The 57,671-nt window shown below is 29.0% G+C and carries 57 protein-coding genes, 1 tRNA gene and 1 CRISPR repeat array (2 of these 59 cut by a window edge); of the genes, 25 read left to right on the top strand and 33 right to left on the bottom strand.

The genetic code is table 11. From position 1 onward, the window contains the following. From HUE53_RS13130 to HUE53_RS13110, 5 genes are all read left to right on the top strand, one after another. Positions 1-272: the 3' portion of an SH3 domain-containing protein gene (locus HUE53_RS13130; RefSeq protein ID WP_065213641.1), read on the top strand. The gene continues 235 nt to the left of window position 1, outside the view; only the last 272 of its 507 coding nucleotides appear in the window; its start codon lies beyond the left edge, outside the window; it ends in the stop codon at positions 270-272. 4 nt (positions 273-276) lie between these two features. Next, entirely contained in the window at positions 277-567 is a 291-nt protein-coding gene (locus tag HUE53_RS13125) for a hypothetical protein (protein ID WP_014164457.1), read from the top strand. Positions 568-1,054: 487 nt separating this feature from the next. Beyond that, complete coding sequence (cas9, locus tag HUE53_RS13120; RefSeq protein ID WP_192188567.1) at positions 1,055-5,446, top strand: type II CRISPR RNA-guided endonuclease Cas9; 4,392 nt, start codon at positions 1,055-1,057, stop codon at positions 5,444-5,446. A gap of 263 nt (positions 5,447-5,709) precedes the next feature. Continuing rightward, complete coding sequence (locus HUE53_RS13115; protein WP_014164459.1) at positions 5,710-5,952, top strand: ribbon-helix-helix domain-containing protein; 243 nt, start codon at positions 5,710-5,712, stop codon at positions 5,950-5,952. Next, the gene (locus tag HUE53_RS13110; protein WP_014164460.1) at positions 5,945-6,241 is read left to right on the top strand and encodes a type II toxin-antitoxin system RelE/ParE family toxin; all 297 of its coding nucleotides are present in this window, start codon (positions 5,945-5,947) and stop codon (positions 6,239-6,241) included. Before HUE53_RS13115 ends, HUE53_RS13110 begins: the two co-directional genes overlap by 8 nt. A 179-nt stretch (positions 6,242-6,420) precedes the next feature. Then, a CRISPR array of direct repeats spans positions 6,421-8,808; the repeat unit is 36 nt; unit sequence GTTGTGGTTTGATTAAAGATTAGAAAACACGATATT. Between the two features lie 106 nt (positions 8,809-8,914). Here the strand turns inward: HUE53_RS13110 and cas2 are convergent. Together cas2 and cas1 are read right to left on the bottom strand one after the other, a co-directional pair. Then, positions 8,915-9,244 carry a CRISPR-associated endonuclease Cas2 gene (gene cas2 / locus HUE53_RS13105; protein ID WP_065213638.1) on the bottom strand — a complete coding sequence of 110 codons (330 nt, stop codon included), beginning with the start codon at positions 9,242-9,244 and terminating at the stop codon, positions 8,915-8,917. Continuing rightward, entirely contained in the window at positions 9,235-10,119 is an 885-nt protein-coding gene (gene cas1 / locus HUE53_RS13100; protein WP_014164462.1) for a type II CRISPR-associated endonuclease Cas1, read from the bottom strand. Before cas1 ends, cas2 begins: the two co-directional genes overlap by 10 nt. A 102-nt stretch (positions 10,120-10,221) precedes the next feature. On the opposite strand from cas1, the gene HUE53_RS13095 reads away from it, so the two are divergent. The 3 genes from HUE53_RS13095 (at position 10,222) to rpe (ending at position 12,770) form a co-directional block, all read left to right on the top strand. Next, on the top strand, positions 10,222-10,629 hold the full coding sequence (locus tag HUE53_RS13095; RefSeq protein ID WP_014164463.1) for a hypothetical protein: 408 nt from the start codon (positions 10,222-10,224) through the stop codon (positions 10,627-10,629). Between the two features lie 412 nt (positions 10,630-11,041). Then, entirely contained in the window at positions 11,042-12,022 is a 981-nt protein-coding gene (locus HUE53_RS13090) for a LuxE/PaaK family acyltransferase (RefSeq protein ID WP_014164464.1), read from the top strand. An 85-nt stretch (positions 12,023-12,107) separates the two neighbouring features. Next, positions 12,108-12,770, top strand: coding sequence for a ribulose-phosphate 3-epimerase (gene rpe, locus HUE53_RS13085; protein WP_014164465.1), 663 nt, complete (start codon positions 12,108-12,110; stop codon positions 12,768-12,770). A gap of 145 nt (positions 12,771-12,915) precedes the next feature. Here rpe and HUE53_RS13080 read toward each other — a convergent pair whose 3' ends face one another. The 4 genes from HUE53_RS13080 to HUE53_RS13065 all read right to left on the bottom strand — a co-directional run bounded on the left by HUE53_RS13080 (position 12,916) and on the right by HUE53_RS13065 (position 17,156). Beyond that, a complete protein-coding gene (locus HUE53_RS13080) occupies positions 12,916-13,998 on the bottom strand; it encodes a DUF3810 domain-containing protein (protein WP_077225315.1) in 1,083 nt (360 codons plus the stop codon). A 9-nt stretch (positions 13,999-14,007) separates the two neighbouring features. Then, positions 14,008-14,421, bottom strand: coding sequence for a thiol-disulfide oxidoreductase DCC family protein (locus HUE53_RS13075; protein WP_192188566.1), 414 nt, complete (start codon positions 14,419-14,421; stop codon positions 14,008-14,010). A 17-nt stretch (positions 14,422-14,438) separates the two neighbouring features. After that, positions 14,439-16,607, bottom strand: coding sequence for an endonuclease MutS2 (locus HUE53_RS13070; protein WP_192188565.1), 2,169 nt, complete (start codon positions 16,605-16,607; stop codon positions 14,439-14,441). Positions 16,608-16,703: 96 nt separating this feature from the next. Beyond that, a complete protein-coding gene (locus tag HUE53_RS13065; protein ID WP_014164469.1) occupies positions 16,704-17,156 on the bottom strand; it encodes a glucosaminidase domain-containing protein in 453 nt (150 codons plus the stop codon). A 168-nt stretch (positions 17,157-17,324) separates the two neighbouring features. Between HUE53_RS13065 and HUE53_RS13060 the strand changes: the two genes are divergently transcribed. Next, a complete protein-coding gene (locus HUE53_RS13060; RefSeq protein ID WP_192188564.1) occupies positions 17,325-18,569 on the top strand; it encodes an SGNH/GDSL hydrolase family protein in 1,245 nt (414 codons plus the stop codon). Between the two features lie 516 nt (positions 18,570-19,085). Here HUE53_RS13060 and HUE53_RS13055 read toward each other — a convergent pair. Continuing rightward, complete coding sequence (locus HUE53_RS13055) at positions 19,086-20,567, bottom strand: MBOAT family O-acyltransferase (protein WP_014164471.1); 1,482 nt, start codon at positions 20,565-20,567, stop codon at positions 19,086-19,088. 9 nt (positions 20,568-20,576) lie between these two features. Next, a complete protein-coding gene (locus tag HUE53_RS13050; protein WP_192188563.1) occupies positions 20,577-21,953 on the bottom strand; it encodes an SGNH/GDSL hydrolase family protein in 1,377 nt (458 codons plus the stop codon). A 91-nt stretch (positions 21,954-22,044) separates the two neighbouring features. On the opposite strand from HUE53_RS13050, the gene HUE53_RS13045 reads away from it, so the two are divergent. After that, positions 22,045-22,710 carry a uracil-DNA glycosylase gene (locus HUE53_RS13045; protein WP_014164473.1) on the top strand — a complete coding sequence of 222 codons (666 nt, stop codon included), beginning with the start codon at positions 22,045-22,047 and terminating at the stop codon, positions 22,708-22,710. Between the two features lie 2 nt (positions 22,711-22,712). Here HUE53_RS13045 and HUE53_RS13040 read toward each other — a convergent pair whose 3' ends face one another. The 8 genes from HUE53_RS13040 to HUE53_RS13005 all read right to left on the bottom strand — a co-directional run bounded on the left by HUE53_RS13040 (position 22,713) and on the right by HUE53_RS13005 (position 28,520). After that, a complete protein-coding gene (locus HUE53_RS13040) occupies positions 22,713-23,666 on the bottom strand; it encodes a transglutaminase-like domain-containing protein (protein WP_014164474.1) in 954 nt (317 codons plus the stop codon). Between the two features lie 19 nt (positions 23,667-23,685). Beyond that, positions 23,686-24,531, bottom strand: coding sequence for a substrate-binding domain-containing protein (locus HUE53_RS13035; RefSeq protein ID WP_014164475.1), 846 nt, complete (start codon positions 24,529-24,531; stop codon positions 23,686-23,688). 21 nt (positions 24,532-24,552) lie between these two features. Then, a complete protein-coding gene (locus HUE53_RS13030; RefSeq protein ID WP_014164476.1) occupies positions 24,553-25,104 on the bottom strand; it encodes a hypothetical protein in 552 nt (183 codons plus the stop codon). Next, complete coding sequence (locus HUE53_RS13025) at positions 25,097-25,699, bottom strand: GNAT family N-acetyltransferase (RefSeq protein ID WP_014164477.1); 603 nt, start codon at positions 25,697-25,699, stop codon at positions 25,097-25,099. The genes HUE53_RS13030 and HUE53_RS13025 overlap by 8 nt, the downstream gene beginning before the upstream one ends. 8 nt (positions 25,700-25,707) lie before the next feature. Beyond that, a complete protein-coding gene (locus HUE53_RS13020) occupies positions 25,708-26,232 on the bottom strand; it encodes a GNAT family N-acetyltransferase (protein ID WP_041253327.1) in 525 nt (174 codons plus the stop codon). A 22-nt stretch (positions 26,233-26,254) separates the two neighbouring features. Continuing rightward, positions 26,255-27,121 (bottom strand): nucleoside phosphorylase, encoded by an 867-nt coding sequence (locus HUE53_RS13015; protein ID WP_014164479.1) that lies wholly within the window; start codon positions 27,119-27,121, stop codon positions 26,255-26,257. 39 nt (positions 27,122-27,160) lie between these two features. Continuing rightward, positions 27,161-27,490: a translation initiation factor gene (locus tag HUE53_RS13010; RefSeq protein WP_014164480.1), complete on the bottom strand. Its 330-nt coding sequence runs from the start codon at positions 27,488-27,490 to the stop codon at positions 27,161-27,163. Between the two features lie 76 nt (positions 27,491-27,566). Beyond that, positions 27,567-28,520 (bottom strand): isopenicillin N synthase family dioxygenase, encoded by a 954-nt coding sequence (locus HUE53_RS13005; protein ID WP_014164481.1) that lies wholly within the window; start codon positions 28,518-28,520, stop codon positions 27,567-27,569. 171 nt (positions 28,521-28,691) lie between these two features. Here HUE53_RS13005 and HUE53_RS13000 point away from each other — a divergent pair, with 171 nt between their 5' ends. Then, on the top strand, positions 28,692-30,668 hold the full coding sequence (locus HUE53_RS13000) for an alpha-ketoacid dehydrogenase subunit alpha/beta (protein WP_014164482.1): 1,977 nt from the start codon (positions 28,692-28,694) through the stop codon (positions 30,666-30,668). A gap of 403 nt (positions 30,669-31,071) precedes the next feature. After that, positions 31,072-32,532: an aminoacyl-histidine dipeptidase gene (locus HUE53_RS12995; protein ID WP_014164483.1), complete on the top strand. Its 1,461-nt coding sequence runs from the start codon at positions 31,072-31,074 to the stop codon at positions 32,530-32,532. Between the two features lie 174 nt (positions 32,533-32,706). Here HUE53_RS12995 and HUE53_RS12990 read toward each other — a convergent pair whose 3' ends face one another. Next, complete coding sequence (locus HUE53_RS12990; protein ID WP_041253156.1) at positions 32,707-33,576, bottom strand: lysophospholipid acyltransferase family protein; 870 nt, start codon at positions 33,574-33,576, stop codon at positions 32,707-32,709. Positions 33,577-33,682: 106 nt separating this feature from the next. Between HUE53_RS12990 and HUE53_RS12985 the strand changes: the two genes are divergently transcribed. From HUE53_RS12985 to HUE53_RS12975, 3 genes are all read left to right on the top strand, one after another. Beyond that, positions 33,683-34,324: a rhomboid family intramembrane serine protease gene (locus tag HUE53_RS12985; RefSeq protein WP_014164485.1), complete on the top strand. Its 642-nt coding sequence runs from the start codon at positions 33,683-33,685 to the stop codon at positions 34,322-34,324. Between the two features lie 55 nt (positions 34,325-34,379). Then, a complete protein-coding gene (locus HUE53_RS12980) occupies positions 34,380-35,081 on the top strand; it encodes an SIMPL domain-containing protein (protein WP_014164486.1) in 702 nt (233 codons plus the stop codon). 96 nt (positions 35,082-35,177) lie between these two features. Beyond that, a complete protein-coding gene (locus HUE53_RS12975) occupies positions 35,178-35,948 on the top strand; it encodes a patatin-like phospholipase family protein (protein ID WP_041253157.1) in 771 nt (256 codons plus the stop codon). 359 nt (positions 35,949-36,307) lie between these two features. Here HUE53_RS12975 and HUE53_RS12970 read toward each other — a convergent pair whose 3' ends face one another. The 4 genes from HUE53_RS12970 to HUE53_RS12955 form a co-directional block, all read right to left on the bottom strand. Next, on the bottom strand, positions 36,308-37,792 hold the full coding sequence (locus HUE53_RS12970) for an aminotransferase class V-fold PLP-dependent enzyme (protein WP_065213632.1): 1,485 nt from the start codon (positions 37,790-37,792) through the stop codon (positions 36,308-36,310). A gap of 196 nt (positions 37,793-37,988) precedes the next feature. Further along, entirely contained in the window at positions 37,989-38,441 is a 453-nt protein-coding gene (locus HUE53_RS12965) for a hypothetical protein (RefSeq protein WP_014164489.1), read from the bottom strand. Between the two features lie 18 nt (positions 38,442-38,459). Then, positions 38,460-38,849, bottom strand: coding sequence for a hypothetical protein (locus tag HUE53_RS12960; protein ID WP_014164490.1), 390 nt, complete (start codon positions 38,847-38,849; stop codon positions 38,460-38,462). A 30-nt stretch (positions 38,850-38,879) separates the two neighbouring features. Further along, a complete protein-coding gene (locus HUE53_RS12955; protein ID WP_014164491.1) occupies positions 38,880-39,422 on the bottom strand; it encodes an RNA polymerase sigma factor in 543 nt (180 codons plus the stop codon). A gap of 95 nt (positions 39,423-39,517) precedes the next feature. Here HUE53_RS12955 and HUE53_RS12950 point away from each other — a divergent pair, with 95 nt between their 5' ends. Then, positions 39,518-40,168: an HAD family hydrolase gene (locus tag HUE53_RS12950; protein ID WP_014164492.1), complete on the top strand. Its 651-nt coding sequence runs from the start codon at positions 39,518-39,520 to the stop codon at positions 40,166-40,168. A 172-nt stretch (positions 40,169-40,340) separates the two neighbouring features. Here HUE53_RS12950 and HUE53_RS12945 read toward each other — a convergent pair whose 3' ends face one another. From HUE53_RS12945 to HUE53_RS12915, 7 genes are all read right to left on the bottom strand, one after another. Continuing rightward, the gene (locus HUE53_RS12945) at positions 40,341-41,258 is read right to left on the bottom strand and encodes an ISAon1 family transposase (RefSeq protein WP_454951484.1); all 918 of its coding nucleotides are present in this window, start codon (positions 41,256-41,258) and stop codon (positions 40,341-40,343) included. Positions 41,259-41,292: 34 nt separating this feature from the next. Continuing rightward, a complete protein-coding gene (locus tag HUE53_RS12940; RefSeq protein ID WP_014165862.1) occupies positions 41,293-41,676 on the bottom strand; it encodes an ISAon1 family transposase N-terminal region protein in 384 nt (127 codons plus the stop codon). A gap of 167 nt (positions 41,677-41,843) precedes the next feature. Further along, positions 41,844-42,578: a YggS family pyridoxal phosphate-dependent enzyme gene (locus HUE53_RS12935; protein WP_014164493.1), complete on the bottom strand. Its 735-nt coding sequence runs from the start codon at positions 42,576-42,578 to the stop codon at positions 41,844-41,846. Positions 42,579-42,582: 4 nt separating this feature from the next. Next, positions 42,583-43,296 (bottom strand): AAA family ATPase, encoded by a 714-nt coding sequence (locus HUE53_RS12930; protein WP_014164494.1) that lies wholly within the window; start codon positions 43,294-43,296, stop codon positions 42,583-42,585. Positions 43,297-43,718: 422 nt separating this feature from the next. Further along, on the bottom strand, positions 43,719-44,045 hold the full coding sequence (locus tag HUE53_RS14555) for an acyltransferase family protein (RefSeq protein WP_225556222.1): 327 nt from the start codon (positions 44,043-44,045) through the stop codon (positions 43,719-43,721). A gap of 284 nt (positions 44,046-44,329) precedes the next feature. After that, positions 44,330-44,692 carry an acyltransferase gene (locus HUE53_RS12920; RefSeq protein WP_065213630.1) on the bottom strand — a complete coding sequence of 121 codons (363 nt, stop codon included), beginning with the start codon at positions 44,690-44,692 and terminating at the stop codon, positions 44,330-44,332. 1 nt (position 44,693) lies between these two features. Next, positions 44,694-45,929, bottom strand: coding sequence for an SGNH/GDSL hydrolase family protein (locus HUE53_RS12915; RefSeq protein WP_014164497.1), 1,236 nt, complete (start codon positions 45,927-45,929; stop codon positions 44,694-44,696). 371 nt (positions 45,930-46,300) lie between these two features. Between HUE53_RS12915 and HUE53_RS12910 the strand changes: the two genes are divergently transcribed. The 5 genes from HUE53_RS12910 to HUE53_RS12895 all read left to right on the top strand — a co-directional run bounded on the left by HUE53_RS12910 (position 46,301) and on the right by HUE53_RS12895 (position 48,947). Beyond that, on the top strand, positions 46,301-46,528 hold the full coding sequence (locus HUE53_RS12910) for a hypothetical protein (RefSeq protein WP_148265423.1): 228 nt from the start codon (positions 46,301-46,303) through the stop codon (positions 46,526-46,528). Beyond that, entirely contained in the window at positions 46,512-46,940 is a 429-nt protein-coding gene (locus HUE53_RS12905; RefSeq protein WP_014164499.1) for a hypothetical protein, read from the top strand. The genes HUE53_RS12910 and HUE53_RS12905 overlap by 17 nt, the downstream gene beginning before the upstream one ends. A gap of 645 nt (positions 46,941-47,585) precedes the next feature. Beyond that, on the top strand, positions 47,586-47,885 hold the full coding sequence (locus tag HUE53_RS12900) for a hypothetical protein (protein WP_097609770.1): 300 nt from the start codon (positions 47,586-47,588) through the stop codon (positions 47,883-47,885). 45 nt (positions 47,886-47,930) lie between these two features. Further along, positions 47,931-48,254: a hypothetical protein gene (locus HUE53_RS14370; RefSeq protein WP_225556151.1), complete on the top strand. Its 324-nt coding sequence runs from the start codon at positions 47,931-47,933 to the stop codon at positions 48,252-48,254. Between the two features lie 15 nt (positions 48,255-48,269). Then, positions 48,270-48,947 carry a transposase gene (locus tag HUE53_RS12895; RefSeq protein ID WP_225556152.1) on the top strand — a complete coding sequence of 226 codons (678 nt, stop codon included), beginning with the start codon at positions 48,270-48,272 and terminating at the stop codon, positions 48,945-48,947. Positions 48,948-49,239: 292 nt separating this feature from the next. Here the strand turns inward: HUE53_RS12895 and HUE53_RS12890 are convergent. Both HUE53_RS12890 and HUE53_RS12885 read right to left on the bottom strand, forming a co-directional pair. Beyond that, positions 49,240-49,320 (bottom strand) — tRNA-Tyr (locus HUE53_RS12890). Between the two features lie 312 nt (positions 49,321-49,632). After that, positions 49,633-50,007, bottom strand: a complete 375-nt coding sequence (locus HUE53_RS12885; protein ID WP_014164579.1) for a hypothetical protein — start codon at positions 50,005-50,007, stop codon at positions 49,633-49,635. A gap of 105 nt (positions 50,008-50,112) precedes the next feature. On the opposite strand from HUE53_RS12885, the gene HUE53_RS12880 reads away from it, so the two are divergent. Continuing rightward, complete coding sequence (locus tag HUE53_RS12880; RefSeq protein WP_014164578.1) at positions 50,113-50,451, top strand: helix-turn-helix domain-containing protein; 339 nt, start codon at positions 50,113-50,115, stop codon at positions 50,449-50,451. 16 nt (positions 50,452-50,467) lie between these two features. On the opposite strand, the gene recG is transcribed toward HUE53_RS12880, so the two are convergent. From recG to HUE53_RS12865, 3 genes are all read right to left on the bottom strand, one after another. Beyond that, entirely contained in the window at positions 50,468-52,570 is a 2,103-nt protein-coding gene (recG, locus tag HUE53_RS12875) for an ATP-dependent DNA helicase RecG (RefSeq protein WP_394368213.1), read from the bottom strand. Between the two features lie 28 nt (positions 52,571-52,598). Further along, a complete protein-coding gene (locus tag HUE53_RS12870; protein WP_014164576.1) occupies positions 52,599-53,339 on the bottom strand; it encodes a Dph6-related ATP pyrophosphatase in 741 nt (246 codons plus the stop codon). Between the two features lie 372 nt (positions 53,340-53,711). Beyond that, positions 53,712-55,331 carry an ABC-F family ATP-binding cassette domain-containing protein gene (locus HUE53_RS12865; RefSeq protein WP_014164575.1) on the bottom strand — a complete coding sequence of 540 codons (1,620 nt, stop codon included), beginning with the start codon at positions 55,329-55,331 and terminating at the stop codon, positions 53,712-53,714. A gap of 102 nt (positions 55,332-55,433) precedes the next feature. Between HUE53_RS12865 and HUE53_RS12860 the strand changes: the two genes are divergently transcribed. The 3 genes in view from HUE53_RS12860 to HUE53_RS12850 are tightly spaced (at most 6 nt apart) and all read left to right on the top strand, a layout consistent with a single transcriptional unit that may run on beyond the window. Continuing rightward, positions 55,434-56,150, top strand: coding sequence for a prolipoprotein diacylglyceryl transferase family protein (locus HUE53_RS12860; protein WP_014164574.1), 717 nt, complete (start codon positions 55,434-55,436; stop codon positions 56,148-56,150). Continuing rightward, positions 56,151-57,536: a radical SAM protein gene (locus HUE53_RS12855; protein WP_192188562.1), complete on the top strand. Its 1,386-nt coding sequence runs from the start codon at positions 56,151-56,153 to the stop codon at positions 57,534-57,536. It begins immediately after the preceding gene. Between the two features lie 6 nt (positions 57,537-57,542). Further along, positions 57,543-57,671: the start of a hypothetical protein gene (locus tag HUE53_RS12850; RefSeq protein WP_097609749.1), read on the top strand. Its footprint extends 141 nt past the window's final position; 129 of the gene's 270 nt are visible here — the first part of the coding sequence; its start codon is at positions 57,543-57,545; its stop codon lies beyond the right edge, outside the window.

Genomic DNA, 57,671 nt, shown 5'->3' with positions numbered 1-57,671 from the left:
ACTCAAATGAAAAAAAGAGCAAAAGGTCTAGAACTCCAAAATATTCATCAAAACTAAGTAGCTCTAAAAAATATTATTATGTTGATGAAACAATAACAATCTACAATGATATCTTAAATTTAAGAGAAAATCCTTCCTTAGAATCTAAAATTATCGAAAAAATAACATTTGGAGTTAATGTTGTTTTTATAGAAGAAAAAGGGGATTGGATAAAAGTTAGAGTAGAAGAAAGCGAAAATATAGGGTATTTATATGCAAAAAATATAAAATAAGAATATGACAAAAGTTAAAAACATTAATGGAACATCAGATAACAATTGCAAATGTGGAAGTTGGTTGCAACATTGGAAAAAATACAGTAAGCAGGATGTAGATTCGTGTTCAGAGAAAAGCTGTTCAGAAAAAAAAGATTTAGTTGGAGCTCACGTCCAAAAATCTGATTCTTCAGATATGAGTTGGTATATAATCCCGCTTTGTAAAACTCATAATAAAAGTACCGATGATTTAGAAATTACGACCAGTAGAAAATTAGTTTCTGCTAATAAAAAAGAAACTTGCGAAAAGTAAACAGAGATATGTAATTAAGAGCGAACTACTGAACAGAGGTGGTGGTTCAAATGGGAATCCCAAAATCCCCTTATTATTTATATCTTTTGCTTAAACCCAGATTATGCAATAGACCTTGTAACGAATACGGAAAGGGCAAAGAAGCTAAAAAGACACGGAATTTTTTTACTACATTAAGGACAAAAAATGAAGTGCTTTTTTAGATTCAAAGTCCTTTTTATCTACAATAAGTTTCTAATGTATAATCTGGGTTAAATGATAAAAAAGTCCTATTTTTTACTACAATGTCATAAAAAAAGTCCCACCGAAGCGGGACTAAAGACTTTCGTCTACGGCATATAGCCTTATTGTGATAAGATTAAAGATTAGAATAATTTTATCTGATACAAATATACACAAAAAAAGCTATAAACACTTTACGGTTTTCCGTATTTAGATGAAAAAAGTTTTTCCTTACTTTTAAGACCAAATTACAAACTAAACACAAATGACAAAAATACTTGGACTAGACTTGGGGACTAACTCAATTGGTTGGGCAATTAGAGATACTGAAAATGAAGGAGTAAATCAAATTCTAGACAAAGGAGCTAGGATTTTTTCTGAAGGAGTAAAATCTGAAAATGGAAAAGAAATATCTAGAGCTGCCGAAAGAACAGCCTACAGAAGTGCTCGTAAAATAAAATATCGCAGAAAACTAAGAAAATACGAAACTTTAAAAGTGCTCTCTATTAATGGAATGTGTCCTCTATCTGTTGAAGAAGTGGAACAATGGAAAAAATCTGGTTTCAAAGAATATCCACTAAATCCTGAATTTCTTGATTGGCTACGAACCAATGAAGATAAAAATATAAATCCTTATCTTTTTAGAGACAAAGCCAGTAAGCAAAAAGTGACTTTATTTGAGTTAGGTAGAGCCTTGTACCATATAGCACAACGAAGAGGTTTTTTGAGTAATCGCTTAGATCAATCAGCCGAAGGTGTTTTTGAAGAACATAACCCGCAAATTCAAAATTTAATTGAAGATTTAGATAATTCGAATGCGATCTTAAACGAATTAAAAGAGTATTATATTAATCTTGGAATTATAGATGAGACAGAGAAAAGTGGTTTTAAAAAGGATTTAGACGAAGGAGAAAAAAATCTAAAGAAATTATACACTTCATTAGTATCCATTACAAAAAAGAATGCTAATGATATTGAAACATGTAAACAAGAGCTTATTGCGCGTCTCAATAAAAAGGCAGATTTAGGCAAAGTAAAAGGAAAAATTAAAGACATTTCACAAGCAATGCTTGATGGAAATTTTAAAACCTTAGGCCAATATTTTTTTAGTTTATACAACAAAACAAGAATAAGAAACCAATATACTTCTCGTGAAGAACATTATTTAGAAGAGTTTATCATAATTTGTCAAATACAAGGAATTGAAGGAATAAATACAAATGAAAAATTACCCGAAAAAAAGTTTACGGGTTTAGCTAAAGATTTATACCGAGCTATTTTTTTTCAAAGACCTCTAAAATCGCAAAAAGGATTAATAGGAAAATGTTCTTTTGAAAAAAACAAATCTCGATGTGCTGTTTCGCATCCAGATTATGAGGAATTTAGAATGTGGTCATACTTAAACACCATAAAGATAGGCACACAAAGCGAGAAGACATTACGTTTCCTAACACTGGAAGAAAAATTAAAATTAGTTCCGAAATTTTACAGAAAAAGCGACTTTAATTTTGAGGTTTTAGCCAAAGAACTGGTTGAAAAAGGAGCTAGTTTTGGCTATTACAAATCTTCTAAGAAAAATGAGTTTTTTTATTGGTTTAATTACAAACCTACAGATAGTGTTTCTGCTTGTGTAGTTTCGGCTTCACTGGAAAATGCTATAGGAAAAGACTGGAAAATTAAAACTTTCGAATACCAAACTAGAAATACGGAAAAGAATGAAGTCACAAAATCTGTAGATTATAAAGATTTATGGCATTTACTTTCAGTTGCAACCTCAGATACGTATTTATATGATTTTGCCATAGATAAACTAAAACTAGAACCTAAAAACGCAAAAGCATTTAGCAAAACAAAACTGAAAAAAGACTTTGCTAGTCTTAGTTTGGCAGCTATTGCAAAAATACTACCTTATTTAAAACAAGGATTACTGTACTCGCATGCTGTTTTTATGGCAAATATTGAGAATATTGTAGATGATGACATTTGGAAAGATGAAGAGCAACAAAAATTCATTCAATCAAAAATAGTTGAATTAGTAGATAATTATATAGTAGAAAAAAGCAAGCTAGAACTAATTAACGGCTTATTGAAAATATACAATACCGAAGACAAAGAAGGTAGAAAGGTATATTATTCTAAAGAAGCGGAATCGCTTTTTGAGGCTGATTTGAGAAAAAAGCTTGTCCCCTTTTACAAAGCAAATATTATTATTGAGGAACACGAACAAGAAATAATATTTCAAGATTTATTCCCTATTCTAATGGATCAATTAAAAAAGCAAGAATTCATTAAAATAGGTAGGTTAGATAAACAAATTGAAGCTTTTCTTAAAGGTGAAAATGAAGAGGGACAAATATTTTGTAACCATCCTGATAAGTTAAAAAAACTCTATCATCCATCAGATATAGAAGTATTCAAAAAGAAAACCATTAAAGACGAATGGGGCAATGAAAAAGTAGTATTAGGCAGTCCGCTTACTACTTCTATAAAAAACCCTATGGCTATGCGTGCTTTACATCAATTACGCAAAGTCCTTAACACACTAATAGCTAATGATCAAATAGATGAAGACACTCGCATTCATATTGAAATGGCTCGTGAATTGAACGATGCAAACAAAAGAAAAGGGATACAGGATTTTCAAAATGAAAACAAAAAATTCAAAGAGGACGCCATTAAAGAAATAAAAAAGCTCTATTTAGAGCAATGCCACAAAGAAGTAAATCCTACAGAAGATGATATTTTAAGATACCAGCTTTGGTTAGAACAAGGAAAGTGTGAAATATACGAGGAAGGCAATAATATTAGCATCTGTGACATTATAGGTAGCAATCCTTCTTATGATATAGAACATACTATTCCTAGAAGTATCTCACAAGATAATTCGCAAATGAACAAAACCCTTTGTAGTCAAAGATTTAATAGAGACATAAAGAAGCAAAAAATGCCTATTGAGTTATCAAACTACAATGATATTTTACCTAGAATTGCACACTGGAAAAAAGAAGCTGAGGAACTAACTCGACAAATTGAAACCATTTCTAAATCTATAAAATCAGCAGCTACAAAAGAGGCAAAAGATAAAAACATAAGAAAAAGGCATTACCTCACTTTAAAACGCGACTATATTCAAGGTAAATATGACCGATTTACCTGGGAAGAACCTAAAGTAGGTTTTAAAAACAGTCAAATACCTGATACAGGTATTATAACTAAATATGCGCAAGCCTATTTAAAATCCTATTTCAAAAGAGTAGAAAGTGTAAAAGGTGGCGCAGTGGCTGAGTTCAGAAAACTTTGGGGCATCCAAGAAAGTTTTATAGATGAAAACGGATTAAAACACTTCAAAGAAAAAGACAGAAGCAAACACACCCATCATACAATTGATGCGATTACCATTGCGTGTATGCCTAAAGACAAATATGATTTGTTAGCTCACGCGTGGCGTTTAGAAGACGAACAAGATAAAAAAGCAGCAAAAGTTTTAATAAAACAAGCCAAGCCTTGGAAAACCTTTAAAGAAGATATAGAAAAAATAGAAACCGAAATTTTAGTATCACATTTTACGCCAGATAACGTAAAAAAACAAACTAAAAAGATTCTTCGTGTAAGAGGTAAAAAACAATACGTAGCCGAAATAGAAAGAAATGCAAATGGAAAAGCTATTCCTAAAAAGGATGCTAATGGTAAAATAATTTATAAGCTTAACGAAAAAGGTAATAAAATACCTATACTACAACAGGGCGATACAATAAGAGGATCTTTACATCAAGACAGTATTTATGGTGCCATTAAAAACCCACTAAACACTAATGAAATTCGTTATGTAATCCGTAAAGATTTAGAAAGTTTAAAAGCAAATGATATAGAAAACATAGTCGATGAAAATGTAAAAGCAAAAGTAAAAGAAGCAGTAACTAATAAAATTTTACTTATTTCATCTAACCCCCAACAAAAAAACAAATTTGCCGAAGGTAAAAATGTTTGGATGAACGAAGAGAAAAAAATACCAATTAACAAAGTTAGAATCTATGCTAATTCTGTTAAAAACCCTATAGAAATTAAAAAGCATAGTACTTTATCAAAATCAAAACACGAACACAAACAAACTGTGTACGGACAAAATGATGAAAATTATGCTATGGCTTTGTATGAACTTGATGGAAAGCGAGAATTTGAATTAATCAATAATTTTAATTTAGCAAAACTTCTTAAACAAAATCAAGGTTACTATCCATTACATAAAGAAAAAGAAATAAAAGGTAAAAAAGTTTTAATACCCATTGAGAAAAGAAACAATAGAGATGTAATTTTAAAAAGAGGTCAACAGGTAGTTTTTTACGATAAAACAGTTGAAAATCCTAAAGATATTTCAGAAATATTAGATTTTAGAGAAAGAGTATATTTAATTGAAGGTTTGTCTATTCAAAGACAAATAGTATCAGGTAAATTATACGAATTTGGCATAATAATGCTAAGATTTTTTAAAGAAGCGAGAAAAATAGATGTTATAAAAAAAGATAATTATAAACCTGATGGTCCATTTAAATTAGGGGAAAATAAACCGACTAGAAAAATGAATCACAATCAATTTACTGCCTTTTTAGAAGGAATAGACTTTAAAGTTTTACCATCTGGAAAATTTGAAAAAATTTAAAAACAATAACATTTGTTCTTTGACATAAAAATTAGAAATCGATTTAGCGAGATTCAGCGGAGCTAAACACGATAGTGTCAAACGCAGATTAAGACCCTCAACAGGAACTGAAGCTCTCGAATTCCTGTAGTGGTTTACAATGTTTTAAAGAAGACAAATCGCGGCGTTTATCTTTGAATAAGTTTTAAGTTTCTGAAAAAATTAAAAATTATGATCTAGCGGTTAAAAAATGGTGTAAATTTACACCAACAAAACACAATAACATGGCACGTCAAAGCATCACTTTAGCCAATCAAAATGATGAATGGTTAAAACAGCAAGTCGCAAACGAAGAATTTACAAGTAAAAGTGAAGCGATTAACTACTTAATTCAACAGGCAAGAAAGCAGGAAGAATATTACGAATATGTTAGAATGAAAATAGAATTAGGCGAAAAAAGTGGTTTGGCTAAAAAACAAACTAAAGAAGAAATGCTTGCCGAATTTAAAAAACGATTAAATGTATAATTATGATTTAAGCGAACAAGCTAAAATAGATTTGTTGCGTATTTATGAATATGGAATTGGTCAGTTTGGTCTAGACCAAGCTGATAAATATTTTGACATGATGCACGATTGTTTTAATAAAATTGCTAAAAATCCATATTTATTCCCTTTGGCATCAAATATTAAGTCAAATTATTACAAATGTGTTTGCGGAATTGACACCATCTATTATAAAGTTGTTACAAATGGAGTTATCATTACAACAATAGTTGGAAGGCAGGATTTTGAAATTCAAAATTTAGTTCATTGACATACACTATCAAATCGCAAATAACCAAACCTCATACTGATTGGTTTGATTAAAGATTAGAAACCGAGGGACGAGGTTCAACGAAGTCAAAACACGATATTATTTGGTTAAAAATTACGATTGTAATTTCAGTTGTGGTTTACAAACACCAAGTCAATATTTGTTATAGGTGTGTTTGTGATTATAATTGATTAAAGATTAGAAAACACGATATTTCATCATTTATTAATGAATCAAAATTATCAGTTGTGGTTTGATTAAAGATTAGAAAACACGATATTATTTTATTTTTTTCAAAGGTCAAGGATGGAGTTGTGGTTTGATTAAAGATTAGAAAACACGATATTACAAATATAAATTATGACAACTTTATCATTGTTGTGGTTTGATTAAAGATTAGAAAACACGATATTTAAATAAAAAAAGTTTAGTAAAAGTTTAGGTTGTGGTTTGATTAAAGATTAGAAAACACGATATTTCTGTTAATAATAGTAATCCCGTTTATATGGTTGTGGTTTACAAACACCAAGTCAATATTTGTTATAGGTGTGTTTGTGATTATAATTGATTAAAGATTAGAAAACACGATATTAATGGTCGGACAACCTATATACACCTTCTTGTTGTGGTTTGATTAAAGATTAGAAAACACGATATTTAAATCATCAGTAGTTCGTATTGTGGATATGTTGTGGTTTGATTAAAGATTAGAAAACACGATATTTTTAGAGTGCAATACGGAAATTTCCGAGTAGTTGTGGTTTGATTAAAGATTAGAAAACACGATATTAAAAATTTGTTAAAGTTTTGTTGAAAAGTAGTTGTGGTTTGATTAAAGATTAGAAAACACGATATTTTATTTTGAAAAAAATTCAATTATAGGGATGTTGTGGTTTGATTAAAGATTAGAAAACACGATATTCGAGCTAATTCTTCAGCTAAACGTTGTTTGGTTGTGGTTTGATTAAAGATTAGAAAACACGATATTGCTGGTTTGAGAAACGAAGGCGAGGTCTTTGTTGTGGTTTGATTAAAGATTAGAAAACACGATATTTTAGTAATCAAAATTAATTTTGAATTGCATGTTGTGGTTTGATTAAAGATTAGAAAACACGATATTTCACGCTTTAAGATTGCGTTCTTACGAAGCGTTGTGGTTTGATTAAAGATTAGAAAACACGATATTATGGTGCTGAGTAATTCATTACTCATAAACGTTGTGGTTTGATTAAAGATTAGAAAACACGATATTGTAAACAAGTTTATTATACCTGGCACGATGTTGTGGTTTGATTAAAGATTAGAAAACACGATATTTAAGCCGTGGGGTTCGATCCCGACACCGAAGTTGTGGTTTGATTAAAGATTAGAAAACACGATATTGATATAAAGAGGTTGTACAATAAAACCGAGTTGTGGTTTGATTAAAGATTAGAAAACACGATATTATTTTTCAATTCACCGTGGGTCGCCACCCGTTGTGGTTTGATTAAAGATTAGAAAACACGATATTAGAATGTAGAGATTTATTAAATGAAATTGAGTTGTGGTTTGATTAAAGATTAGAAAACACGATATTTCACGCTAAAAATAATTTTAACATTGATTTGTTGTGGTTTGATTAAAGATTAGAAAACACGATATTCAAATCACAATCATTTGAGATTGAATAGTGGTTGTGGTTTGATTAAAGATTAGAAAACACGATATTTTATTGCCGGAACACCAGCGAATGAAGTAAGTTGTGGTTTGATTAAAGATTAGAAAACACGATATTGAAAGAAGCTAAAGCGATGTTAAGAGCATTGTTGTGGTTTGATTAAAGATTAGAAAACACGATATTATATCTTTTCTTTTACAGGAAACAATAAGAGTTGTGGTTTGATTAAAGATTAGAAAACACGATATTCAATTTTAATTTATGACTGAATTTGAAATGGTTGTGGTTTGATTAAAGATTAGAAAACACGATATTAAAACCATAAGAATTATTTAAAAAGTTACCGTTGTGGTTTGATTAAAGATTAGAAAACACGATATTCTTTTACAATGCACGAAATTGTAGAAAATGGTTGTGGTTTGATTAAAGATTAGAAAACACGATATTTGGTCAAGCAGATTCTGTAGAGAAACTTCTGTTGTGGTTTGATTAAAGATTAGAAAACACGATATTTTAAAAAACAAATTAAATCTTGAAGACCAGTTGTGGTTTGATTAAAGATTAGAAAACACGATATTATATAAAACTAAAAATAAATTTATAGTAATGTTGTGGTTTGATTAAAGATTAGAAAACACGATATTACAAATAGTTAAATCCCAGCCGTTGTATTGGTTGTGGTTTGATTAAAGATTAGAAAACACGATATTCTAATGGATTATTCATTGACGTAATTGATGTTGTGGTTTGATTAAAGATTAGAAAACACGATATTATTATTAAACTACTTAATTTCCCATCTCTAGTTGTGGTTTGATTAAAGATTAGAAAACACGATATTGCAACAACCCTCCGAACCAATACCACCAAAGTTGTGGTTTGATTAAAGATTAGAAAACACGATATTAGCTAACAGCTTAGTTATTAAATATCAAAGCATTAAGCCAAAATATCGTTAAAAAAAATGCTTCTTTTTTGGCACGTTATACCAAGATTGAAGCATTTTTTTATTTCTAAAACAGTTCCAGTTGGGTGGGTTGTGGTGCTTTAGGGGTTTCTACTTTACCCCAAAAGTTTTGTATGTTCCCAAATTGCTTGTCTGTAATTCGTAACATACTTACTTTTCCTGAAGGAGGCAGGAGTTTGTGTACACGTTTTTCATGTACATCGGCACTTTCGCTACTGGCACAATGCCGTATATATACCGAGTATTGCATCATACTAAAACCATCTTTCAAAAGTTGGTTCCGAAATCCAGAAGCATTTTTTCGGTCTTTCTTAGTCTCAGTAGGCAAATCAAAAAACACAAACAACCACATAATTCGATACCCGTTTAAATCCATAATTTTGGGTATTTTATCTTTTTACGATCGCCCGAAAAACACTGTTGTAAGGAACTTGCCGTTTTTTGTAATCCTACCATCAAAGGACTTTTTTCGTCTTTAAAATACACTGTACGCGTAAGTATTTGTAATAATTCAGATTTTATAGCTGTATTCAGTTCTTGCTCTTCGTAGCGCTGTATTAGTTCATATACTTTTTCATCTACTAAAGGGCGAAAAGGTTCCATAATATCATCTGCTAAAGCAAAAGCATTGTATTTATTTCTATGATGAATACCTAAGGTGTTTAATAAACCACTTCCTGATAAAGATCTAGCTGTGGCTGCTCGTAATAAAGTATAACCGTAATTTAAAAAATTATTAGGATAATCTCCAAAGCGTTCCCGCTTGAAACGTATATCAAAAAATTGTTTCCAATACTGACTGGCTGCAACTCCTTCCATATTACTACTATCACCACTTAAAACCTTAGAAGCTAAAAAAGGAAACTGATTTTTTAAACCAGTTATACGCTCAAGTAACAAACCTTGATTTGTAATTTTTTCAACAATGGTTTGTTGCCATAATTGTTTTTTTAGCGGAATACTTGCTTCAATCTGATATTTAAAGAGTTCTTGTTGTATATGGTGACTATTCAAATTCAAAAACATACCTTGTGGCAAATGGGATGCGTTGCAAATAATGACAGCACTGTTATGTTCTAATAATAAATTTAAAGCTGGGAGACTAATATAGATTTCTTGACTTTCAAGTACCAAAAAGCCTATATCTTCTATGGGTATAGTAGCCTCTCGTAAAATCCCTTTTATAATTAATTGATTGTTTTTTGTATAAAGAGATGATTTATTTTCAATTAGAATGGTTTTTTTTAGCATTTATTTTTTTACGATGAATATAACAGCTCTTTTAGAACTTCTATTACGGAAAACCGTAAGGTCTTTAAAAACATAGAATTTACTTTTGTCAAAAAAGGTAAAATGAAAAAAATATTTTTAGTTTTAGTATGTTTTTGTTGTTTTTGGAAATGTAAAAAAGAACCGATAAAAGTACCAGTAAAACCAGCGGTAAAAGTAAAAATCGAACCCAATGACATCAAATCTGTTACACCACAAGAAGCTCAAACTTTTTATAAAAATCCTGAAAAGAAATACGAATATCGAACAGGAAAATTTAACGAATATGAGTATAATTACGATGTAATAGGAACTGATCAAGATAATAATGTGGTTACAGGCAATATTATTACACACAAAAAATACGGGGCGGGAATACTTTATACCAATGACAAAAGTGATATTCCTGTGAAAGTAGAGTGGATAGGTTATGGTAAACTAATAGGAATTGATTCTAATAAAAATGAATATGAACTTAAAATAAAAGAATAACAATAAAACGAATAAGTGTATATTAATATTTATACTTGGTCTTATTTCTGAAAACGGAAGTACCTATTTGTGGAGGTACTGGTACAAAAAAATATTTTAAAGTATCTTGTGAGGATTAAATAGAGCTATAAGCAACCCATTTATAACGCTTCATTAAACTCATATTATGTGTTAGATTTTGTGATAAATAGGAAAAAGATAAAGAAGGTAAAAAGGGATATAAAATTTTTACCACAGCTATAGTTTTACATTGAGGACAAAAAATAGAGACTTTTTTAGATTCAAAAATCACTTTTTATCTGTAATAAATTTCTAATGCGTAATCTGGGTTAAAATTAAGTTTAAATTTGTCAGGAATTTTAGACTTTAGATTTAAGTTGAACTCTATATTATTTTATGTAATTTTGGAAGTATGTATACATCTAGCGATATATTTGAAATTAGTTCTAAAAAAGAATTCGAAAAGCTTACTTTAAAAATTTTTCGTTTTCAGTATAATCATAATTTAGTTTATCAAAGATTTTGTTCTTTGCTAAAAAAGGATGTAACAAATGTAAAAAGGATACAAGATATCCCTTTTTTACCTGTTCAATTTTTTAAATCAAATGATGTATTGAGTTCTACAGATCCAATACAAAAGATTTTTACAAGTAGTGGAACAACAGGAATGACAACAAGTAAGCATTGTGTTACGGATTTATCTTTTTATGAAGAAAGTTACAGACAAGCTTTTAAACAATTTTACGGAAATGTTGAAGATTATGTAGTTTTGGCATTATTACCCTCTTATTTAGAACGTGAAGGATCGTCTTTGATTTATATGGTTGACGATTTAATCCGTTTATCTAATACTCCTGAAAGCGGATTTTATTTAAATAACTATGACGAACTTATAGAAAAATTGATAACACTAGACAATGAAGGACATAATATTTTATTAATAGGTGTTACTTATGCTTTATTAGATTTAGTAGAAAAACAAAAATTTAATTTAAAAAATACCATTATCATGGAAACAGGAGGTATGAAAGGACGTAGAAAAGAAATGATTAGAGAAGAATTACATACTATTCTTTGTAAAGGTTTTGGTGTTCCTGTAATACATTCTGAATACGGAATGACTGAATTATTATCCCAAGCTTATTCTTTAGGAAATGGGGTTTTTGAATGTCCTGCATGGATGAAAATTATCATTCGCGATTCTGAAGATGCTTTAACCTTATTACCTGATGGTAAAGTAGGAGGAGTAAATATAATTGATCTTGCTAATATTAATTCATGCTCTTTTATTGCTACTCAGGATTTAGGAAAAATACTAGATAATAATTCTTTTGAAATTCTTGGGCGATTTGATAATTCGGATATTAGAGGTTGTAATTTGATGGTAGTATAATACTTGTATTATATCGGTTTTAACGACTTCTATAGACGGAATATAAAATATAATTTCTAAGACAACACAATAATACGTTATAAAAATGAAAAAAACACTTATTGCTCCATCCGTTCTTGCTGCTGATTTTGCTAATTTGCAAAGAGATATTGAAATGATTAATACAAGTGAAGCCGATTGGTTTCATATAGATATTATGGATGGGGTTTTTGTTCCTAATATATCTTTTGGTATGCCTGTATTGGAAGCTATTAAACGATATGCTAAAAAAACAATTGATGTACATTTAATGATTGTAGATCCAGATCGTTATATTTCAACTTTTAAGAAACTAGGAGCTGATATTTTAACCGTACATTTAGAAGCTTGTGTACATTTGCATAGAACCCTTCAAGCTATAAAAGCAGAAGGAATGAAAGCAGGTGTAGCTCTGAATCCTCATACCAATATAACATTATTAGAGGAGGTAATTCAAGAGATAGATGTAGTTTGTATTATGAGTGTAAATCCTGGTTTTGGAGGACAATCATTTATAGAAAATACGTATTCAAAAGTAGAAAGGTTAAAAGCATTAATAGAAAAAAAAGGAGCCTCTACTCTGATTGAAATTGACGGGGGCGTTTCTACTAAAAACGCAAAAAAATTAGTTCAAGCAGGTGCAGATATTTTGGTTGCAGGTAGCTTTGTATTCAATTCAAATGATCCTAAAAAAACAATTATAGATCTTAAAGAAGTTGTTAAGGAATAAAAGGGCTTGACAATAGATAACTCGTTTACTTCATCCAAAAGTATTTCCAATTGTACCTAAAATGTTTTAAAAAAAATCCTTTTTTTGAGTAAAAATAGCCAAAAAAAGGATTTTTTCAATAAGTGTTCTAAACTATTATCCCCATTTAAAAGGAGGATTTCTTCTCATAATTAATTAATAAATTAATAAACTTACTATAACTCTGCATTCCTTCTTTTTGTTGATTTAGTTTTAAAAAATGGTCGTAAAATATTTCAAAACCAGTATTGATCATTGATTCATGTACTGACCAAAAGGTTTCACTTTCTTGAAAGTTTTTTAAAACCCCAGGATGAATAGTGCTAAGTATGCTTTTTAATTCTTTTTGATCTTTAGAGGCAATATGGGCTAGACAATAACGTAAAGCATAGGTATACCCAGCATATTGAAAGAACAAATTTTTGTTATGAGTACAAGCTAAAAAACCAATAAAGTTGCATTCGCTTTCACTAGAATAGCCTATTTGATGAGCCATTTCGTGACAAACTATAGCGGGTAAATTATAAGAAGGAGGCATATCGTTTACTTGTGCTTCATTTGTGAAAGGATTTAAATAACCTCCAAAGCCCATATACGTTAGTGGGTAACTAAATAAGGAACTTTTTATGCTAGAATTTGTATAATCAAAAAAGGGATGTGTGTTTTTTAAATTAGCATATCCTAATGGAGCTAATCGGAATATTTGAGTTGTTTTATAGGGACTAATTACTTTTTTATTTACATTATGTGTGAGTTTAAACTGAAGTTTATTGCTTGTGTAGATAAGCCTTTTGGTAAATTGTAAGAGTTCTTCTTGACGATAATCAGTTCTTAAATTCATTTTTTCATAAAGAGGCATCCTATAATAATTATAAGCCCAAAGTAAATGAAATATAAAATAGCCTATTACTAGCATTTTAAAGAGGTGTTTAACTTTTTCTATCCAATTTATTTTTTGGTTTTTATAAAACCAATATAGGAGATAAATACTTAAAGAAATATAAATAAGATCACCAACAGAAAAAGGAATCCAACCAAAAATGATTCTATTTAGTTTTGAAATAATAGGATAGCACCCATTACTATAATACTGTTCTATAATAGCAGGAAATTTAGAAAATACGCTTAGTAATACTAATTGAAATATAAAGAATGCTAAAAAAAAAATGTTTTCTGTAAATAGTATCTTTTTGATTTTTAAGGGCTTCATATCTTTTAGTTAATCAATAAATTTAGCTTTTAATTCTGGAATTGGAATCATACAAGTTTCTTTTTTACCATACCATTTGTAACGGTTTTTAGCAACAAAGTCATAAAGAGGATCGCGTAATGCCGTTGGGATTATTTTAAAAATAGATAGCCAATTAAAAATAGATAATTTTTTAGCAATTTCTAGAACAGCTCCTGATTTATAATAATAGGCTTGGTTAGGAATATATAATATGATACTATCTATATTTCGATTAGTGATACCTAGATATTTAAGTATTTCTTGTCCTAATTTAGATTGCAAAGCTACAAAACGAAAGATGTCATTATGATCTCTTTGAACAATATATTGTACCCAGTAATTACAAAGATTGCATACTCCATCAAAAAGGATGATTTGTTTGTCTTTTGGTAGGTTTTCCATTGATTGATATTTAAAAATTATTTAGGTTGAATATATTCCAATTGTTCTAAACTTACTTTGGAAGTAAAGATTCCGTAATTTACAATGGCATTATTCTTTTCAATTTTATCAATCGTACCTGTAGATTTTCCATCAATCATGCGAACACGGTCGCCTACCTTAAGGGGTATTTTAGGTTTGTTTTCTTCTATTTTTTTGGCAATTTCTTTCTTTTCTTTTTTTTCTTTACGGATTTCTTCTACTTTAATTTGTACTTCTTCAAGCACTTCTTTTTCAATTTTTTCTTTAACTTTTTTTTCTTTTAGGGTAATTTTTTTTCGTTTTGAATTTTCAATTTCTACCATTTTTAAAAATTCACCTATCAGATCTTTTTTATTTTTATCATTAAAATATTTTCCGGAAATATCATCTACTTTCTGTCCCATATAAATCAAACGTTGGTTTGCATCATATAATTCTTGATAACGTTCTAATTTATCTTGAATTTTAGCATTGATGGTTTCCATTTTTTTACTTTCTTCACGTGCTTTGGTTTCTTCTTCTTTTAAATTTTGTGAGGTTTTTTCTAATTTAGAGCGTTCTTTTTGAAGTGAAGAAATGGTTTTATCAAATCGTACTTTACTTCCTTCTACCTTTTTCTTTGCTCGATTAATTAATCCAAATGGAATGCCATTTTTTTGAGCCACTTCAAAAGTAAACGAACTACCTGCTTGTCCTATAATTAATTTATACATAGGTTCTAATGATTTTTCATCAAAAAGCATATTAGCATTGGTAGCACTAGGCAATTCGTTAGCTAACATTTTTAAGTTAGCATAATGTGTTGTAATGATTCCAAAAGCCTCACGATGATAAAATTCTTCTAAGAACACCTCAGCTAAAGCACCCCCTAATTCTGGATCGGAGCCAGTACCAAACTCATCAATTAAGAATAAAGTTTTTGAATTGCATTTTTTTAGGAAGTAATTCATGTTTTTTAATCGATAACTATAAGTACTTAAATGATTTTCAATAGATTGATTATCACCTATATCTGTTAAAATTCGATCAAACAAACAAGTTTCACTCCGTTCATGCACAGGAATTAGCATCCCTGATTGGAGCATTAGTTGAAGTAAACCAACGGTTTTCATAGAAATAGTTTTGCCACCCGCATTAGGACCTGATATGACAACAATTCTTTTGCTTTCATCAAATTCAAAGGTTTGAGGATAGGTAGTTTTTCCTTTTTCTTTATTATTTAGGAATAAAATAGGATGAAAAGCTTCTCGTAAATACACTCTTTTTTCATCGTTTATTTTAGGTAATAAGCCATTAATTTTTAAAGCGTATTTAGCTTTAGCAGAAATAACATCTATAGCACTTAAAAAATCTTGGTATTGACTCAATAATTCATGGAAAGGACGAATATTATTGGTTAGTTGTTTTAGAATTTTAATAATTTCTTCTTGTTCTTCATACTCTAAATTAGATAATTCCCGAGAATAACGTAAGGTGGATTCTGGTTCTATATAAGCAATGCTACCTGTTTTAGAGCTTCCTAATATAGACCCTTTCACTTTACGACGGTACATGGCTTGAACAGCTAATACTCTCCGATTTTCAACTACTGTTTCTCGAATTTCATCTAAATAACCTAACGAATTGTATTGACTTAATGCCATTCCGAAACTCTGATTAACTTTTCCACGAACTAAGTTCATATTCCTACGGATTTCTAATAGAGTAGGAGTGGCATCGTCTTTTATTTCGGCATATTTGTCGAAAATAGCTTCAATAGCTTTTGTTATTTCTTTTGTTATGGTTATTTCGCTTGCTTTTTTATGTAAATAAGGATAATAATCGTTAAATTTTTTTAAAAAATTTAATAAAACATTGGTGTTTTCTGCTAATGAATGAATTTTTTTAAAACTCAAGGCTTCTAAAAAGCTATCTTCAATGGCTAAAAATTTTAGTTCGTTCGTTATCGGTTCAAAATTATGACTAGGTAAAGCATTATTATTATCAAAAGAAGATCTATATTCAGAAGTTTGAAATAAAACTTCCATCAATTCTTCTTGGTTTTTGTAGGGTATTATATGTAATACTTTTTGAACGCCAATTTCAGTTATACAATATTCTGAAATAGTTTCTAAAATAGTTTGAAACTCTAAATCTTGTAAGGTCTTGCTATGTATTGAAATCATTTTGTTTTTTGATGAAGTCACAAATTTACAATTTAAATCAAAAAAAGGGGATTGAATTTTCAATCCCCTTTTCAATTCAATCTATTAAAGTTGTTTTTAATGCAATTTGTGTTTTAAAATAGTTTTTTTGATCTTATTTCTCCATAAGGTTGGTTTTGTAGAATACCCTGTTAGACTTATTTTTTTTAGCCAAAGTAGATAATCATCGCTCCCTTTTAGATTCATATAGAATTTTTTTGATGCCATTTTTAAGCAAAAATCTCTAAATGAATCTTCTACACTCGAATATTGTTTGAAGCTAGACCAGGTTACTTGATTTTTTCCTTTTATTCCAAAATGATTATTCAACTTTTTTGCAACTTTACTATTTCCATAGCCTGATTCTACTATAGCGATACTTAAAATAATAGATCTTGGTATTCCAAACTCAAAAGATAATTTATCTGCTATTTCACCATATTCCTTAATGTATGATTCACTCTGTGAATAGCCACTACAAACGCTAAGAAAGGTAAAAACAAATAAAAAGTAAAATTTTAGATTCTTCATAAGCATAAATTTTTTTATAATTAAGTTGGTATTACTTAAAATAATAACCAAATTTGCCAAATGATTAATAATTCTATCTCTTCTTTTTAAGAAGTAGGGAGCAAATTTAAAAAAAAAAGTTTTTTAAATAGGCTTTTTATCAACAAATTAACTTAGAATTAATATTTTATGCCTTTTAGTAAAGTTGTTTTTTTATGTATTTTCTTCATTTCACAGGCTGTTTCAGGACAGAGTATTCCCTTATTTCAATATAAAAAAACAGACTCTTTATATTCTAAAATAAATTTAGATTATGAAAAAAATAGAATTCTAAATGAAAACCATTTAAAACCTCTTTTCCTTAAACTTTTGAAATTAAAAAAAGATAATTTAAAACAAGTTTCATTTGTTCATCTAGGGGATTCGCATATACAAGCGGATATGTCAACAAAAATTATACGTACGGAGTTGCAGCACTATTTTGGTAATGCAGGGAGAGGTTTAATTTTTCCTTATCAATTAGCAAAAAGCAATGCCCCATCAGATATTATTTTTGATTCAAATTCTAATTGGAAAGGCAGCCGATTGATAAAAAAAAATCCAGAAATTCCTTGTGGTATAAGTGGTTTTGCTATAGAATCTACAGAGCCTAATTCTTTTATTAGTTTTAAATTCAGAGGGGTAGGGACTATTCATAAGTTTGATAAGCTAACTTTGTTTACAAATGATGAAATTGCCAATATAAATTTAGTTGAAGATACTGCAAAATGCAATATCAAAGAAAATGGGGTCTTAGATTTTAAGTTTAATAGCCTCCGTTCAGACTTTAATATTATTTGCAACGATTCTATTTGTACTAAATTGTATGGCGTTTTCTTAGAAAATTCTATAGACAAAGGAATTATTTATAATGCCATAGGAGTAAATGGTGCTAAATTTTCTGATTATAATTCGGAAACTTTATTTTGGGATCAAATTAGAAATATTAAATCGGATTGTTATATTTTATCCATGGGAACCAATGAAGCACAAAATATTGTTTTAACTCCTGAGAATTTTATAGAATCTATAAAAGAAACAATTAAAAAAATAAAAGAGTTTAATCCAGAAGCCGTTTTTATACTATCTACACCTCCTGTATCGTTTTACAAAAAAGTAGTGCCTAATAAGAAATTAAAAGATTTTTCTGACGCAATTATGGCTTACTGCATTGAAAATGAAATTGCACTATGGAATTTGTTTGAAGTATCAAAAGGCTTACAAGGAAGTTGTGAGTTTGCAAGAAACCAACTTTTAGCAAATGATCTTGTTCATTATTCTAAAAAAGGGTATGAGTTACAAGGGTACTTATTTACTGAAGCTTTTGCAAAAAGTTGGAATGATTTTTTAAATTCACCTTCCATTATTAAAACAGACTTAGAAGTACGAAATTAAAAGGTATTTATAAAATAGTATATATCGTATATAAGTATGTTTCTAAATAAAATTTTAATTGTATTCCAATCTTAAACTTCCAATTGCTCTTATCAATTGGTATTTGTGTGTTTAATTACTTTTTAGATATTCTTTTCAAATCAAGGCCATAGGAAAGGCTATCACATACTTTTTAACCCAGATTACGTATTAGACTTCGTTGTGAAATCTAAAAATACAATAAAAATGAGTGCTCAAAAAGGAGTAAGTGCTTATTTTTGAAGTAGTTTTAGGTTGGAATAGATTTCTAATGTGTAATTTGGGTTTAACATACGTTTTTATTATAGCATTGCCTTTATTAATCTGTATATCCAACTTTCTAAAGGATTTAAGTCTTATCCCCACCTATTAGAAATCTAAAACCCTTTTCTAGCAAGAGCCAAAAAGGCTACTGCTTTTTTATTAAAATAAATAAGCCCCACTTTTGATTCTTGTTCGAAGCGGGGCTTTGGTTTATTATTAAAAAACTTTTTTATATTAAAATTGTAAATAAATAGGCATTACAGATTCAGAACTTTTAAAATAAGAATATAGAAATATAAATAAAATCATGACAATGATATTAAATAGTAAAGGGAGTTTTGTTTGTATTTTAATATATTTTTCACTCCAATTATTAGGTATTAAGTGTATTAAATAACCTATAGCAATCATGATTAGAGGTTGTTTGTAATTTACAATAAATTCTTCAGCACCTTCAAGACTAAATTGATTTATAATTTGATTTATAAAAGTTAAAGAGGTTTCTAAATTTTCTGCTTTAAAAAATATCCAGCAAAAGCATACAAAATGAAATGTTATCAAACCAAAGATAAGCTTAGAAATAAATTTAGGAAGGATATTAATTTTAGAAGTAATATTAGTCCAATATTTATTAAAAATTAAACCAAAACCATGTAAAGACCCCCAAATGATAAAATTCCAGCTTGCTCCATGCCAAAATCCACCTATAAGCATTGTTAGGAATAAATTGATATTGGTTCTTAATTTGCCTTTTTTATTTCCTCCCATAGCGATATATAAATAATCACGTAGCCAAGAGGATAATGAAATATGCCATTTTCTCCAAAATTCAGTAAGAGAAGTACTTTGATATGGCGATTCAAAATTTGGAGGAATAGTAATTCCTAACCATTTAGAAATTCCAATTGCCACATCACTATACCCACTAAAATCACAATAAATCACAATAGCATATCCATAAAGAGCTATAAGGCACTCAAAACCATTGTGTAAATGAGGACCATCAAAAATATAGTTTACTAAATTTAGGGTTATAAAATCAGAGATGATTAATTTTTTAATTAATCCGCTTATAATTAAATAAAAACCTTTTGAAAAATCTTGAGAACTTACATAGTAATCATTTTTTAATTGAGGTATGAAATCTTTAGCTCTTACAATAGGTCCCATAACCAATTTTGGGAAAAAGGATAAGAATAAAATATAATTGGCTATATTTTCTTCTGGTTTTATTTCACCTTTATAAACATCTACTGCGTAACTAATGTTTTCAAAGGTGTAGAACGAAATACCAATAGGTAGCAGAATATGAACAGGATCTAACTTTGTTATATTTAGATTATTTATTATTTCAATAAAAAAGTTTGTGTATTTGAAGTAAAAGAGTAACCCCAAATTAAAAATAATACATACAATTAATAATACTTTTTTTAAGACTACTTTTGTTCGTGCTTTGTATATAGCAATAGAAAGTAAGTAATCAACAACTGCTGATCCTATAACTAAAAAAACAAAGTTTCCACTGGCTTTATAAAAGAAATAGAGAGAGAAAAAGCTTAAAATATAAGCTCTACCTAAATAGTTTTTTCTTAGGATATAATAGCAAATAATGAAAACTAAAAAAAAGTAAACAAAGAAACCACTATTAAATAACAAAGGGTTTTTAGGATCATAGAATAGCTGATCAACTATTTTATTAAAATCAAAGGTTAACATTTTAGAAAATTAGTTTTTATTATTTTGTTTTTGCTTTTTATCTTTTACCTTATCAAATTCTTTTTGAATTGATTTAAAAATAGTTTGAGCCACTATTTTAGATCCTCTGCGATTAAAATGGATATAGTCTTTGCTTGCCATCGCAGGAATAGTGTCTACCCATTTTTTCATAATTCCTTTTCCTCCCATTGAATTAAAAAGGTTATAAAAAGGAACTTTATTGTCATAGGATAGTCTAGCTTGTACTTTTATTAAACTATCTATTCCTATTGCTGTTTTCCATTCATTATCATATTTAAAAGCTCTATCGGAACAACTAAAGATTAAAAAATCTGTTTTAGGCATTTCTTTTTTAAATTTCTTAATGATAGGGGACATTTTTTGATAATAATAATCATAATTTAAATCGTTGGCTCTGAACATTAAATTAACACCGTATTGAAAAACAACTAAATCATAATAATTCTCTTGGTTTAGCTTTTGTAGTAGTTCTATGCTAATTTTATCTAACTCAACTCCCGTAATACCTCTAAATGAAAAATTATCCAGTACAATCCCGTTTTCAGGCTCAAAACTTACGCCATAAATAGGAGTATTAGAAAACTTAGCTTTGAAGTGTATACTATTAGATGTAGATTTATCTAGTAATACTCGGTTGAAATTTTCTCTAGCAGGATAGTTTGTTTGAATTCCATTTTGAGTTATAGAAATATCATTTCCTTTACCAAACAATAACCATTTTTCAAGAATTTGTGTACTATCCTTTTTAACTTTATTTTGCAAAGTAATATCTAGATCGGAACTAAGAAAAGAATATCCAGATAAGAAAACATTTTTTTCAGGATTTTGTTTAAAGTTAAATGTTTGAAAAATACCAGATGTTTTTGAGTGAGCAGTTTGCCTAAAATCAGCAGAAATAGAATTTATAGGTACAAAACCAACGCCCTTTTTTTTATTAAAATAGTTTTGCAACATTTCTCTAATATCCTGAGTCATCAAATCCCCTTCTATTTGACTATCACCAAACCAAGCAATTCTAATTTTTGTTTTTTTATTTTGATATAATTCATCTAGTTTCTTAGATAAGTTTGAAAATACAAAATTACTAGTAGTAGTGTCAAAATCTGTAATACTAGTTGTAGTATAATCTTCAAAAACAGTAAATGTGCTATCTTGCTTTTGAATTGCATTAGTTAAACCATTTTGTTTGATTTTTTTATCTTGTTTATTAATATTGACGATTTTGTCATTTTGTATATCAGCAAATAGATCGACATTTTTAAAGCTAGGATAATATTTAATTATACTTTTCGAAAAAAATGAAAGCCCGAAATAGACAGACGTAACTGATAAAACAAATATAAGTACTTTATTATTACTGTTCATTTAGTGTTATTTGATATGCTATAAAACCGCGCAAAAGTATGGAAAAGTTACCATAAGTTTATAAGTTTTAATATTTTTGTAAGAAAAAAAAATGGAAGTTAAAATTCATAATTCTTGGAAAGAAATTTTAAAAGAGGAATTTAATAAACCCTATTTTGAAAACCTTATTCACTTTATTAAAAATGAATATTCAATTGGACGTTGTTTTCCTAAAGGAAATCTTATCTTTTCCGCATTTGATCATTGCCATTTTGAAGATGTAAAGGTAGTTATAATAGGTCAAGATCCTTATCATGGTTTAGGACAAGCTAATGGATTATGTTTTTCTGTGAATGAAGGGGTTTCTCTTCCTCCTTCATTAATTAATATTTTCAAAGAAATTGAATCAGATTTAAAAATTCCTATGCCTATTTCTGGAAATTTAGAACGTTGGGCTGAACAGGGTGTTTTACTTTTAAATGCAACTTTAACAGTTAGAGAAAATACAGCTGGGAGTCATCAAAATAAAGGATGGGAAACATTTACAGATGCCGTTATTCAGCAGATTTCTGATGAAAAAGAAAATATTGTTTTTTTGCTTTGGGGTGGATTTGCTAAGAAAAAAGGAGCAAAAATAGATCGAAACAAACATTATGTTTTAGAAACAGGGCATCCTTCACCTTTAAGTGCTAACCGAGGATTATGGTTTGGTAATAAGCATTTTAGTAAAACAAATGATTATTTAAAGAGTATCAATAAAAAAGAAATAAAATGGTAATTTTAGTCATTTAGTGTTAATTGACCTAAAATAGCTTCACTCATGAATTTTCCGCCAGGATAGTTAGCTGTATAATCAAGATTAAGCCAAATATAGCCTCGTTCATCTATGTGGTAGTGTAGGGGTTTGTTTTTGCTTTCTTGAGTAAATAGAACTTCGTGTATTAAATAATTTATCTTTTCAAGATCTCGTTTAGTGCCAATGAGCATTTCTGGATAAATATGAGCGTCTGTGTGTATTAACCGAGGGATACCTCCAACGGCTTTAATACCTGCGGCCATTAATATAGCGTGATCATCACAATCACCTGAAAAATGTTCAAGTGATTCAGAAGCACTGGCTATATAATTATTTCCCTGTGGGTCATTTACATAATTCCATCGTTTTTTAATTTCTTTGAAAACAGCAAAACATTGTATAGTGGTTCTATATTCGAAATATTTTTTTAAATGGGATACATTTTTAAAGTTTTGTGTAGTAGACCAAACGGCAAAATTTCGCACTTTTGGAGTATTGAAATCAATAGCTTTCAGGACTTTATATTTATTAGGGAATGGGAGTAACTTATTAATAATAATATCTTGTGGATAAGGATTTTCATCCATAGTATACATCATTGATCGGTAATCATCATATAATCGATAAAAACCATAGTTTCCAAACAAAGTTCCATATAACAAAATAAGCATATAGACTATGATACAAATAAGGATTACTTTTTTTATTTTTTTTAATAAAAAAAAATAAATTAGAGCAATAGAAATAAATAAAAAGATACGATCTAAAGGAATTTCCCAATTGGTTTCTTTTAGATTATGGTGTACAATTATAAATGTGGGTAAAGTTAGTAATAAACATAAAACAAAAATGACTACATAATCCCAAGGCTTAGGTAATGAAAGCTGATCTTTGTATTGATAATAAAGGTCTTTAAGAGGAGTTGTAGTCATTTTCATATCACGTAAAAAAGGCTTATTATTTTACGATCATTTCAAAGGATAATTCGTTTTCTATTAAATTAAATTCTAATAATTGATTTTGAATTCTATTAAATGTTTTTTGATCTATCTTTTTTTGTGACCATCGTGTTTGTTTAAGCCATTGTTGTATGTCTTCTAATTTTTGATTATACCGAGCGGCTAATGTTCTATCTATACTAGGAATATCTTTGAACTCTATAGTAGTGTTATTAATAATTTCTAAAATTAATTCTAATGTAGCTAAATTATTTTCTAAAAATTCATTTCGAACAGCAATGACAAAAGAAGGCCAAGGAGTAGGGCATTCGCCAATTCTTCTAAAAATACCTTGATCTACTAATGGTTGTGTCATAAAACGTTCCCATAAAAAATAATCTGCATTACCTTTTTGTAAGGATTCTACAGCTCCATCAATTGTATTAACAACATCAAAGTTTAATTTATTTAAATCCCAATTTTGTTGTTTTGCATTTACAAAACTCATCAAATGAGAACCTGATCCTATTCTTGAGATCGCGCTTGTAGTGTTTTCTAAATCAGATAATTGCTTGTATCTAGAAGAGCCGTTAACATGTATTCCCCAAATTAAAGGGGATTGAACATACCATTGGACAATTGAACTATGATTATTTGAAGCAAGATCTTTTATAATCCCTTCTGTTAAAATTACCGCAATATCAGCTTCATTGTTGCGTAACATTTGACACATTTTTCCTGTTCCTTCTGGAATATCAGTCCATTGTAGATCAATTCCTACTTGATCGTATTCTCCGTTTTCTATACATAGTTGCCATGGTAGGTTAAAATGTTCCGGAACTCCAACAATTTTTACTGTTTTCATATTTAAATTATAGAAAATATTTTAAAAAAAGATCTCATTATCAGATAATTTAGCAATACATTTTTCACGGATATACCAAATTTCTTCAAATGTTTTATTTTGTTTGGTTTCAAGAAGCCAATTTTTTAAAAACATCTGATGATACTCTATTTTGTATTGAATTACTTGATTAGGCTCAATTATAATTTCATTAATAATGTCTCCCATAATTTTAGAATAAAGAGCATTTTCATTTGTATAATCCTTAGATCTACCATTTATTTTTAAATAGCAATGTGCTTCAGGTATGTACTTAATACCATTTGTTTCTAAAATTTCTTTTAGGGGAGGAGTATTTATAGCATTCATTTTGAAGAGGCCTAAAACGAGCTCTACATTTTCTTGATTAAATTCCAGAGCTAGAGACTTGAGTAATGCGTGTTTTGAACTACAAGTTCCTCTATTTTCTGTTACAACAAGTGAAAAATCATCACGTATACTATTCCTTCCATACGGGATTTTTTGGACGTATGTAGTTAATTCTTCCCAAGTAGAAATCTCTCTGTTCTTTAACCAAAGAAAAAGGTTATTCATGATTATTTGTTACAATAGGTGAAATTTTGATTTCTATATCTTTAATTATTTCTTTGCAAATAATCATATTGTACTTTAGTGTGCCTAATTCATACCAGTTCCAATTCTGATCATCATATACGAATTCATTTGTCATACGCATCTGAATTTTTTCTGCCATTTTATTGCTACTGTGATTTTTTGTTTGTGTATATGCGTATAATTTGGGCAAATTTAAATGCTTAAATGCGTATTTTATCCATGCTTGAAAAACTTCAAAACCCAACTTTTTATTCCAATGTTCTTGTGCTATACAAATACCAATATCATAAAAATCTTTATGATTATTAACCGTATTTTCGTTAAACTTGAGACCACCCCAACCAATAAACTCATTAGTTTCTTTTAGTATGATACCATATCTACCTATTTTATGTTTGATATATTGACTTAAAATAGAATTTATTACGAATTTTGTTTGATTGATGTCAGTTGCAGGAGCATTCCATAAATATTCATGAACATTCGGATTAGAATCTATTGTATATAATATTTCTAAATCCTCTATTTCTAAGGGACGCATGATTAATCTTGATGTTTCTAAAATAAAATCCATTCACTAACTTATTTAATAATTTTCCACCAATTCCATGATACATTATTGTTTGTTATGTATTTTTCCATGAAGTTGAATCCACATTTTTTTAAGATATGGTTGGAAGCCGCATTTTCAGAATGAGTGTATGCGTGTAGGTCTTTGAATTTTATTTCATTAAAACCATATTCTAACCAAAATTGTGTTGCTTCAGTTGCATATCCTTTACCCCAAAAACGTTCATCTAGTCTGTAACCATAATCGTAAAAATTAGTATTACCATTTTCTGTGTGATCATCTACAAATTTAATACCAGTCCATCCAATGAATTCACCTGTTTCTTTTAAAATAGTAATATATCTTCCAATTTTTTTTCGTTTGTATTGTTCTAAAACTCTTTTAATAGTGTTTTCAACTTCTTGAATATTTTGAACAGGTTGTTGCCACAGATATTTATGTACATTAGGATTCTTATCCATTTTAAACAATGATTCTGCATCACTCATTTCAAATGGTTTAAAGAGTAACCTTTTGCTTTCTAATTTTTGTACCATTTTTAGGATAATAGATTTGCTATTATTCAACTAATTTATCAAGCGTATAAAGTATTAAAGCATCTACAGCCTTATAAGGATCTTCACTAAAGGTTCCGTTTGCTCGGTTTGCAATGACAGCATTTAAAGATAAGCAGTTATGTCCCAAAAGTTTTCCTAATCCGTAAATAGCAGAGGTTTCCATTTCAAGATTAGTCATACGTGTACCATTAAAATGAAAAGAATCCATTTTACTATTTAATTGAGGATCTTGAATATTTAAACGAAGAACACGTCCTTGTGGTCCATAAAACCCACCAGCTGTTCCTGTAAATCCTTTAAAAATTGTATCGCTTTCTAAACGTTTTTCTAAGATTTCGCTTCCAGCTATAACATAAGGTTTTCCTTTACGCATATCCCAATTGGTTTGTGAGATAAAGGCATCTTCTATTTCATTTTCGGTAATGCTATCAATTAAATAGGAGCGTAGCATATTGTCTAATCCCAAACCATATTTAGATAAGACAAAACTATCAACAGGTATATCTGCTTGTAATGAACCAGAGGTACCAATTCGAATGATATTTAAAGACGTTAATTGGTCTTTAATTTTTCTAGTTTCTAGATCAATATTTACTAGAGCATCTAGTTCGTTCATTACAATATCAATATTATCAGGGCCAATACCTGTAGATAATACCGTTATACGTTTTCCTTTATAAGTTCCTGTTTGGGTTTTAAACTCTCTCTTTTGTGTTGAAAATTCGATTGAATCAAAATGTTTTGTAATTTTTTCAACACGATATTGATCACCAACAATAATGATATCTTCTGCAATATTTGATGGTTTTAAATTAAGATGATAAACGCTACCATCTGGGTTTAATATAAGTTCTGAATTTTTAATCATAAATGTTAAAATTTTTAATTTTAAATTTCGAAATCGGACTTAACCTCCAACTCGTTTTACTTTAAATCCTTTTTCTTTTAAGATCCCCATAATTTTATCGCGGTAATCTCCTTGAATAAGGATTTCTCGGTCTTTAAAACTTCCTCCAACAGCTAATTTGTTTTTTATTTCTTTAGCTAAAAGTTTGAAATCTTCATCGTCCCCTTCATAGCCAGCTATAATGGTGATGGGTTTTCCTTTTCTCTTTTCATATTTACAAATCATAGGTTCTTTTTGAACCAATAATTCATGTGATTTGTCTTCCTCAATAGGATTATTTGAGGGTATATGGTCAGGGAATAGTTTTTTTAATTGATCTTGTAAATCCATTTTGACGAAAATTAAAAATGAGAATTAAAAATTACTTAAAATTTTTAACTCCCAATTTTTAATACTTAGTGGTAAGTTATTTTTTTAACAATCCTAATTCAACTAAACGCTCATTTAAGTATTCGCCAGCTGTAATATCTTCAAATAGTTTAGGATTCTTTTCATCTATACATTCTGCTAGGCAATTTAATGACATATCACTAACAGGGTGCATAAAGAAAGGAATTGAAAAACGTGAAGTTCCCCATAATTCTCTAGGAGGATTAATTACTTGGTGAATCGTTGATTTTAATTTGTTATTTGTATGACGAGATAACATATCGCCTACATTAATCATTAGTTCGTCTTCTTGAGCAATAGCATCAATCCATTCGCCTGCGTGATTTTGAACTTGTAAGCCTTTTCCTTGAGCTCCCATTAATAAAGTAATCAAGTTGATATCACCATGAGCTGCTGCACGTACCGCACCATCTTTAGGTTCATCTGTAATAGGAGGGTAGTGTATTGGTCTTAATATAGAATTGCCATCTTTAATAAAATTATCAAAATAATATTCATCTAGACCCACATATAAAGATAATGCTCTTAATACGTAAACCCCTGTTTTTTCTAACATCTGAAAAGCCTCTTTACCTACTTCATTAAAACTAGGCAATTCTTCTACAACCACATTGTCAGGATATTCTCCAGCCCATTTAGAACCTTCTGAAACATACTGTCCAAAATGCCAAAATTCTTTTAAATCACCAGCAGAACGACCTTTAGCATGTTCTTTACCAAAGGATACATAGCCTCTTTGTCCTCCAATACCTGGAATTTCATACTTTGATTTTACCTCTAATGGTAAATTAAAGAAATTACGCACTTCAGTGTATAAATCTTCAACTAACTTGTCATTTAAAAAGTGACCTTTTAATGCTACGAAACCAATCTCTTCGTAGGCTTTTCCGATTTCATTTACAAATTTTTGTTTACGTACCGGGTCATCCGATAGGAAATCACGTAAGTCAACACTAGGAATTTTTTGCATTGTCTTAGTTTTTGTTAATAACTTCAATTGGTATAATACCTGATAGAACAAAAGTAAATATAAAATGTTTGATTTTTAAATAAAAGTTATTAACAATTATAAAAAAACTAACTTTTGTCAGTTTTACTGAATTTTTAATCTTTATTTTTGAGATAGCTAACTAAATTAATTATGAATTTTGAAAGGAAAGATTTAACAAATGATGCTTTATTGGTACTTTACAAGCAACTTTTAAAACCTCGATTGGTTGAAGAAAAAATGTTGATTTTGATTCGACAAGGAAAGGTTTCAAAATGGTTTTCAGGGATTGGGCAAGAAGCAATAGCAGTTGGGGTTACAGCAGCTCTTAGTGATGATGAATATATATTACCTATGCACCGTAATTTAGGTGTTTTTACAACTAGAAAAATACCCTTAGAAAGATTGTTCTCTCAATGGCAAGGTAAATCAAACGGCTTTACTAAAGGAAGGGATCGCTCTTTTCATTTTGGAACACAAGAGTATAAAATAATAGGTATGATTTCTCATTTGGGACCACAAATGGGAGTGGCTGATGGTATTGCATTAGCTAATAAATTAGCTAATAATAATAAAGTTACTGCTGTTTTTACAGGAGAAGGCGCTACTTCAGAAGGTGATTTTCATGAAGCATTAAATGTGGCATCCGTTTGGGGGTTACCTGTTCTTTTCATTATAGAAAACAATGGATACGGTCTTTCTACACCTATCAACGAACAATATAAATGCGAAAATTTAGCAGATAGAGGAATAGGTTATGGAATAGAGAGTTATATAATAGATGGTAATAATATTCTTGAAGTATACAACCTAATATCTGAATTAAAAGAATCAATGATCCAAAATCCTCGTCCTATTTTAATAGAATGCAAAACTTTTAGGATGCGTGGTCATGAGGAAGCCAGTGGGACTAAATATGTACCTGAAGAATTAATACAACATTGGTCAGAAAAAGATCCCATTGAAAAGTATCGAAGATATTTAAAAATCACAATGGTTCTTTCAGATGAAGAAGATGATATAATTCATAAAGAAATAAAAGAGGAAATTGATTTACACTGGTCTAAAGTACAAGAAGAACCAGCTATCGTTGCCAATTTAGAAAATGAACTAAATGATGTGTATGCTCCTTATCATTTTGAAAAAATAAATCCTAATGCAGAAATAGAAAATATTCGTTTTGTAGATGCTATTTCACAAGCACTAAAACAATCTATGGATAAGCACTCTAATTTGGTTCTTATGGGACAGGATATAGCTGAATATGGCGGTGCGTTTAAGATTACAGAAGGATTTGTTAATGAGTTTGGAAAAGAGAGGGTACGAAATACACCTATTTGTGAAAGTATCATTCTTTCTGCCGCAAATGGATTATCTATTAATGGGTACAAATCAGTTGTAGAAATGCAATTTGCAGATTTTGTTTCCACAGGTTTTAATCCTATCGTTAATTTGTTTGCAAAACAACATTATCGTTGGGGGGAAAAAGCAGATGTAGTAGTTCGTATGCCTTGTGGAGGTGGTACACAAGCAGGTCCTTTTCATTCCCAAACAAATGAAGCATGGTTTACAAAAATACCTGGTTTAAAGGTGGTATATCCTGCATTTCCCTATGATGCAAAAGGTTTGTTAAATACTGCTATTAACGATCCCAATCCGATCCTCTTCTTTGAACATAAAATACTTTATCGTTCAGTCTATCAAGATGTACCAAAAGATTATTACACACTACCATTTGGTAAAGCTTCACTTATAAAAGAGGGTAGTCATGCGACTATTATTAGTTTTGGAGCAGGTGTGCACTGGGCGTTAGAAACTTTAAATAATAATCCAGATATATCTGCTGATTTAATTGATTTAAGAACACTTCAACCCCTAGATGTTGAAACAATTTACAAATCAGTTAAGAAAACAAACAGAGCCATTATCTTACAAGAAGATACCCTTTTTGGAGGGATAGCTAATGATATTTCCGCATTAATTATGGAAAATTGTTTTAAATTTTTAGATGCTCCAGTTTATAGGGTGGGAAGTTTAGAAACTCCAATTCCTTTTATAAAATCATTAGAAGATCAATATTTACCAAAAATGCGTTTTGAAGAAGAATTAAAAAAACTTTTAGCTTATTAGTGTTTAATTGCCTTTTAGCCATTGTTTTAGATCAAGTCCAAAATCAATGGATTTGATCTAAAATTGTATTAAGGAAATAATCATTTTTTAATTTTATTCAGTTTTTTGATTAAGTAGATCTAAAAAAACAGTATGACCAAATAGTCTAAACAAAATATCCTTTTTATTTTTAAATTAAAGAACTTAATAGATGAGTTTACAAAAAAATGGAAAACAGTATGTGTTTATTTTAATCAAATTCATAGAATTTGTTGATTAAAAAAAATTAGGAAAAGAGCTAGTAAACGGTGTTTTCTAACTAAAATTATATAAATGAAAGTAGTTCTAAAAATAGGTTAATAAAAAAAAATATTAGGTATACTATTCTTCGTAAATTTGACACTTTATAAAAATACAATTAAAAATGAGTCAGGAAATAAGAAACCTTGAACCCAAAGCTCTTTGGAACAAGTTTGCCGATTTAAATTCGGTACCTCGTCCTTCTAAAAAAGAAGAACGTGTGATTGCTTTTATGATGGATTTTGGACAAAAATTAGGTCTAGAAACTATAAAAGATGAAGTAGGTAATGTAATTATTAAAAAGCCTGCTACAGTAGGAATGGAAAACAGAAAAACTATTGTAATGCAATCGCATTTAGATATGGTTTGTCAAAAAAATAATGATACTCTTTTTGATTTTGATACGCAAGGTATTGAAATGTATGTTGATGGTGATTGGGTTAGAGCTAAAGGAACTACGCTTGGAGCTGATAATGGTTTAGGTGTAGCTACTATAATGGCTATATTAGAAAGTACTACTATGGCTCACCCTGCTATTGAGGCCTTGTTTACTATTGATGAAGAAACAGGAATGACAGGTGCTTTAGGATTAAAAGGAGGTTTGTTATCTGGTGAAATTCTTTTGAATTTAGATACCGAAGAAGATGATGAAATTGATATTGGATGCGCTGGTGGAGTAGATGTAACAGCTGAACGTGAGTATAATGAAGAAGAAACTCCAGAAGGTTCTGTAGGTTATACAATTACTGTAAAGGGGTTACAAGGAGGACATTCAGGAATGGATATTCATAAAGGATTAGGGAATGCTAATAAAATCATGAATCGTTTACTGTTTGATGGCTTCGAAAATTTTGGTCTTCAAATTGCTGAAATCAATGGTGGAAGTTTGCGAAATGCTATTCCGCGTGAAAGCGTAGCTAAAGTAATTATTGCAGGAATGTATGATGAAGCTTTTGTTTTTGATATGCAAGAAATAATTAATGACATCAAATCAGAATACAAGACGATGGAACCCCATCTTGAAATCTTGATTGAAAAATCAGATTTACCAACAAAAGTAATGGATTTAGGGGTTCAGGAAGGTTTATTACGTGCCATCTATACAGCTCACAACGGAGTCTATCGTATGAGTCCTGATATGGCTGATTTAGTAGAAACGTCAAATAATATTGCAAGAGTAGTTGTGAAAGAAGGACAAATATCAATTCAAAATTTAACGCGTTCTTCAGTAGAAAGCTCAAAATTTGATTTAGCAAATGCCTTGCGTTCAGCTTATGAATTATTTGGTTGTGAAGTTATCTTTTCAGGATCATATCCTGGTTGGACACCAAATGTTAATTCACCAATATTAGATGTGTTAACTTCTTTGTATGAAAAACAAAATGGTTCAAAACCTCATGTAGTAGCTTGTCATGCGGGGTTAGAATGTGGTATTTTAGGAACTAATTATCCTGAAATGGATATGATTTCTTTTGGACCTACAATAAAAGGAGCACATAGTCCTGATGAAAGAGCTAGTATTTCTTCTGCTCAAAAATATTGGAAATTTGTTTTAGAAATTTTACAAAATATTCCTCAAAAATAAAAACAAAAGGCTATCCTCTCAAGGTCGAAATCTTGTTATTTCGACCATAGGGAGGCTCGAACGAAGTAACAAATGAATAGTTATAATGAATAAGATTTCTCCTGTTGGTTGAAGTGAAAAACTACATCCTAAGTTATACTCTTTTTAAAGACCCAAATATTTTTAATTTTTTGTTTATCGAGTACGTTTCCATCTTTTATGAGTCCACATATAATATTCCGGAGCTTCATAAATTTGTTCTTCTACTTTTTTTATAAAATTTTCTGAAATTTGAAAATTAGGAACAGATTTCACCTGATCTGATAAAATTTCAAATGTTGCCTGATAAAAACCTCTTTGTATTTTTTTTACTTTTAAAAAAATAATATTCATATCAAAACGTTTTGCTAACATCTCTGCACCAATATGGATAGGTGCTTCTTTGCCCATAAATTGATACCAATGCATATTACTTGATGCTTTTGGTGTTTGATCACTAATAAATGCGTACGCTGATAGTTTGTTGTTTGTATCGTTTTTTTCTATAACTTTAGACGTTTCTTTTGTACTTATTAGTGTAGCTTTAAATTTAGAACGAATTTTTTTTACCAACCTATCGAAATAAGGATTTTTAATTTTTTTGTATACACCAAATCCTTCAAATTTAATATACTTATTCATTGCTATTAACCATTCATAATTTGCATAATGGGCTAGCATAATGATTACACTTTTTTGTTGCTCTTCTAATTTATTATAAATATCTAAATTAGTAAATTGGTACCTTTTATCCATTTCTTTTTCTGAAATATTTAAGGTTTTAATCATTTCTAAAAACATATCACAAAGATGTCTGTATGATTTTTTTTCTATAAATAATCGTTCTTCAGAAGATAAATGAGGAAAAGCAATTACTAGATTATGACGTACTGTTTTTTTTCTATAGCCTATAATGTAATAAATAAAAAAATAGACTCCATCAGACAAAAGATATAATAGCTTAAAAGGTAGTATTGATATAAACCAAATTACAGGATATAGTAGTAAATAAACGAGTAATTGCATCTTAATATTTTAAGGCAAATATAACTTATTAAATTTATTTAATAAAGGAATTTCATTATTTACTATTCTTATAAAATGTAGTATATTGCTAGTAAAAATAGACTCAATGAATTTAATATTATTATTGCTAATAGGTGTTACTGTTTTTGTAAGTTATAAAGGTTTTACAGATTACAATTTTTCTAATCACTATGAATTTAATGTAGGCAAAATTCGTTCAGGAGAACAAATAAGAATGTTTACATCTGGTTTTTTACATAATGATTGGGGGCATCTTTTTTTTAATATGTTTACCTTATATATGTTTGCACCCATTGTTATTTATAATTTGGGATCTAATGTGTTTTTAATAATTTATATGGTAAGTTTATTTTCAGGAAGCTTATTATCTATGGCTTATCATAAAAACACTTTTAATTACCGAGCTAGAGGAGCTTCTGGAGCAGTAGTGGGTATATTATATACTGCCATTTTATTGAATCCTGAAATAGATTTGTATCTTTTTCTTATTCCAATCCCAATTCCAGCTTATGTTTTTGGTATTGGATATTTGTTGTATTCCATTTATGGTATGAAAGCTAAAAATGATCATATAGGACATGAAGCTCATTTTGGAGGAGCATTAGGAGGTTTACTATCTACAATATTAATACAACCTAGTATTTTAATTACAAGTTTAAGAATGGTTATTTTGTTAATTATTCCTATTGTTATACTTTTTTTCTTGACAAAAATGAAAAAAATATAATGGCATACATTTTGTAATGTTTAAAAAAAATATTTAATCAAAAATCGTATATCAAATGAAAAAATTAATCACTTCTTTATTATTTCTAATGTCCTTTATGATGCAAGCACAAGAATTTAAACAACAGGTTCCACAAATAAATGTTTCAGGAGAAGGTAAAATAAAAACAGTTCCTGATCAATGCTTAATTACTTTAGGGGTTGAAAATACAGCTAAAGATGCAGCTACTGCAAAAAAAATGAATGATGATATCATCATTAAACTTATTCAATATATAAAAGGATATGGTATTTCAGCTTCTGATTATCAGACAACAGATGTAAATCTTAATAAAAATTATGATTATGAAAAAAAGAAATATAATTTTTATGCTAATCAAACAATAACCATTTTATTTAAAGACATAAAAAAATATAATGATTTCATGCTAGGAGTTACAGATACAGGAATAACTAACATTAGAAGTGTTGAATTTAAAACTTCAAAATTAGAAGAATTAGAAAAAGAAGCTCGTAAAAAAGCAATGTTAAATGCAAAACAAAAAGCAGAAGACTTTGTATCTGCTTTAGGACAAAAAGTAGGAAAAATTCTTTTAATAACAGATAATTCATCTTCTTATTATCCACAACAACAACCTATGATGTATAAATCAGCTATGATGGCTGAGACTCTACAAGACGGTGGAAATAAAGATATTTTAGCAGTGGGAGAAATGACTGTAGTGGTAAATGTACAAGCAGCATTTGTTATTGAATAAAAATATGAATTATATTTTATTTAATAACAAAAATATCTTCTAGATAAAGTTAAATGATGGGTTTGAATTTTTTTGGTAAATTTCCCTTTTTATAAAATGAATTTAAAAAATATAGGTATAGTGCTTTCTGGTGGAGGGAGTAAAGGCTTGGCTCATGCAGGTGTATTACATTTTTTGAACGAGAACGGAATAGAACCTAAAATTATTTCAGGAACTAGTGCTGGTGCTATTATTGCAGCTTTGTATGCGGTAGGAAAGTCTCCTCTTGAAATTTTAGATTTTTTTAGATCTATTTATTTTTTTCATTGGAAACATTTTACATTTTCTAAAGCAGGATTGATAGATGCAAATGCCTTTGAATCGTATTTTTATAAAATATTTAAAGACTTAAGGATTGGGGATTTACCGATTAAAATACATATAACTGCAACTGATTTAGTAAAAGGTAAATTAAGAGTTTTTGACGAAACAACACGTGTGGTAGATGCCATTTTAGCATCATCGTCATTTCCAGGTGTTTTTTCGCCTTATGAATTTGAAGGAAATTTATATAGTGACGGAGGAATTTTAAATCATTTTCCAACTGATTTGTTGCAAGGAAGATGTGACTATTGTATAGGAGTTTATGTTAGTCCCATACAAAAGATAGAACCAAAAGATCTTACTTCTATTAGATCTGTAACCGCTCGTGCTTTTGATTTACTTTTTGGAAACTCCAGTGCTCATAAGTTTGCTAACTGTGATTGGCTTATTCAGCCAGAAGAATTATCTAAATTTGGTACTTTTGAGACCAATAAATTAAAAATGGATGAAATTTTTTCAATAGGTTACAAGGAAGCCCAAAAAACATTTTCTAAAATGAGTTAATCTTTTTTATTTTTTAAAGGTATGAAAAGTTTAAAAAGGAGCTTAAATCCAGAAGACTATGTATTAGAAATTTATTGTAAATAAAAATGAGTTTAAATCTAAAAAAGTACTCGCTTTTTTATTCTCAATGTAAAACTAGAGCTGGAGTAAAAAATCAGTGCCTTTTCATTTTTATCAAAAGGTTAATGTATAATTTGAAAAATGCTGTTGTAGGAATCAATTTGTTGCTTAAACGATAGAAGAGGCTGTCCAAAAAAAGTTAGGACAGCCTCTTTATTGCTTGCTAGATTGAAATTAAAAGACATGAGGGTGTGTCTTTTTTTAGATAATTTTTATAAAGATTGGTTTTTATATATAGTTTATATTTCAAACCAATTTTGAATTAGAGTATCAATAGGTTGTGCGTTTGTGTGTGTGTACTCATTTGTTTTAGAATTGTATTCATAATCATTGGACCATTCTTGATGATTTCGCGCTAAAGAAGAGATAGCATCACAAACATATTGGATTTCATCATTAGTTGTGGTAGGATGAATAGACATTCGTATCCATCCAGGTTTTACGGTTAAATTGCCAGAGTTTATATTACAAGTAATAGCATTTGATCTATCTTGGTCAACATGTAATAGATAGTGTCCATAGGTGCCCGCACAACTACATCCTCCACGAGTTTGAATACCAAAACGATCATTTAATATTTTAACGCCTAAGTTATAATGTAAATTATCTATATAAAAAGAAATAACACCTAATCGGTCTTGATGTTGTCCTGCTAAAATGACTAAATTAGTTTCTTTACTTAATTCTTTAAAAATATACTTAACAATTTCTTTTTCGCGCTCAAGAATATTAGCCACACCCATTTTTTCTTTTAATTGAATGGCTAATGCTGTTTTTATAACTTGAAGAAAACCAGGAGTACCTCCGTCTTCGCGATCTTCAATATTGTCAATATATTTATGTTCTCCCCAAGGGTTAGTCCATGATACGGTTCCTCCTCCTGGGCAATCAGGAACATTGTTTTTGTATAGATTTTTATTAAATACAAGTATACCAGAGGTTCCAGGGCCTCCTAAAAACTTATGAGGAGAAAAGAAAACGGCATCTAAATAAGCTTCTGGATCTTCAGGGTGCATATTAATTGTTACATACGGTCCTGAACAAGCAAAGTCTACAAAGCATACACCTCCGTTTTGATGCATTATTTTTGCTACTTCATGATAAGGCGTTTTGATACCTGTTACGTTTGAACAAGAAGTTATAGAAGCTATTTTGAAACTTCTATCTTTATATTGTTGTATGATTTTTTTAAAATTTTCTAAACAAAAAAGACCTTCTTCGTTAGCAGGAATTATTACGACATCGGCAATAGTTTCTAACCAAGATGTTTGATTAGAGTGATGCTCCATGTGTGATACAAATACAATAGGTTTTATTTCTTTAGGGATACTAGTATAAATTTTTAGATTTTCGCAGATTCGTAAACCTAAAATTCTTTGAAATTTATTAACTACACCAGTCATTCCTGTCCCATCAGTAATTAATACATCATTTTCATCAGCATTTACATGTTTTTTTATAATTTTTCTAGCCTGATGATAAGCCATAGTCATAGCCGTTCCTGAAACTGTAGTTTCTGTGTGGGTATTTGCTACAAAAGGACCAAAATCGTTTAAGATTTTTTCTTCAATTGGTTTATATAGTCTTCCAGAAGCAGTCCAATCTGTATAAATGATTTTTTTTATTCCAAAAGGAGAATCAAATTCTTGATTAATCCCCACAATATTTTCTCTAAATTTTAAAAAATATTGTTCTAATGTTGTAGATTTTTCGGTTGTAATCATTTGTTTCTTATTTGGTTTCAAATATACATTATTTACTTATTTTTGAATAGAGTTTTAAAAAAATGATTAACAAATTATTACAATAGAGACTAAATTCGGAACGAAACAAAAATATTTTTTTAGAATAACCAGACATTTATTTCTTTAGGTCTTTTTAGTAGATAAAAAAGATATCTTATTTTAGGGCTATAATCTTTTATTTTTCAAATTTTCTTTGCTTTTTTTCTTTGATTTGATTCAGTAATTTTTGTTTAAATTCTATTTCTATTTGTTTTAATTGTATAATTTTTTGATTCGTAATAATCCCTTGTAGATTTTTCACCAATGCTTGTTTATTTTGTCTAATTTCATTTTCTGTTTTTTCTTCTTGATCCATTAAATTTTGAATTTCTTTATCTGAAAGAGAATTGATTTCTTCGGTATTTAATTGGTGTATTAATTTCTTTTTTTGTTTTTGAAGTTCAAAATGTTTATCATCAAATTGATTAAATATAGGCCAAAATTTTTGAGCTTCTTCAGGGGTTAAATTCAACCGATCGGATATAAAAGCCACTCGTAATGCTTTTATTTTTTCAATTTTTTCTTCTCTTCCTTGTCCAAAAGTAGTTTGGTTTAGTATGAATATAAGGAGTATAATTATTTTTTTCATGACGATTATTTTTAATAGTTAATTTAAATATTCATTTAGATAAATAGCCGTTTGATGATCTATAGAATTAAGTTCTTTTTCTAAATTAGTTAGATCTTCAGGGGTTAGATAATCAGCTAGATCTTCAGGAGTTATTTCGTCTGAATAAGCTAGGTACTCTTGTGTTGAAGTTAGGCTATAAGTATTGGTTTGATTAAAATAAATCCAAGTAAAAATGGAAATTATTATTGTGGCCGCAATTCCATAAATCCAAATGTTTTTTTTCTTCCAAAATGAAATTATTTTTGGAGTATCTATCTCTTGGTTAATATGTGACATGATACGATCTTCAAAATTTAGAAAATAATCATCAGGAACTTTATAACCAGAGTTTATTTTTGGGTCTGTATTTAAATTGATGTGTTTCATATTAATAAGACATGAATTAGGATAAAAGGTTTAATTTGTGTTTAAAAAATATTCAATTTTTTTAACTGCGTGAAAATAGGAGGCTTTTAATGCACCTACTGAGGTTTTTAAAATTTCACTAATTTCTTCATATTTTAATTCTTCAAAATATTTCATCTTAAAAACTTGTTGTTGCTTTTCAGGTAAGGAAGCTATTGCTTGGTGTAATTTTAGTTGAATTTCATCTCCATCAAAATGTATATCTGCTTCTAATTTTTGTACTATTTTTTCTTTTAAATCCTCATTAGAGCCCCCTCTTTTTTTTGCTCTACTATTTAAAAAAGTAATTGTTTCATTTGTAGCAATACGATACATCCAGGAATAAAGTTTACTTTCGCCTTTAAAATTTTTAAGATTTTGAAAAACCTTTATAAATGTGTTTTGTAAAATATCATCTGTGTCATCATGATCAGACACCATATTCCTTATATGATAATATAATGGCTTTTGATATTCACGAATTAACCTTCTAAAAGCTTCATTTTGAGTTTTAGGGTTTAAAAGCTCCGTTAAAAATAATTTTTCGTTTTGCAAAGTGTAGGTTGTTTGGGTATAAGACTAAAGATATTTAAAAAGGTTTAATTTTTAATATAAAAAGGCTTTGTATCTTTGACTGAAAATTAAAATTTATGATTAAAACAGTTATTTTTGATATGGATGGTGTTATTGTAGATACGGAACCTGTTCATAAATATGCTTATTACGAGCATTTCAAAGAATTGTCAATAAAGGTTTCAGACGCTATGTATGCTTCTTTTACGGGAAATTCTACGCGTAATGTTTTTCAAAAATTAAAAGAAACTTTTAATTTAGATCATGAGGTTGAATCTCTTGTTTTAAGAAAAAGAGAACTTTTTAATGAAGCGTTTGATACAAAACCTGATTTAGAATTAATCGAAGGTGTTTTGGATTTAATAAAAAAGTTATATGCTCAAAATATTCAACTTATTTTAGCTTCTTCGGCTTCAAAAAGTACAATAAATCGTGTATTTAAACGGTTTGATTTAGATCCTTATTTTACCCATAAGGTGAGTGGAGAGGATTTCCCTAAATCAAAACCGGATCCAGCTATATTTTTACATGCTGTTTCACTTTCAATTGCACCTAAAGAAAACTGTATAGTAATTGAAGATAGTACAAATGGTATACAAGCAGCTCATGCTGCTGGAATTTATTGTGTAGGATATAATAGTGCTAACTCAAAATTTCAAGATTTATCATTAGCCGATGAAATTATTCAACATTTTAAGGAATTTAATTTTTTAAAAGAAATTATCTAAAATAATTTATTAAAATATACTTGTTTTTTTAAATAGATTTATAAAGTTATTTTGTAGGCTATAGTATGTTAGATAATTCAATAAATATTATTATTATATAGTTTTCAAAAAAAATCAGCTATTTTATTATTTTTTAAAGATTGAATTTGGGCTCAGATTAATTTTTTGGGGATTAAGCAAAAAGTTTCTCCATTCTAAAGAGGAAGAATTTAGTATCCATCACACCTCTTTGATTAGCTCTGAAGAGTTTTATTTTTGAGTTAAAGGATTCAGCATTTGCGTTTGTATGTCTTTTTATGAAGAAGTTTACAATTGTTTCCAAATGATAATTTAAACTATTGGCAACGGTATTAAAGACAGTCATTTTTAATTCTTTGGTTTTGGATATCCAATTCAATATTTTTTGTTTAACCTCTTCTTTTGAGGTGTATTCATAAATATTTCTAAACTCTTGGGTGTGTTTATATGCCTGATGTATTAGAGGATAATGTTGGAACAATATTTGGGCTCGCACTTTTTGGGTTTCTGTCCATTGGTTGGGTTTCTTGGCAATGATATAACGACATCGAGCCAATAGTTGTTTGGGTGTGTCTTGGTTTTCAAAAGTTATTGGAATGTATTTTATTGCTTGCTCCTTTGCTTTTTTGATAGCTTGATTCTCTTTTTCAATCTCCTCCCAGCGATATTTTATCCTTAAATGCTGGAGAGCTTCCATTACCAACTTTACCACATGGAAACGGTCTGTGACAAGGTAACTTTCAGGAAAACACATTCTTGATGCTGATTGCATATTGTTTGCCATATCAAGTGTTATCGATTTTACTTGTTTTCTATGCGAAAGTGGAATTTTAGTAACCACATCAATAATGTCCTGACTTTTGGTGCCTTTTATAACCGCCACTAAGGATTTCTTTTTGCCTCTTCCTTGTTTATTGGTTACAAAAGTATACAGTTCACCTTTTGACAATCTTACTTCATCAATACTTAAATTCTCCCCAATATTTTCGGGGTAAATCAGATAATTTTCGGCATGTTCTAACTGTTTCCAACTTGTAAAACCACTGATTCTTTTTTTGTAATGTCTTCGCAGTAAATCAGCTTTAATGCCATAATAACTGGCAATGTTACTTATCGTATCTTCTCGGGTCTCTACCTGTACCTTTTAAAAAATCCGAAAGTTCAACAGTTAATTTGGAACCTTCTGCAATAAAAGAATAATCGCTTTTAATTTCTGACTTATCTACTGTATTTCGCCACCTACGTCTTCTGATACCTAAATAAACAGCCTTTCCTCGTATTGGAAAATCTTGTATCAAAGTACGCTCACAAAAGCCTTTTGACTCATATTCCTCTGAAATGAAACCTTCGGGAATAATGTTCTTTTCATCAAGATAGATATAAAAGCAATCCTTTTTTGTTTGAATATCTCCTAATTCTATAAAATCAACAATATCAAAATGACATAATAATTCTTCGGGTAGAAAAGCAGAAAGTATCGAAAAATCCATTTACTTTTTTTGTCGCAATTTACAATTACTCCCCATATTTTTTATGTGAGCCTGAATTTGTAATAAAAATACATTAGGACTATACCGTATAGTCCTAATGTATTTTTATTATTCTATTTTAGAATTTAATTTTAGATAGTTTTTAATTGTTTGTTCTTTTAAAAGGATTAATTTTTATTTTCATTCCAATAATAGCTATCGGGGTATAGCCTTTGTCCAAATATGGCAGTACCAATTCTTATGATTGTTGCTCCCTCCTCTATGGCAATTTCTAAATCACCACTCATACCCATTGAAAGTTCTTGCATTTCTACATTGGGTATATTTAAGGTTCTTATTTGTTCTTGGATATTTTTAAGTAAGCAAAAACATTCTTTAACTTTATTAGTTTCTGCACTAAATAAGCCTATGGTCATAAGTCCCTTTATTTTTAAGGTATTAAACTGAGCTACTTCTTTTATAAAATTACTAACATCATTAGGATCTATTCCAAATTTACTTTTTTCTTTTGAAGTATTTACTTGTATTAAGACGTCTATACTTTTGTTTTCAAGTTGTAATCTTTGGTGTAATTTTTCAGCTAAGTCTAAACGATCGAGTGATTGAATACATGAAACATTATATTTTAATAGATCTTTTATTTTATTTGTTTGTAGATGTCCAATAAAATGATTTGTATGATTAAATTCTTTTAATGAGTCATGTTTTTCTTTTAGTTCTTGTACTTTATTTTCAGCTATTAAGTAATTACCTGCTTTTAATGCTATTTTAATGCGTTCAGCTGAAACGGTTTTAGTTGCTAGGAGTAATTTAACTTCATCAGGGTTTCTATTACTATTTTTGCAAGCATCGTTTATTCGTTTTTTTATGATAGCTATATTTTTTAAAATTTCTTCAGTCATAGATTTATATTTTTTGGTTTTCTTCTAAACTTTTAATCAATATCGATTTTATAATGTTATATGCGTGATCTTTGGCTTGGGCAAAGGAAATATTATACTTACGATCTATATGCTGTAAATTTGTAGGAAACAATGATAAAAGATTGTTATAATACTGATCTAGAAGTTCTTTTTGAGGTATTGTAAAATGTATTTGTAACTGAAAACGTCTTATTAGAGCTGTATCAATAATTTCAACATGATTGGTAGCGCATATTAATAAAGCCTTATTGGGAAAATAATCTATAAGTTGAATAATTGTATTTACTAATCTTCTCATTTCTCCTACATCTTTATCATCATTTCCTCTTGCTTTTCCGATTTGATCAAATTCATCTAAAAATAAAACGGCTTGATCTCTGGCTGCTTTATCAAAAATTTGTTTAAGATTTTGAGAGGTTTCTCCTATACGTGAAGAAACTATATTGCTCAAGTTAAGGATTAGAATATTTTTACCTAGCTTTTGTGCAATAGCTTTGGCAGTCATAGTTTTACCACAACCTGAACTACCGTAAAGTAAAATTTTATTGTTTATAGGTAAACCATATTTATTTAATTGATCAAAATATGTGTGTTCTTTTATGAGTTGTTCAATATTTATTTTATTGGTTTTTTCTAGAAATATATCATTTAGGGATATTTGTTCTTTGTCGTTGATGATGAGATTATGCAAATTCATTTCATTTTTTATTTAATAACAGAATAAATAAAAATTTATAATGTTTTTATTCCTATTTTATATAAATTCTGGTTTTATCTTTAGATTATATCCTGTTTCTAATATATGGCATAAGTTTTATAATTTTGGAAAAATTTAATGGTTTCAAATTTAGTTAGGAAAACTAACAAAAGCAAATCTATTTTAAGTATTTAAATAACTTAGATAGGGGAGAAGGTAGAAAGATTTAAATTATTAAAAAGAGTTTAATTGGTATTTACTAAGTTGTCAGTTTAGTAAATACCAATTCTATTTTTATTTTGTACTAACTAAATAAAAAGGAGCGAAGATTTAATCTAAACTAAAAAACGAATCATTTTTATATTTTACCCAGATATGTATTTTCCAAAGGACAAATTATTTATTTTTCGAATAATTATTGTTTAAATAATAAAACACAATATACTTGTTACTGGAATTCCAATTATCGGATTTATGAATGTATAAGAAAACCCTAATTTTTCCAAATTTGTCATTACGAAAATGTGTATTAAATATATGCCATAGCTATACTTGCTAAAGAAAGAAATCGTTTTTGAGTTGAATTTTATAAAATCCTTGAATACTAAAAAAATACCTATTGAAACGATCAAAACATTTGGCATTAGATATGAATAAAAACCTTCATAAAATTTCCCTTTATATTTCGTTGCAAAAAAAGTGGCGCATATTGTTGTTAAAATTCCAATTAAAATGAAAAAAGTGTAGATAATTTTCTTTTTTTTTAAAAATTAAAATTTACCCTGTTAAGGTAATACCCTAAAACAGGATATCCTATGTAACCTGAAAAATAAGAAATTTCAATATTTGGAATTAATTGATTGATTAGGGGGAGTTTTATAAAAATTGTAATTAGCCAGATTATAAGAAAGTATTTTATTTCATTGTTGTTAGCAAGGCTTAACCACTTTCCAATAATAGGAAAAATTAAATAAAGCCCAATGATCATATAAACATACCATAAGTGAAAACTAGCTCCAGTTTTTAATTTGCTCTATATAAATTTTAAAATTTGTAAAAAAGTTAAATTTTCTCCCGTATAAAATTTGTGCAAAAGATCTAATAAAATATAGAATATACTCCAAAATAAAAACGGAAAAATGATTCTTAAAACTCTTTTTTTAAAATATTCGGTATTATTCTCATAGGTTTTAGATAAAATTAAAACACCTGAAATCATTAAGAATATAGGAACACAAAATCTAACAGAACTATCGTAAAGATTACCTATCCACCAATCTACATTAGAAATGGTTCCATACCGATATAATATTCCTGATGAAGCGTGTAAAAGTATCACACTAAATGTTGCTAAAACCCTTAGAGAAGTTATCCAACTCAAGTTTTCATTATTCATTTTAGTTTTTTATTAGTTTAATGGTATTCATTGTATTTCCCTGATGGATAAGAATTAAATATAAGCCTTTGTTTAAAAAACTAAAATCAATATAATTTTTTTCTAATATTTTTTCTGGTACAATAATTTTTCCATTTAAATCAGTAATACTAAATTTAATTGTAGAATTCTTTATAGTTTCTAAATAAAATAAATCTTTAACAGGATTAGGATAATAGCGGTAATTTGTTTCACTAATTTGATCTATACTTAAAGGTGAAATATCAATGGTTTGAGTACTGGATTCTGAACATCCGTTCTTATGGGTTGTCAATAGAATCGTTTTTAAACCTGTAGTTCTGAAATTATAACTAGGAGATAGTTCATTTGTTCTGTATTCGTTATTAATATTCCAAGATACTGAATCATAATTAGTAGATGTATTTTGTAATTGTATATTCATTCCATTTAGTAAAAATGAAAAATCAGTATGTAAATTATAAGTATTTATAAGCCAATTGGGTTTGTTTTTGAGAATAACATTGTCAGCTATTTTTTGTAGATAGATGGCAGTAGCATCATTAATACCTCCATAAAAATTACAAGGTTCTATATTTTCTTGATATAATGTATTAAATATAGAGCAAGCAATAAGATAAGAACCTTTTAAGCCAGGGTGTACATCGTTATAAGTCGAATGCAGTAAAAGATCCTGATTGGAAATGTAATGTTGTTTAAAACATTCACCAGCAGAGGCAAAAGGTATCTTCATACCATGTGCAATTGCGGTTATAGAATCTTTTATTTTTGTTTGACTTATAAAATAATTATCGTATTTGCCTCCGCCATTGTTGTTGGATTCAATACCATTTGATATTTCATATAATATTATTTTAGAACAAGGACTATACTTACGTATAGAATCTATGAGTTGTTTTCCTCTATTTATTGTTGTTTTTGTAGGAGAAGATATACCTGCTGATTCTCCTGTACCAGGTTGGAGAATAACTGTATCCCAAATTTGGGACGCAAATAAATTATAAATATTATTATCGTTTATATGATTTACAAAACCCGTTCCTCCTAACGCATATTGTTGGACTTGAACATTTTTTCCTTTTGCTTTTGCAAGGTCTTGAAATAATATTGGCATATTATTAAAATAGGTCATGCTATTTCCTATGAATAACACTTTTTCTTGAGCCGTAAAATCTAGATAGTTAGATAAAAAGAAGACTAGTAATATTATATTTTTCATATTTTTTGTTTTATCTGTATCTAGAATATTTGTTTATGAGAATTAAAAATCATATTACTAAACTAATGTTTAACTTATTTTTTAAAGCCTCATAAAGTCTTAAACTCTGTAAAAATACTAAAATGATTATTATAAAAACAAATGAATTTCTAGAAGTAGAATATTTACTATTATCAAGACTTAGGGACAAAAGGGATGTTTACACTTACAAATTATCTTATTTTTTTTAGCAACTATTGAAATAACTTTATGCCCTTTTAGTTGATTACTAGGTTTTTATGATTAATTTAGCTTTGATTTATTGATAAATAATTAAAAATGATTAAATTTGTTGTAAGATTGTATATTCAAATATGATTCAAAACTTAAAAATGGTCGATTTTTTATCTGATTTAGCGGATATTTTTACAGGAAACTACACTTACAAAAGAAGTAGTGACCTTGATACTATGCGTAAAGATATCATGAATGTTTCTCATATCCCAACGGCTTTTGAAGATCGAGAAAATTTAAGAAACGATTTGAATAGTTTTTTAAAAGATACCTTAAAGGCCAAAGGAGAAATAACGGTAGAGTTAAAAAATGGCAAAACAAAGTAGAAAAGCTCAATTAACACGATCTCATTCTCATCAAGGACATACAATTGAAGAAGTTTTTGATGATAATCTATTGCCAGATGCTTCAGAAATTAAAAAACTATCAGAATTAGACCCTAATATAATGTCTTGGCTTAAAGAAAGAGCAGAGAAAGAACAGGATTTCAGGCATGGTGCTTTCAATAAAAGGTTACAGATAGTTTCAAAAACAGAAAGAGGCTCAAGATGGATAAATTATTTAGGTCTTCTTTTTTCATTTGTACTGCTTTCAGGGGGAATGTATTTGTCCTACACCTTAATAATTGAAAAACACGAAATTATTGGTAGTGTATTTTCAGGTGTAATGTTAGTTGTAATTGCTTCGATTTTTATGAGTAAAGTGAAGAGTAATAATAACGAAAAGACACCTACCTAATGTTAGCTAATTCTCTTAAAAAAAGACTAAAAGCAAATAAGATGTAATAGGCTGTAAATAAAATACTTACAATACAGAGTAAGTGTTTTAGAGTTATTATCTATATGAGTCACCAATTCTAAAGTTGTATTATCTGGGTTCTTAGTTAGAATAACAAATTTTGAATAGTTCTCCATTTTTTGTTTTTAAAATTTTTATAAAGATTTAAATTTATTAAAAAAAGGGGTAAAATAATATCCAATACCTAATTGGTTTTAAACAGAAAAGGTTAAAATTTTTTATACACTACTATTATTTATTTATCAATGTAATTTACTTCTTTTATTATAGAAATAAAATAGTTATAATTAGTTTTAGATAAACTATCTAAAATAAAAAATAGGTATCTCAATTTATTTTATCAATAAATAAAAATCTCATAACGAGTATTTTTTAATTTATGTTTTTTAAAATCAATTGTTTAGAAATTATTTATTCACTGTTTAGAGTATACTAACTGAATAAAGTTACCCCAGATTAGGTATTAGAAGGCACATTCATAATAACATAAACACTTGCTTATCAATAAAATAAGTCTTATATTAGAAGAAACAAACCCCGAAAAAGCTCAAAAAGAGTCAAAAACGGGGTTTTTCTTTAAATGCTATGGCAAAAAAAATACGTTTAAGCGAATTTCAATACCAAATTCCATTTTTTACCCTCAATAAAGATTTTGATGGTTTTTACGCCCAATTTTTAAAAACAGATTTGGGAAAAATTTATCTTTCGATGCCTTTTTCAGAGCTAGCTCAAGCCTTCAAACTGAAAGATTTTCAAAAAGGAACTCATTGTTATTTTAGCCCTAAGGGTAAAATAGCTCTGATGATGCTTAAAAACTACTACGGCTGTTCTGATAAAAAGTTAATTGAACTTCTCAACGGAAATATCTTTATGCCATTTTTTTGAGACATTCTGATTCCGATTGATAAACCATTGAAAAACTTTAAAATCGTGAGTCAAATCAGAATGGAGCTATCCAAAAATTTAACCATCCGTAAAGCCCAAGAAGTACTAGCAAAGAGCTGGATTCCTTATATGGGAGATTTAGACAAAATGCTTACGGATGCTACCTGTTATGAGAGCGAAGTGCGCTTTCCTACAAACCAGAAATTGCTTTGGGAATGTGTAGAGTGGAATTATAAGCAAATGGAATCTTTATGTCATTTATTTAAAATAAAACTACCAAGAACTAAATATTTAGATTGGTGTAAGCGATACAAAAAATATTCAAAAAAGAGAAAAAAACAATCAAAACATCGCACAAAAGTTACCTGAAGATTACTTAAATTATTGTACAAACTCAATGACGAACTTAGCCGTATTGAAACACAAAATCCATTTGAAGCCACTACAAAATACAGCAAACAACGCTTGATTATCAATCAGGTACACAAACAACAACTTCAGATATTTAAAACCGGCAAAAGTCTTCCAAACAGGATTGTAAGTATTAGCAAAAGTTATATCCGCCCAATTGTCCGTGAGAAAGAAATAAAGCAAGTTGAATTTGGAGCCAAAGTAAACAAAATTCAAATCGATGGCATCAATTTCATCCAACACATTCAATATCGAGCTTTCAACGAAGGAACTCGTCTGCAAAGCAGTGTCTTTTGCGCCCAGAATTTAACTAAAACAAAAGTAAAAATACTTGGAGCAGATGCCATTTACGCCACCAACAAAAATCGAACGTTCACTACAACCAATACTATCCAAACCGATTTTGTACGTAAAGGAAAAGCTGGAAAAAATGAAGAACAACGCAAAATTTTAGCCCAACACATCAAGAAAGAACGAGCTACTCGCCTAGAAGGAAGTTTTGGCAAGGAAAAGGAACATTACCATCTCAAGAAAATCAAAGCCAAAACCCAAAAAAGTGAGATACTTTGGATTTTCTTTGGCATTCACACAGCCAATGCTTTAGAAATAGGACGAAGAATTTATCAGCAACAGCAAACTTTAGTAGCATAAAAAAATGAAAACTAGCCTCACTGGGGAACGTGCGTCCTGTTGCGAACCAAAAACCAATTTTTAAACATTTGAATCCGCCAAAAAACAAAAATGACCCAAAATTGTAAATCAAAATGGGTCATTTTTTTATTTTTTTACAAAAGTGTGGTTACTTCTGAATGTGCCTATTTCTGTTACCAATTTGTTTGCTTAATTTAGAAATCCCACAGGTTTTTGACTTGATCTTTTTTGATCACGATTGCTAGGGGTTAAAAATAAAACCGATAATAACTAAATTATCGGTTTTTATCAGTGGGGAGAGCAGGATTCGAACCTGCGAAGGTTTCCCAACGGATTTACAGTCCGTCCTCGTTGGCCGCTTGAGTATCTCCCCCTCACTTGACCGTGATTGCTTCATTGCGATGCAAAATTACGATTGTTTTTTAGATAAACAAGCTTTTTTTTAGATATTTTTCAATTTTTTTATAAGTATCTCTGATAGAAATTATTAGATAACTTATTGCTTATTTATCGAACGTTCCAGATTAATTAAAAACTATATTTAATAACAAAATAAGAAAAAAAATCAGTTTTAGAACGTTTTTTGAATATTTCGAAGAGTATTATAAATTCTTTTAAAAATATACAATAACTCTTCGAAAATTATTAACAACTTATTTTTATAAGTCACGAATGTCTTTAGAAATTAGATCTTACCTTTAATTTCTTTTTTATACTTATTTAATAATGCTTTTGTCATACCTAAATTTGCTTTTGTAGAATCTACAGCTAAATAGATAAAATATTCATTATTTTCAGAAACATCTATAATATGTATTTGAGATTTTAGATTAATTAAGATGTCTTCAATGGTTTCTTTTAATCCTAAAGCATTAATAGCATTTAATTTAGCTTTTACAACTTCAAGATTAAATGCTGATGCCAACTCAGGATCAAAATTGGAATCAGTAGATAAAGTAAAATAAGAAATTCCGCTTTTTATTTCAGAAACGGCAACGGCGATAAACCCTGGTACATTGTTTTTCAGGTCTTCACCAAATTGTTTTAAAAAATCTGACATACGATTAATTATTAAGTTAAAATTTAATTTATTTTTGGGGATTTAAAGTATTGATTATTTTAATGATGCAAATATAAACAAAATTTTGAATATTTATACAAGATAATGAATGAATTTGAAGATTTAGGTGTGCGATTCAATAGATATTTAATATCTAAGGGACTTGGTGTTAATCAAATTGCTAGGATTTTAGAATTATCAGGCAGTCAAATAAGTAATATTAAAAATGGAAAAGTTTTTGGTACAGATAAGATGTTCAAAATATTGAATACTTTTACGGATTTAGATGCCAATTGGTTATTTCGTGGAGAATCTATGGAACATCCTGAAGTTGATATCAACAGACTGGATTATATAATTGAATTGCAAAAAGAGCGTATTATAGATCTTAAAAAAGAAAATGCGGAATTAAAGAAGATGCTAAGATCTAAAAATATAGAATAAAAAGAGTTTTTAGAATTTAGCTTATATAATTCCATATATTTTTTTTCTTATTTAATTCTATAAATACTTGTTTAAGTTTTTGATGTGCTGTTTTTTCCATAAAAGGATCATCTTTTAATAAACGGATGGCTTGGTATCTTGCTAGTTGTAAAATATCACGATCTTTTACTAAATCAGCAATCTGTAAATTTAGTACACCGCTTTGTTGAGTTCCCATAATATCTCCTGGACCACGAAGTTTTAAATCAACTTCCGAAATTTCAAAACCATCATTGGTTTTACACATGGTTTCCATACGTATTTTACTTTCATTACTAAGTTTAACACCTGTCATAAGGATACAATAACTTTGTTCTGCTCCTCTTCCTACACGTCCTCTTAATTGGTGTAACTGCGATAATCCAAAACGTTCAGCACTTTCAATAATCATTACTGATGCGTTAGGAACATTTACACCTACTTCAATTACGGTTGTTGCTACCATTATATTCGTTTTTCCTGCTGCAAAACGATTCATTTCTTCTTCTTTTTCTGAAGCTTTCATTTTACCATGCACTATAGAAATGGCATATTTAGGCAAAGGAAAATCTCTTGAAATACTTTCATAACCATCCATTAAGTCTTTATAATCCATAGATTCTGACTCTTGAATTAGTGGATAAACAATATAAATTTGTCGTCCTTTATCAATCTCATCGCGTATGAATTTCCAAACTTTTAGTCGATTGTTGTCATAGCGATGTACTGTTTGTATAGGTTTTCTACCTGGAGGCAGCTCATCAATCACTGATACACCTAAATCACCATATAAACTCATGGCCAAGGTTCTAGGGATAGGGGTAGCGGTCATTACTAATACATGAGGAGGAAGTTCTGCTTTTTTCCATAACTTACTGCGTTGTTCTACCCCAAAACGATGTTGTTCATCTATAATGGCTAATCCTAAATTTTTAAATTGTACTTTGTCTTCTAATAAAGCATGAGTGCCAATCAATATGTGTAAAGTACCTTTTTGGAGTTCTTCATGAATGATTTTCCGATCTGAAGTTTTAGTTGAGCCTGTAAGTAATTTTATATTTATATTCAAGGGTTTAGCTAATTCCGTAATTCCATTAAAATGCTGAGTAGCTAAAATTTCAGTAGGAGCCATAATACATGCTTGAAATCCGTTATCTAAGGCTAGAAGCATGCTCATTAAAGCAACAATTGTTTTTCCAGAACCAACATCTCCTTGTAATAATCGGTTCATTTGAGCTGGGTTTCCTAGATCATTTCGAATTTCTTTTAATACTTTTTTTTGAGCATTAGTTAAATCAAAGGGAAGGTATTTGGTGTACATTTCATTAAAATAATAACCGACTTTTTCAAATGGATGCCCTTTTATTTTATGTTTTCTAAGTAAATTTTTAGAAATTAATTGTAATTGAATAAAAAAAAGTTCTTCAAATTTTAATCTAAATTGTGCCTTTTGTAATAATTCTTGACTTTTAGGAAAATGAATATTAAATAAAGCACTGTTTTTAGGAATAAGTTGTAATTCTTCTAAAAGATAAGAAGGAAGAGTTTCTATAAATAAAGTATGTGTTTCAATAAAAAGTTGTTGCATCATTTTATTTATAACTTTATTAGAAATTCCTTTATTTTGTAATTTTTCAGTAGACGGATAAACAGCCTGCATTGCAGTGCGTAAGTTGGCTTTATGTTCTTCTACCAATTCCATTTCAGGATGTGGCATAGAAAATTGACCATTAAAGGCATTCGTTTTTCCAAATATGACATAAGGTGTGTTAATTTTTATGTTTTCACGAATCCATTTAATACCTTGGAACCAAACCAATTCTATTTCACCGGTATCATCTACAAATGTAGCTACTAACCGTTTTTTTGCTTTACCAAATTCAACGGTTTTTAGATGAATGATTTTACCTATAATTTGAACTTCACTATTGCTTGGAAGGAGTTCATTGATTTTATAATAACGTGTTCGATCTATATAACGATTAGGGTAAAGATTAACTAAATCGGCATATTTATGAATAGAAAGTTCTTTACGCAACAATTCTCCACGTTGGGGACCAACACCTTTTAAATATTCTATAGGAGTTTCTAATAATGACATTTTAATAAAACTAAATTAATTTAACAACTTAATTTTTTTTCAATAAGTCTATATACCAAAAACCGTAATTAAGGTTTACATTATCTGAATTGGTATTACAAGTTTGATTGGAATTATTTGATTTTGGTTGTTCATATTTTCGATGAACGATTTCTCCAAGTTCAAATTCAATCGGTTTTGAAAAAATAGGGCCATCAAAAGTAAAAGTATGAAATTCTCCATTTTCCCCACAAGGATCTACATTTTTAGGTAAATCATTTATGAATTGAAGGTCTATGATACGACCTACAAAGCGTTTGTCTAAATATCGTTCATTTACACAAGTAACAATCGTTTTGAATCCCAAATTTAAGAAAGTATGAATTAATTCTTTTGTATCTATTTTCCATAAAGGGAAAACACCTTTAAATCCTAATTCTTTTAATTTTTCTTCACGATAATCACGTAAATCTTGTAAGAAAATATCTCCAAAAACAGAAATAGAAATTCCTTTATCTTTAAAATTAGATAGTGTAGTCCTCATAATATTTTCATAGACTTCCATAGTTGGTGCTTCTGGAATTTCCATTTTATGCAATGGTATTTTTAAACTTTTTGCTTGTTCTTCTAAAAGTTCAGTACGCACACCGTGCATCGAGATGCGATTATACTGTTTATTTACACTTGTTAAAAGTGTTGTTACTTCGTATTCATTAGTTTGCAAAATTTTATACAATGCCAATGCTGAATCTTTCCCACTGCTCCAATTAAAAATAGCTTTTGATTTCAATTTTTGATATTTTACGGTAAACTTACAAAAACATTGTATTTTTAAAAAGTAAAATATTAATTCTGATTGATAAAGAATAACCTTTATTTTATATAAAAGATAAAAAATATAGGCTGAATATTACCCCTTGATTACGCATTAGAAATTTATTAGATATTAAATGGCTTTGAATGTGAAAAAGTTTAGATTTTTTATCCTTAATGAAGCAAAACAATATGTGTTTTATCTTCATCAAAGTCTAGTTCATAATATGGTTTAAAAATTAGATGAATTAAAATTTTGTAATAAAAAATAGCCCGATATACTCGGGCTAATATTATTAATAATAAAAACTATACTGATTTCTAATATTTTTAATTCTATTCTTTAATACTATGTAGTATACATTTTTTTTCTCATTTCTTGAATTTTATCATCTTCAAGATATTCATCAAAAGTCATATAACGATCAATAACACCCTTTGGGGTTAATTCCAAAATACGATTTCCAACTGTTTGAGCAAATTCGTGGTCATGTGTTGTAAACAATACAGAACCTTTGAAGTTTTTTAGTGAATTATTAAATGCTGTAATAGATTCAAGATCTAGGTGATTAGTAGGTTCATCAAGCATTAGTACATTAGCACGTAACATCATCATTCTAGAAATCATACAACGTACTTTTTCTCCTCCTGATAATACACGTCCTGTTTTTAGTGCTTCTTCTCCTGAAAATATCATTTTTCCTAAAAAACCACGAACATAAACTTCATCTCTTTCTTCTTCTGTTTTTGCCCACTGGCGTAACCAATCTACTAAAGTATAATCATTTTCAAAGAAGCTATGGTTATCAGCAGGTAAATACGATTGATTAGTAGTAACCCCCCAATCAAAAGTACCTGAATCAGGTGTCATATTCCCATTTATAATTTCATAAAAAGCACTCGTAGCACGAGAATCTTTAGAAAATAAAACAATTTTATCTCCTTTAGCCATGTTTAAATCTACATTTTTAAACAAAACTTCCCCATCTACAGAAGCTGATAGGTTTTGAATATTTAAAATTTGATCACCAGCTTCACGTTCTTGATCAAAAATAATCGCAGGATAGCGACGACTAGAAGGCTTGATATCTGAAATATTTAATTTTTCAATCATTTTTTTACGGGATGTTGCTTGTTTTGATTTGGCAACATTTGCAGAAAAACGACGGATAAATTCTTCTAATTCTGCTTTTTTCTCTTCTGCTTTCTTATTTTGTTGAGCACGTTGTTTAGCTGCTAACTGGGACGATTCATACCAAAATGTATAGTTACCAGAATAATGGGTTATTTTACCAAAATCAATATCAGATACGTGGGTACAAACAGCATCTAAAAAGTGACGGTCATGCGAAACTACCAACACTGTATTTTCATAATTTGCCAAGAAGTTTTCTAGCCAACCAATCGTTTCAAAGTCTAAGTCATTCGTAGGCTCGTCCATAATAAGTACATCTGGGTTTCCAAATAAAGCTTGTGCTAATAATACACGTACTTTTAATTTTCCTTCCATTTCACCCATTAGAGTATAGTGATAATCAGGACCGATACCTAAATTAGATAATAAAGTAGCTGCATCAGAATCCGCATTCCAACCATTCATTTCTTCAAATTGAATCTGTAATTCTCCTATTCTGTCAGCATTGGCATCGTTATAATCTAAATATAACTCATCCATTTCTTTTTTAACAGCATATAAGACTTTATTTCCCATTAATACCGTTTCTAAAACGGTATGTTCATCAAACATGTTGTGGTTCTGGTTTAAAACAGACATACGTTTACCAGGTTCTAATATTACATGTCCAGAAGTAGGATCAATATCTCCTGATAATATTTTTAAAAATGTTGATTTTCCTGCACCGTTTGCACCTATAATTCCATAACAGTTACCTTGTGTAAAAGTTACGTTTACTTCGTCAAACAAAATTCGTTTACCAAATTGTACTGATAAATTTGAAACTGTTAGCATTTTTTATTTTTTTAAAACGTTGCAAAAATACTAATTAGTAATCAGTTATTAGTTATTAGTTGTTAGTTTTTTATAAATTGCATGAAATTCTAAAAACTAAGCATGAAAATACCTTTTGAAAATGCGCCCTTTTATCATTACTTGTTAGAAATACTTGCATTTTTTATAGGTATGCGTTTTTATTTTTATCTTAAAAAAAAGAATTCCATTATATCAGATGAGAATAGACTTTGGATATTATTAGGAGCTATGATAGGAGCTTTGATTGGATCAAGACTCATTGCAGTTTTAGAAACTCCAAGTTTAATTTCTAAGATGTCCTTTTTAATTATTTTTCAGAGTAAAACAGTAGCAGGTGGTTTTTTAGGTGGTTTATTTGGCGTAGAAATAATTAAAAAAATTATTGGTGAGAAAAAACCCTCAGGCGATTTATACGTATATCCTATTATAATTGCATTAATAATAGGAAGAATAGGATGTTTTGGTATGGGGATTACAGAACCTACTTATGGAATAGAAACTTCCTTTTTTACAGGAATAAACTTAGGTGATGGAAAATTTAGACATCCAGTAGCTTTATATGAAATTATTTTTTTAGTATGTCTCATTTTTTTATTTAATAAACTTAAAAATGTTGATCTACTAAATGGAGATCGTTTTAAGCTTTTTTTCTTGCTCTATTTTTTATACCGTTTTTTTATTGAATTTTTAAAACCTTATGAACCATTAATTATAAAATTAAGTATCATTCATTGGATATCTATTTTTATACTGATATATTACTACAAATTTATTATTAGAATTATAAAAAAATATTAAATGCCCACTAGAGATTATATATATTACGATGCTACCCAAAGTATTTGCCCAGAATGTTTACATCTTTGCAATGCAAAAATAGTATTTAAAGATGAGAAAGTATGGATGCTAAAACATTGTAAAACACATGGTGATTCAAAGGTTATGATTGCGGATGATGTAGAGTACTACCGTCAGATAAGAAATTATAACAAACAATCCGAAGTTCCATTAAAATTTAATACAAGAGTACATTATGGCTGTCCTTATGACTGTGGATTGTGCCCTGATCATGAACAACATTCTTGTTTGTCTATAGTAGAAGTTACAGACAGATGCAATTTAGCTTGTCCTACCTGTTATGCTAGTTCAGCTCCTAATTACGGTAATCATAGAACTTTAGAAGAAATTGAAAGAATGTTCGATGCTATTGTAGCCAATGAAGGGGAGCCCGATGTTGTTCAAATTTCAGGAGGAGAACCTACTGTACATCCTCATTTTTTTGAAATCTTAGACTTAGCCAAATCAAAACCTATTAAACATTTAATGGTCAATACTAACGGAATAAGGATAGCTAAAGATATTTCATTTGTGGAAAAACTAGCCTCTTATATGCCAGATTTTGAAATTTATCTTCAATTTGATAGCTTTAAACCTGAAGTTTTAGAAAAAATGAGAGGAGAAGATTTAAGTGAAATTAGAAAAAAAGCAATTGAAAACCTAAATCAATTCAATTTATCTACTACTTTAGTAGTTACTTTACAAAAAGGTGAAAATGACGACGAAATTGGTAAAATTTTAGAATACGCATTACAACAAAAATGCGTTAGAGGAGTTACTTTTCAACCTACTCAAGTTGCGGGAAGAAACGAAAATTATGATGACAACCAAGGTAGAATAACACTAACAGAAGTTCGCAGAAAAATCTATGAACAATATCCCGTTTTTACTCCACAGGACTTGATTCCCGTACCGTGTAATCCCGACGCTTTATGTATGGCTTACGCTCTAAAAATGAATGGTGAAGTTTTTCCAATGACCAATCTTATTAATCCAGAAGACCTTTTAAACAACTCTAAAAATACAATTGTTTTTGAAAGTGATGAAAAACTCAAAAATCATTTACTTACCTTATTCAGTACAGGTATTTCTGTAGATTGTGCTGAAGAAGAACTTGGAGAGTTAATGTGTTGTTTACCAAGAGTAAAATCGGACCACTTACAGTATGATAATTTATTTAGAATTATCATTATGAATTTTATGGATGCACATGATTTTGATGTAAGAGCTGTAAAAAAATCATGCGTACATATCGTTGACAAAAAAGGCAAATTAATTCCTTTTGAAACCATGAATCTGTTTTATAGAGATGAATCTATAAAAGAAATTAGAAAACAACTGAATTAAAAAAGGATGAAAAACAAAAAAATATTATTTGTATTAGCTCTTATGATAATACTATTGATAGTATTCATAGAGCCTATTAGAGCTATTCTAATAGTAGTACTGCTTTCTATTGCAGGATTAGCCGTTTTTGTATCT

Origin of the sequence: Flavobacterium columnare, assembly GCF_014844295.1 — a bacterium.
Lineage (GTDB): Bacteria > Bacteroidota > Bacteroidia > Flavobacteriales > Flavobacteriaceae > Flavobacterium > Flavobacterium columnare.
Note: the sequence above shows the minus strand (reverse complement) of the source record. Positions and strands in the feature narration are given on the sequence as shown.

Excerpts from the sequence above, each read along its gene's own strand:
- HUE53_RS12960 (WP_014164490.1), bottom strand. The coding sequence starts at position 38,849 with ATGAAACACATCAATTTAAATACAGACCCAAAAATAAACTCTGGTTAT.
- HUE53_RS13075 (WP_192188566.1), bottom strand. The coding sequence starts at position 14,421 with ATGGAAAACCTACCAAAAGACAAACAAATCATCCTTTTTGATGGAGTA.
- HUE53_RS12970 (WP_065213632.1), bottom strand. The coding sequence starts at position 37,792 with ATGATTACAACCGAAAAATCTACAACATTAGAACAATATTTTTTAAAA.
- HUE53_RS13110 (WP_014164460.1), top strand. The coding sequence starts at position 5,945 with ATGTATAATTATGATTTAAGCGAACAAGCTAAAATAGATTTGTTGCGT.
- HUE53_RS12930 (WP_014164494.1), bottom strand. The coding sequence starts at position 43,296 with ATGAATTTGCATAATCTCATCATCAACGACAAAGAACAAATATCCCTA.
- HUE53_RS13115 (WP_014164459.1), top strand. The coding sequence starts at position 5,710 with ATGGCACGTCAAAGCATCACTTTAGCCAATCAAAATGATGAATGGTTA.
- HUE53_RS13080 (WP_077225315.1), bottom strand. The coding sequence starts at position 13,998 with ATGAAGCCCTTAAAAATCAAAAAGATACTATTTACAGAAAACATTTTT.
- HUE53_RS13010 (WP_014164480.1), bottom strand. The coding sequence starts at position 27,490 with ATGGATTTACAAGATCAATTAAAAAAACTATTCCCTGACCATATACCC.
- HUE53_RS12950 (WP_014164492.1), top strand. The coding sequence starts at position 39,518 with ATGATTAAAACAGTTATTTTTGATATGGATGGTGTTATTGTAGATACG.
- HUE53_RS13035 (WP_014164475.1), bottom strand. The coding sequence starts at position 24,531 with ATGAAAACAGTAAAAATTGTTGGAGTTCCGGAACATTTTAACCTACCA.
- HUE53_RS13095 (WP_014164463.1), top strand. The coding sequence starts at position 10,222 with ATGAAAAAAATATTTTTAGTTTTAGTATGTTTTTGTTGTTTTTGGAAA.
- HUE53_RS12855 (WP_192188562.1), top strand. The coding sequence starts at position 56,151 with ATGCCCACTAGAGATTATATATATTACGATGCTACCCAAAGTATTTGC.
- HUE53_RS12965 (WP_014164489.1), bottom strand. The coding sequence starts at position 38,441 with ATGAAAAAAATAATTATACTCCTTATATTCATACTAAACCAAACTACT.
- HUE53_RS13015 (WP_014164479.1), bottom strand. The coding sequence starts at position 27,121 with ATGATTAAAAATTCAGAACTTATATTAAACCCAGATGGTAGCGTTTAT.
- cas2 (WP_065213638.1), bottom strand. The coding sequence starts at position 9,244 with ATGGATTTAAACGGGTATCGAATTATGTGGTTGTTTGTGTTTTTTGAT.
- HUE53_RS12980 (WP_014164486.1), top strand. The coding sequence starts at position 34,380 with ATGAAAAAATTAATCACTTCTTTATTATTTCTAATGTCCTTTATGATG.
- HUE53_RS13065 (WP_014164469.1), bottom strand. The coding sequence starts at position 17,156 with ATGAAGAATCTAAAATTTTACTTTTTATTTGTTTTTACCTTTCTTAGC.
- cas9 (WP_192188567.1), top strand. The coding sequence starts at position 1,055 with ATGACAAAAATACTTGGACTAGACTTGGGGACTAACTCAATTGGTTGG.
- HUE53_RS12995 (WP_014164483.1), top strand. The coding sequence starts at position 31,072 with ATGAGTCAGGAAATAAGAAACCTTGAACCCAAAGCTCTTTGGAACAAG.
- HUE53_RS12990 (WP_041253156.1), bottom strand. The coding sequence starts at position 33,576 with ATGCAATTACTCGTTTATTTACTACTATATCCTGTAATTTGGTTTATA.
- HUE53_RS13045 (WP_014164473.1), top strand. The coding sequence starts at position 22,045 with ATGGAAGTTAAAATTCATAATTCTTGGAAAGAAATTTTAAAAGAGGAA.
- recG (WP_394368213.1), bottom strand. The coding sequence starts at position 52,570 with ATGTCATTATTAGAAACTCCTATAGAATATTTAAAAGGTGTTGGTCCC.
- HUE53_RS12885 (WP_014164579.1), bottom strand. The coding sequence starts at position 50,007 with ATGTCAGATTTTTTAAAACAATTTGGTGAAGACCTGAAAAACAATGTA.
- HUE53_RS12865 (WP_014164575.1), bottom strand. The coding sequence starts at position 55,331 with ATGCTAACAGTTTCAAATTTATCAGTACAATTTGGTAAACGAATTTTG.
- HUE53_RS12880 (WP_014164578.1), top strand. The coding sequence starts at position 50,113 with ATGAATGAATTTGAAGATTTAGGTGTGCGATTCAATAGATATTTAATA.
- HUE53_RS12910 (WP_148265423.1), top strand. The coding sequence starts at position 46,301 with ATGGTCGATTTTTTATCTGATTTAGCGGATATTTTTACAGGAAACTAC.
- HUE53_RS12920 (WP_065213630.1), bottom strand. The coding sequence starts at position 44,692 with ATGAATAATGAAAACTTGAGTTGGATAACTTCTCTAAGGGTTTTAGCA.
- HUE53_RS13030 (WP_014164476.1), bottom strand. The coding sequence starts at position 25,104 with ATGAATAACCTTTTTCTTTGGTTAAAGAACAGAGAGATTTCTACTTGG.
- HUE53_RS13020 (WP_041253327.1), bottom strand. The coding sequence starts at position 26,232 with ATGGTACAAAAATTAGAAAGCAAAAGGTTACTCTTTAAACCATTTGAA.
- HUE53_RS13040 (WP_014164474.1), bottom strand. The coding sequence starts at position 23,666 with ATGAAAATGACTACAACTCCTCTTAAAGACCTTTATTATCAATACAAA.
- HUE53_RS12940 (WP_014165862.1), bottom strand. The coding sequence starts at position 41,676 with ATGGATTTTTCGATACTTTCTGCTTTTCTACCCGAAGAATTATTATGT.
- HUE53_RS13025 (WP_014164477.1), bottom strand. The coding sequence starts at position 25,699 with ATGGATTTTATTTTAGAAACATCAAGATTAATCATGCGTCCCTTAGAA.
- HUE53_RS13090 (WP_014164464.1), top strand. The coding sequence starts at position 11,042 with ATGTATACATCTAGCGATATATTTGAAATTAGTTCTAAAAAAGAATTC.
- HUE53_RS13055 (WP_014164471.1), bottom strand. The coding sequence starts at position 20,567 with ATGTTAACCTTTGATTTTAATAAAATAGTTGATCAGCTATTCTATGAT.
- cas1 (WP_014164462.1), bottom strand. The coding sequence starts at position 10,119 with ATGCTAAAAAAAACCATTCTAATTGAAAATAAATCATCTCTTTATACA.
- HUE53_RS12905 (WP_014164499.1), top strand. The coding sequence starts at position 46,512 with ATGGCAAAACAAAGTAGAAAAGCTCAATTAACACGATCTCATTCTCAT.
- HUE53_RS12985 (WP_014164485.1), top strand. The coding sequence starts at position 33,683 with ATGAATTTAATATTATTATTGCTAATAGGTGTTACTGTTTTTGTAAGT.
- HUE53_RS13050 (WP_192188563.1), bottom strand. The coding sequence starts at position 21,953 with ATGAACAGTAATAATAAAGTACTTATATTTGTTTTATCAGTTACGTCT.
- HUE53_RS12860 (WP_014164574.1), top strand. The coding sequence starts at position 55,434 with ATGAAAATACCTTTTGAAAATGCGCCCTTTTATCATTACTTGTTAGAA.
- HUE53_RS12935 (WP_014164493.1), bottom strand. The coding sequence starts at position 42,578 with ATGACTGAAGAAATTTTAAAAAATATAGCTATCATAAAAAAACGAATA.
- HUE53_RS12900 (WP_097609770.1), top strand. The coding sequence starts at position 47,586 with ATGGCAAAAAAAATACGTTTAAGCGAATTTCAATACCAAATTCCATTT.
- HUE53_RS12915 (WP_014164497.1), bottom strand. The coding sequence starts at position 45,929 with ATGAAAAATATAATATTACTAGTCTTCTTTTTATCTAACTATCTAGAT.
- HUE53_RS13070 (WP_192188565.1), bottom strand. The coding sequence starts at position 16,607 with ATGATTTCAATACATAGCAAGACCTTACAAGATTTAGAGTTTCAAACT.
- HUE53_RS13000 (WP_014164482.1), top strand. The coding sequence starts at position 28,692 with ATGAATTTTGAAAGGAAAGATTTAACAAATGATGCTTTATTGGTACTT.
- HUE53_RS13125 (WP_014164457.1), top strand. The coding sequence starts at position 277 with ATGACAAAAGTTAAAAACATTAATGGAACATCAGATAACAATTGCAAA.
- rpe (WP_014164465.1), top strand. The coding sequence starts at position 12,108 with ATGAAAAAAACACTTATTGCTCCATCCGTTCTTGCTGCTGATTTTGCT.
- HUE53_RS13060 (WP_192188564.1), top strand. The coding sequence starts at position 17,325 with ATGCCTTTTAGTAAAGTTGTTTTTTTATGTATTTTCTTCATTTCACAG.
- HUE53_RS13005 (WP_014164481.1), bottom strand. The coding sequence starts at position 28,520 with ATGCAAAAAATTCCTAGTGTTGACTTACGTGATTTCCTATCGGATGAC.
- HUE53_RS12975 (WP_041253157.1), top strand. The coding sequence starts at position 35,178 with ATGAATTTAAAAAATATAGGTATAGTGCTTTCTGGTGGAGGGAGTAAA.